At 73.7% G+C, this 54168-nt stretch carries 55 protein-coding genes and 7 tRNA genes (1 of these 62 only partly in view); 20 read left to right on the top strand and 42 right to left on the bottom strand.

The genetic code is table 11. The annotated features are described in order from the left end of the window. Both ACFWMZ_RS07725 and ACFWMZ_RS07720 read left to right on the top strand, forming a co-directional pair. Positions 1-196: the 3' end of a DUF349 domain-containing protein gene (locus ACFWMZ_RS07725; protein ID WP_383175046.1), read on the top strand. It extends 1034 nt beyond the left edge of the window; the window shows 196 of its 1230 coding nt (coding positions 1035-1230); its start codon lies beyond the left edge, outside the window; it ends in the stop codon at positions 194-196. A 153-nt stretch (positions 197-349) separates the two neighbouring features. Next, complete coding sequence (locus ACFWMZ_RS07720; RefSeq protein WP_383200033.1) at positions 350-850, top strand: MarR family winged helix-turn-helix transcriptional regulator; 501 nt, start codon at positions 350-352, stop codon at positions 848-850. 69 nt (positions 851-919) lie between these two features. Here ACFWMZ_RS07720 and ACFWMZ_RS07715 read toward each other — a convergent pair whose 3' ends face one another. The 15 genes from ACFWMZ_RS07715 to pgsA all read right to left on the bottom strand — a co-directional run bounded on the left by ACFWMZ_RS07715 (position 920) and on the right by pgsA (position 16305). Next, on the bottom strand, positions 920-3424 hold the full coding sequence (locus ACFWMZ_RS07715; protein ID WP_383175040.1) for a RelA/SpoT family protein: 2505 nt from the start codon (positions 3422-3424) through the stop codon (positions 920-922). Between the two features lie 244 nt (positions 3425-3668). Then, positions 3669-4208: an adenine phosphoribosyltransferase gene (locus ACFWMZ_RS07710; protein WP_383175037.1), complete on the bottom strand. Its 540-nt coding sequence runs from the start codon at positions 4206-4208 to the stop codon at positions 3669-3671. Beyond that, complete coding sequence (secF, locus tag ACFWMZ_RS07705) at positions 4205-5338, bottom strand: protein translocase subunit SecF (protein WP_383200030.1); 1134 nt, start codon at positions 5336-5338, stop codon at positions 4205-4207. Before secF ends, ACFWMZ_RS07710 begins: the two co-directional genes overlap by 4 nt. 1 nt (position 5339) lies before the next feature. Continuing rightward, a complete protein-coding gene (gene secD / locus ACFWMZ_RS07700; RefSeq protein ID WP_383175032.1) occupies positions 5340-7103 on the bottom strand; it encodes a protein translocase subunit SecD in 1764 nt (587 codons plus the stop codon). A gap of 138 nt (positions 7104-7241) precedes the next feature. Then, entirely contained in the window at positions 7242-7697 is a 456-nt protein-coding gene (gene yajC, locus ACFWMZ_RS07695) for a preprotein translocase subunit YajC (RefSeq protein WP_383175029.1), read from the bottom strand. A 164-nt stretch (positions 7698-7861) separates the two neighbouring features. Beyond that, entirely contained in the window at positions 7862-8947 is a 1086-nt protein-coding gene (ruvB, locus tag ACFWMZ_RS07690; RefSeq protein WP_383175026.1) for a Holliday junction branch migration DNA helicase RuvB, read from the bottom strand. 68 nt (positions 8948-9015) lie between these two features. Further along, a complete protein-coding gene (ruvA, locus tag ACFWMZ_RS07685) occupies positions 9016-9642 on the bottom strand; it encodes a Holliday junction branch migration protein RuvA (RefSeq protein WP_383175023.1) in 627 nt (208 codons plus the stop codon). Next, the gene (gene ruvC / locus ACFWMZ_RS07680; RefSeq protein ID WP_383175020.1) at positions 9639-10211 is read right to left on the bottom strand and encodes a crossover junction endodeoxyribonuclease RuvC; all 573 of its coding nucleotides are present in this window, start codon (positions 10209-10211) and stop codon (positions 9639-9641) included. Before ruvC ends, ruvA begins: the two co-directional genes overlap by 4 nt. A gap of 209 nt (positions 10212-10420) precedes the next feature. Next, on the bottom strand, positions 10421-11173 hold the full coding sequence (locus ACFWMZ_RS07675) for a YebC/PmpR family DNA-binding transcriptional regulator (protein ID WP_383200027.1): 753 nt from the start codon (positions 11171-11173) through the stop codon (positions 10421-10423). Between the two features lie 132 nt (positions 11174-11305). Beyond that, complete coding sequence (gene pdxT, locus ACFWMZ_RS07670; protein WP_383200024.1) at positions 11306-11899, bottom strand: pyridoxal 5'-phosphate synthase glutaminase subunit PdxT; 594 nt, start codon at positions 11897-11899, stop codon at positions 11306-11308. A 3-nt stretch (positions 11900-11902) separates the two neighbouring features. Continuing rightward, entirely contained in the window at positions 11903-12817 is a 915-nt protein-coding gene (pdxS, locus tag ACFWMZ_RS07665) for a pyridoxal 5'-phosphate synthase lyase subunit PdxS (RefSeq protein WP_003947064.1), read from the bottom strand. A gap of 149 nt (positions 12818-12966) precedes the next feature. Continuing rightward, positions 12967-13503, bottom strand: coding sequence for a hypothetical protein (locus ACFWMZ_RS07660; protein WP_383175011.1), 537 nt, complete (start codon positions 13501-13503; stop codon positions 12967-12969). Positions 13504-13595: 92 nt separating this feature from the next. Next, entirely contained in the window at positions 13596-14756 is a 1161-nt protein-coding gene (locus ACFWMZ_RS07655; RefSeq protein ID WP_383200021.1) for a glycosyltransferase family 4 protein, read from the bottom strand. After that, positions 14753-15652: a phosphatidylinositol mannoside acyltransferase gene (locus ACFWMZ_RS07650; protein ID WP_383175005.1), complete on the bottom strand. Its 900-nt coding sequence runs from the start codon at positions 15650-15652 to the stop codon at positions 14753-14755. The genes ACFWMZ_RS07655 and ACFWMZ_RS07650 overlap by 4 nt, the downstream gene beginning before the upstream one ends. Beyond that, positions 15649-16305 (bottom strand): phosphatidylinositol phosphate synthase, encoded by a 657-nt coding sequence (gene pgsA / locus ACFWMZ_RS07645; protein ID WP_383200018.1) that lies wholly within the window; start codon positions 16303-16305, stop codon positions 15649-15651. The genes ACFWMZ_RS07650 and pgsA overlap by 4 nt, the downstream gene beginning before the upstream one ends. 286 nt (positions 16306-16591) lie before the next feature. Here pgsA and ACFWMZ_RS07640 point away from each other — a divergent pair, with 286 nt between their 5' ends. Continuing rightward, positions 16592-18247: a hypothetical protein gene (locus ACFWMZ_RS07640; protein ID WP_383174999.1), complete on the top strand. Its 1656-nt coding sequence runs from the start codon at positions 16592-16594 to the stop codon at positions 18245-18247. A 53-nt stretch (positions 18248-18300) separates the two neighbouring features. Here ACFWMZ_RS07640 and ACFWMZ_RS07635 read toward each other — a convergent pair whose 3' ends face one another. Beyond that, entirely contained in the window at positions 18301-18894 is a 594-nt protein-coding gene (locus ACFWMZ_RS07635; protein ID WP_383174996.1) for an HIT family protein, read from the bottom strand. Positions 18895-19058: 164 nt separating this feature from the next. On the opposite strand from ACFWMZ_RS07635, the gene ACFWMZ_RS07630 reads away from it, so the two are divergent. Continuing rightward, positions 19059-19184 (top strand): hypothetical protein, encoded by a 126-nt coding sequence (locus ACFWMZ_RS07630; RefSeq protein ID WP_383200016.1) that lies wholly within the window; start codon positions 19059-19061, stop codon positions 19182-19184. Between the two features lie 39 nt (positions 19185-19223). Here ACFWMZ_RS07630 and thrS read toward each other — a convergent pair whose 3' ends face one another. After that, positions 19224-21206: a threonine--tRNA ligase gene (gene thrS / locus ACFWMZ_RS07625; RefSeq protein ID WP_383184081.1), complete on the bottom strand. Its 1983-nt coding sequence runs from the start codon at positions 21204-21206 to the stop codon at positions 19224-19226. Positions 21207-21353: 147 nt separating this feature from the next. Between thrS and ACFWMZ_RS07620 the strand changes: the two genes are divergently transcribed. Then, complete coding sequence (locus tag ACFWMZ_RS07620; protein ID WP_383184083.1) at positions 21354-21920, top strand: DinB family protein; 567 nt, start codon at positions 21354-21356, stop codon at positions 21918-21920. Positions 21921-22011: 91 nt separating this feature from the next. Next, positions 22012-22737, top strand: a complete 726-nt coding sequence (locus ACFWMZ_RS07615; RefSeq protein WP_383184085.1) for a 3'-5' exonuclease — start codon at positions 22012-22014, stop codon at positions 22735-22737. An 84-nt stretch (positions 22738-22821) separates the two neighbouring features. Here the strand turns inward: ACFWMZ_RS07615 and ACFWMZ_RS07610 are convergent. From ACFWMZ_RS07610 to ACFWMZ_RS07595, 4 genes are all read right to left on the bottom strand, one after another. Then, positions 22822-22893 (bottom strand) — tRNA-Val (locus ACFWMZ_RS07610). 128 nt (positions 22894-23021) lie between these two features. Next, positions 23022-23468, bottom strand: coding sequence for an SRPBCC family protein (locus ACFWMZ_RS07605; protein WP_383200013.1), 447 nt, complete (start codon positions 23466-23468; stop codon positions 23022-23024). 421 nt (positions 23469-23889) lie between these two features. Then, positions 23890-23961, bottom strand: a tRNA-Val gene (locus ACFWMZ_RS07600). An 85-nt stretch (positions 23962-24046) separates the two neighbouring features. Continuing rightward, complete coding sequence (locus tag ACFWMZ_RS07595) at positions 24047-24487, bottom strand: TIGR02611 family protein (RefSeq protein ID WP_383184088.1); 441 nt, start codon at positions 24485-24487, stop codon at positions 24047-24049. A 188-nt stretch (positions 24488-24675) separates the two neighbouring features. Here ACFWMZ_RS07595 and ACFWMZ_RS07590 point away from each other — a divergent pair, with 188 nt between their 5' ends. Both ACFWMZ_RS07590 and ACFWMZ_RS07585 read left to right on the top strand, forming a co-directional pair. Beyond that, complete coding sequence (locus tag ACFWMZ_RS07590; protein ID WP_003959770.1) at positions 24676-25089, top strand: SsgA family sporulation/cell division regulator; 414 nt, start codon at positions 24676-24678, stop codon at positions 25087-25089. Between the two features lie 236 nt (positions 25090-25325). Next, a complete protein-coding gene (locus tag ACFWMZ_RS07585) occupies positions 25326-25883 on the top strand; it encodes a CGNR zinc finger domain-containing protein (protein ID WP_383184090.1) in 558 nt (185 codons plus the stop codon). Positions 25884-25904: 21 nt separating this feature from the next. Here the strand turns inward: ACFWMZ_RS07585 and ACFWMZ_RS07580 are convergent, their stop codons facing one another. Together ACFWMZ_RS07580 and ACFWMZ_RS07575 are read right to left on the bottom strand one after the other, a co-directional pair. Then, positions 25905-26063: a hypothetical protein gene (locus ACFWMZ_RS07580; RefSeq protein WP_023420323.1), complete on the bottom strand. Its 159-nt coding sequence runs from the start codon at positions 26061-26063 to the stop codon at positions 25905-25907. A gap of 183 nt (positions 26064-26246) precedes the next feature. After that, on the bottom strand, positions 26247-26684 hold the full coding sequence (locus ACFWMZ_RS07575; RefSeq protein ID WP_383200010.1) for a hypothetical protein: 438 nt from the start codon (positions 26682-26684) through the stop codon (positions 26247-26249). A 191-nt stretch (positions 26685-26875) separates the two neighbouring features. Between ACFWMZ_RS07575 and ACFWMZ_RS07570 the strand changes: the two genes are divergently transcribed. Continuing rightward, positions 26876-27391: a DsbA family protein gene (locus ACFWMZ_RS07570; RefSeq protein ID WP_383184094.1), complete on the top strand. Its 516-nt coding sequence runs from the start codon at positions 26876-26878 to the stop codon at positions 27389-27391. Between the two features lie 18 nt (positions 27392-27409). On the opposite strand, the gene ACFWMZ_RS07565 is transcribed toward ACFWMZ_RS07570, so the two are convergent. From ACFWMZ_RS07565 to ACFWMZ_RS07555, 3 genes are all read right to left on the bottom strand, one after another. Further along, complete coding sequence (locus tag ACFWMZ_RS07565) at positions 27410-28249, bottom strand: GNAT family N-acetyltransferase (protein ID WP_383184096.1); 840 nt, start codon at positions 28247-28249, stop codon at positions 27410-27412. A gap of 76 nt (positions 28250-28325) precedes the next feature. Then, entirely contained in the window at positions 28326-29147 is an 822-nt protein-coding gene (locus tag ACFWMZ_RS07560; RefSeq protein ID WP_383184098.1) for an aminotransferase class IV, read from the bottom strand. Continuing rightward, positions 29144-30211, bottom strand: a complete 1068-nt coding sequence (locus ACFWMZ_RS07555) for a chorismate-binding protein (RefSeq protein WP_383184100.1) — start codon at positions 30209-30211, stop codon at positions 29144-29146. Before ACFWMZ_RS07555 ends, ACFWMZ_RS07560 begins: the two co-directional genes overlap by 4 nt. A gap of 145 nt (positions 30212-30356) precedes the next feature. Between ACFWMZ_RS07555 and ACFWMZ_RS07550 the strand changes: the two genes are divergently transcribed. The 5 genes from ACFWMZ_RS07550 to ACFWMZ_RS07530 all read left to right on the top strand — a co-directional run bounded on the left by ACFWMZ_RS07550 (position 30357) and on the right by ACFWMZ_RS07530 (position 30830). Next, positions 30357-30429: transfer RNA gene (locus tag ACFWMZ_RS07550), tRNA-Gly, on the top strand. Between the two features lie 32 nt (positions 30430-30461). Then, positions 30462-30535 (top strand) — tRNA-Cys (locus tag ACFWMZ_RS07545). Between the two features lies 1 nt (position 30536). Then, positions 30537-30608 (top strand) — tRNA-Val (locus tag ACFWMZ_RS07540). 23 nt (positions 30609-30631) lie between these two features. Next, positions 30632-30703 (top strand) — tRNA-Val (locus ACFWMZ_RS07535). A 52-nt stretch (positions 30704-30755) separates the two neighbouring features. Next, a tRNA-Val gene (locus ACFWMZ_RS07530) sits at positions 30756-30830 on the top strand. A 128-nt stretch (positions 30831-30958) separates the two neighbouring features. Here the strand turns inward: ACFWMZ_RS07530 and ACFWMZ_RS07525 are convergent. The 3 genes from ACFWMZ_RS07525 to ACFWMZ_RS07515 form a co-directional block, all read right to left on the bottom strand. Continuing rightward, complete coding sequence (locus ACFWMZ_RS07525; RefSeq protein WP_383184225.1) at positions 30959-31279, bottom strand: zf-TFIIB domain-containing protein; 321 nt, start codon at positions 31277-31279, stop codon at positions 30959-30961. 71 nt (positions 31280-31350) lie between these two features. After that, on the bottom strand, positions 31351-32310 hold the full coding sequence (locus ACFWMZ_RS07520; RefSeq protein WP_383200007.1) for a phosphotransferase: 960 nt from the start codon (positions 32308-32310) through the stop codon (positions 31351-31353). Positions 32311-32515: 205 nt separating this feature from the next. Further along, complete coding sequence (locus ACFWMZ_RS07515) at positions 32516-32725, bottom strand: hypothetical protein (protein WP_383184229.1); 210 nt, start codon at positions 32723-32725, stop codon at positions 32516-32518. 555 nt (positions 32726-33280) lie between these two features. On the opposite strand from ACFWMZ_RS07515, the gene ACFWMZ_RS07510 reads away from it, so the two are divergent. The 3 genes from ACFWMZ_RS07510 to ACFWMZ_RS07500 all read left to right on the top strand — a co-directional run bounded on the left by ACFWMZ_RS07510 (position 33281) and on the right by ACFWMZ_RS07500 (position 36680). Beyond that, the gene (locus ACFWMZ_RS07510; RefSeq protein WP_383184231.1) at positions 33281-34594 is read left to right on the top strand and encodes a protein kinase; all 1314 of its coding nucleotides are present in this window, start codon (positions 33281-33283) and stop codon (positions 34592-34594) included. Positions 34595-34803: 209 nt separating this feature from the next. Then, positions 34804-35802, top strand: a complete 999-nt coding sequence (locus tag ACFWMZ_RS07505; protein WP_383200004.1) for a hypothetical protein — start codon at positions 34804-34806, stop codon at positions 35800-35802. Between the two features lie 47 nt (positions 35803-35849). Continuing rightward, positions 35850-36680, top strand: coding sequence for a hypothetical protein (locus ACFWMZ_RS07500; RefSeq protein ID WP_383200001.1), 831 nt, complete (start codon positions 35850-35852; stop codon positions 36678-36680). A 127-nt stretch (positions 36681-36807) separates the two neighbouring features. On the opposite strand, the gene ACFWMZ_RS07495 is transcribed toward ACFWMZ_RS07500, so the two are convergent. The 11 genes from ACFWMZ_RS07495 to ACFWMZ_RS07445 form a co-directional block, all read right to left on the bottom strand. After that, complete coding sequence (locus ACFWMZ_RS07495; protein WP_383183849.1) at positions 36808-37044, bottom strand: hypothetical protein; 237 nt, start codon at positions 37042-37044, stop codon at positions 36808-36810. A 90-nt stretch (positions 37045-37134) separates the two neighbouring features. Continuing rightward, positions 37135-37938, bottom strand: coding sequence for a TrmH family RNA methyltransferase (locus ACFWMZ_RS07490; protein WP_383183847.1), 804 nt, complete (start codon positions 37936-37938; stop codon positions 37135-37137). Positions 37939-37969: 31 nt separating this feature from the next. Further along, a complete protein-coding gene (gene cobA / locus ACFWMZ_RS07485; RefSeq protein ID WP_383199998.1) occupies positions 37970-39217 on the bottom strand; it encodes a uroporphyrinogen-III C-methyltransferase in 1248 nt (415 codons plus the stop codon). A 193-nt stretch (positions 39218-39410) separates the two neighbouring features. After that, on the bottom strand, positions 39411-42878 hold the full coding sequence (cobT, locus tag ACFWMZ_RS07480; RefSeq protein WP_383199995.1) for a nicotinate-nucleotide--dimethylbenzimidazole phosphoribosyltransferase: 3468 nt from the start codon (positions 42876-42878) through the stop codon (positions 39411-39413). Positions 42879-43204: 326 nt separating this feature from the next. Next, on the bottom strand, positions 43205-44419 hold the full coding sequence (cbiE, locus tag ACFWMZ_RS07475; RefSeq protein WP_383183841.1) for a precorrin-6y C5,15-methyltransferase (decarboxylating) subunit CbiE: 1215 nt from the start codon (positions 44417-44419) through the stop codon (positions 43205-43207). A 138-nt stretch (positions 44420-44557) separates the two neighbouring features. Then, a complete protein-coding gene (locus ACFWMZ_RS07470; RefSeq protein WP_383183839.1) occupies positions 44558-45196 on the bottom strand; it encodes a GNAT family N-acetyltransferase in 639 nt (212 codons plus the stop codon). A 157-nt stretch (positions 45197-45353) separates the two neighbouring features. Further along, entirely contained in the window at positions 45354-46187 is an 834-nt protein-coding gene (locus ACFWMZ_RS07465) for a MetQ/NlpA family ABC transporter substrate-binding protein (RefSeq protein WP_383183837.1), read from the bottom strand. A gap of 34 nt (positions 46188-46221) precedes the next feature. Further along, complete coding sequence (locus ACFWMZ_RS07460) at positions 46222-47055, bottom strand: MetQ/NlpA family ABC transporter substrate-binding protein (RefSeq protein WP_383199992.1); 834 nt, start codon at positions 47053-47055, stop codon at positions 46222-46224. 176 nt (positions 47056-47231) lie between these two features. Beyond that, positions 47232-47990 carry a methionine ABC transporter permease gene (locus ACFWMZ_RS07455; RefSeq protein WP_383183833.1) on the bottom strand — a complete coding sequence of 253 codons (759 nt, stop codon included), beginning with the start codon at positions 47988-47990 and terminating at the stop codon, positions 47232-47234. Then, on the bottom strand, positions 47987-49060 hold the full coding sequence (locus ACFWMZ_RS07450; RefSeq protein WP_383183831.1) for a methionine ABC transporter ATP-binding protein: 1074 nt from the start codon (positions 49058-49060) through the stop codon (positions 47987-47989). Before ACFWMZ_RS07450 ends, ACFWMZ_RS07455 begins: the two co-directional genes overlap by 4 nt. 402 nt (positions 49061-49462) lie before the next feature. Further along, positions 49463-50110: an HAD-IA family hydrolase gene (locus tag ACFWMZ_RS07445; protein ID WP_383183829.1), complete on the bottom strand. Its 648-nt coding sequence runs from the start codon at positions 50108-50110 to the stop codon at positions 49463-49465. Between the two features lie 94 nt (positions 50111-50204). Between ACFWMZ_RS07445 and ACFWMZ_RS07440 the strand changes: the two genes are divergently transcribed. Together ACFWMZ_RS07440 and ACFWMZ_RS07435 are read left to right on the top strand one after the other, a co-directional pair. Continuing rightward, positions 50205-50564, top strand: a complete 360-nt coding sequence (locus tag ACFWMZ_RS07440; RefSeq protein WP_383183827.1) for a hypothetical protein — start codon at positions 50205-50207, stop codon at positions 50562-50564. A 2-nt stretch (positions 50565-50566) separates the two neighbouring features. After that, positions 50567-51031, top strand: a complete 465-nt coding sequence (locus ACFWMZ_RS07435) for a hypothetical protein (RefSeq protein WP_383183825.1) — start codon at positions 50567-50569, stop codon at positions 51029-51031. 82 nt (positions 51032-51113) lie between these two features. Here the strand turns inward: ACFWMZ_RS07435 and ACFWMZ_RS07430 are convergent, their stop codons facing one another. Then, positions 51114-51617, bottom strand: coding sequence for a GNAT family N-acetyltransferase (locus ACFWMZ_RS07430; RefSeq protein WP_383199989.1), 504 nt, complete (start codon positions 51615-51617; stop codon positions 51114-51116). Positions 51618-51924: 307 nt separating this feature from the next. Further along, positions 51925-53106 (bottom strand): glycerophosphodiester phosphodiesterase, encoded by a 1182-nt coding sequence (locus ACFWMZ_RS07425; RefSeq protein ID WP_383183822.1) that lies wholly within the window; start codon positions 53104-53106, stop codon positions 51925-51927. Between the two features lie 311 nt (positions 53107-53417). Here ACFWMZ_RS07425 and ACFWMZ_RS07420 point away from each other — a divergent pair, with 311 nt between their 5' ends. Next, positions 53418-54071, top strand: coding sequence for a lysophospholipid acyltransferase family protein (locus ACFWMZ_RS07420; protein WP_383183820.1), 654 nt, complete (start codon positions 53418-53420; stop codon positions 54069-54071). Positions 54072-54168: the final 97 nt, after the last annotated feature.

Genomic DNA, 54168 nt, shown 5'->3' with positions numbered 1-54168 from the left:
CAACCCGGAGGCGCGGGCGCGTGCGGCCGGGCTGACCGGGGTGCTCCAGGACGCGGTCGACAAGCTCCAGGGCCAGATCGAGCGGGCCGAGGCGGCCGGTTCCACGGCCAAGGCCGAGAAGCTCCGCCGTGAGCTGGAGGGCCGCCAGGCCCTGCTGGACCAGGCGCGCAAGGGCCTTGAGGAGTTCAGCGGCTGACGGCTCGTCAGCACTTCACGCGGATGGGCCCCACCGGCGCGGTGGGGCCCTTTCGCGTGCCGGGCGAGGGGCGCACGGCGGGCCGGGCCGTGCACCGGCGCGCCCGTGGCGCCGGGCTGCCCCGGCCGGTGATCCATGGGGCAGGATGGAGCCATGCCGCACTCTCCGGACGCGCCCCTGGACCGCCTGGTCAAGGCGGTCACCTCCCTGTCGTACGCGCTCGGCCGCAGCCGGGTCCACGAGGAGCTGACGGCCTCGGTGGGGGTGACGGTGGAGCGGCCCGAGATCGCGCTGCTGCGGGTGCTGTACGCCTCGCCGGAGCCGCTGCGGGTCACCGACCTGGCGGCGCGGCTGCTGGTCCGCTCACCGCACGTGACCCGGCAGGTGGCGCGGCTGGAGGCGGCGGGGCTGGTGCGGCGGGTGCCGGACGCGCTGGACCACCGTGCGCACCTGCTCTCCACGACGGCCCACGGCCGCCAGGTGGTGGACCGGATCGACCAGGGGATGCGGGACAGCTTCCGGGCCACTCTCCAGGACCTGCCGGACCGCCAGCTGGCGGACGCGGCCGAGGTGGTGGAACGGCTCGCGGCGGACGCGGCGGCCCGCCACGAGGAGCCGCACCCGGCGCCCCCGCCGGCGCGCGGCGGCCCCTGACGGCGGCGGGGCGGCCCGCCCGCCCCGTACGGGACGCAGAGGCGGGCCGCCCCTGACCGGCACCCGGGGTCAGGGCCTGCGGGCCGAGGTCACCCGGTACACGTCGTAGACGCCCTCCACGCCGCGGACCGCCTTGAGGACGTGGCCGAGGTGCTTGGGGTCGCCCATCTCGAAGGTGAAGCGCGAGGTGGCGACCCGGTCGCGGGAGGTCTGGACGGCGGCCGACAGGATGTTGACGTGCTGGTCCGAGAGGACCCGTGTGACGTCCGAGAGCAGCCGGGAGCGGTCCAGCGCCTCGACCTGGATGGCGACCAGGAAGACCGAGGACTGGGTCGGCGCCCACTCGACGTCGAGCATCCGTTCGGGCTGCTTGGAGAGCTCGTCCACGTTGACGCAGTCGGCGCGGTGGACCGAGACGCCGTTGCCCCGGGTGACGAAGCCGATGATGGGGTCGCCCGGCACCGGGGTGCAGCAGCGGGCCAGCTTGACCCAGACGTCGTCCACGCCCTTGACGACGACCCCGGGGTCGGCGTTGGAGCGGCGCTTGCGGCGGCTGCGGGAGGGCGGCGCCGACTCGGCGATGTCCTCGCTGGCGGCCTCCTCGCCGCCGAGCGACTGCACCAGCTTCTGCACCACGCCCTGGGCGGCGACGTGGCCCTCGCCGATCGCCGCGTAGAGCGAGGAGATGTCGGTGTACCGCATCTCGTGGGCGAGGGTGACCAGGGAGTCGCCGGTCAGGATGCGCTGGATGGGCAGGTTCTGCTTGCGCATCGCGCGGACGATGGCGTCCTTGCCCTGCTCGATCGCCTCGTCGCGCCGCTCCTTGGAGAACCAGGCGCGGATCTTGTTTCGGGCGCGGGGCGACTTGACGAAGCCCAGCCAGTCGCGGGAGGGCCCGGCGCCGGAGGCCTTGGAGGTGAAGACCTCCACCAGGTCGCCGTTGTCCAGGGTGGACTCCAGCGGCACCAGGCGGCCGTTGACGCGGGCGCCGATGGTGCGGTGGCCGACCTCGGTGTGGACGGCGTAGGAGAAGTCCACCGGCGTGGCGCCGGCCGGCAGCGCTATCACGTCGCCCTTGGGCGTGAAGACGAAGACCTCGTTGCGCGAGAGGTCGAAGCGCAGGGACTCCAGGAACTCGCCCGGGTCCTCGGTCTCCTTCTGCCAGTCGAGGAGCTGGCGCAGCCACGCCATGTCGTTGACGGCGTCTTCCTTGCCGGTCTTCCGCGGCACGTCGGTGCGCACCTTGGAGGCTCCCGCGACCGCCTCCTGCTTGTACTTCCAGTGGGCGGCGATGCCGTACTCGGCGCGCCGGTGCATGTCGAAGGTGCGGATCTGCAGCTCGACGGGCTTGCCGCCGGGGCCGATGACCGTCGTGTGCAGCGACTGGTACATGTTGAACTTCGGCATCGCGATGTAGTCCTTGAACCGTCCGGGCACCGGGTTCCACCGGGCGTGGACGGTGCCGAGCGCCGCGTAGCAGTCGCGGACGGTGTCGACGAGGACACGGATGCCGACCAGGTCGTAGATCTCCGCGAAGTCCCTGCCGCGGACGATCATCTTCTGGTACACGCTGTAGTAGTGCTTGGGACGGCCGGTGACGGTCGCCTTGATGCGGGCGGCCCGCAGGTCCGCCTGGACCTCGTCGGTGACGATGGCGAGGTACTCGTCGCGCTTGGGTGCCCGCTCGGCGACCAGCCGCACGATCTCGTCGTACATCTTGGGGTAGAGGATCGCGAAGGCGAGGTCCTCCAGCTCCCACTTGATGGTGTTCATGCCCAGGCGGTGGGCGAGCGGGGCGTAGATCTCCAGCGTCTCGCGGGCCTTCTTCTCCTGCTTCTCCCGCTTGAGGTAGCGCATGGTGCGCATGTTGTGCAGGCGGTCGGCGAGCTTGATGACCAGGACCCGGGGGTCCTTGGCCATGGCGACGACCATCTTGCGGACCGTCTCGGCCTGCGCCGCCTCACCGAACTTCACCTTGTCGAGCTTGGTGACGCCGTCGACCAGCAGCGCCACCTGGTCGCCGAAGTCGCGGCGCAGCGCGTCGAGGCCGTACTCGGTGTCCTCGACGGTGTCGTGCAGCAGCCCCGCCATCAGCGTCGCCGGGTCCATGCCCAGCTCGGCGAGGATGGTGGTGACGGCGAGCGGGTGGGTGATGTACGGGTCACCGCTCTTGCGCTTCTGGCCCCGGTGCCAGCGCTCGGCGACCTGGTAGGCCTTCTCGATCTGCCGCAGCGTGGCGGTCTCGATCTTGGGGTCGTTGCTCCGCACGGTCCGCAGCAGCGGTTCGAGGACCGGGTTGTACGGGTGGGAGCGCTGGACCCCGAGCCGGGCCAGGCGGGCCCGGACGCGGTTGGAGGAGCCGGAGCGCGCCGGCTGCTGGCCCGCGGGGCGGTTGGCGGGGGCGGGAGCCTGCGCGGGGGCGGGCTCGGCCGCGGGCGCCGGTTCCGGCTGCGGGCGCTCGGGACCGGGCGCGCCGGAGGGGGCCGCGGCGCCCTGGGCGTGCTGGCCCTGGGCGGCGGCTTCGGGGTCCCCCGGACGGGGTCCGGAGGAGAGTGGCTGGGCCTCGTCAGGCAAGAGCGCTCCTCGGGCAGGGCTCCGGATCACGATCACGGTCCGGACTGCCATGGTAGCGAGATCGGGCCATCGACTCCGCTCCGGAGCTGACGGCAGGGGACGGTACGAAGTGCGAGCGGGGGGCGTGCGCCCCCGTGCGCGCCGGTAGGGCGGACCCGGGAGGGTGTCTTCCCACGGAGCACCTCCTGGCGCACGGCGAAGACCCCGGCAGCGCACTGCCGGGGCCTTCGGCCTCAGGGGCGGCTCAGACGGTGAGCAGGGACTCCAGGGGAGCCCCGCCCAGGTCCGGGGTCAGCTTGGCACGCCCGTCGAGGAAACCGAGCTCCATGAGCACGGCGACGCCGGCGACCTGGGCGCCGGCCCGGCGGACCAGCTCCAGGGAGGCGGCGGCGGTGCCGCCGGTGGCGAGTACGTCGTCGATGACCATGACGCGGTCCTCGGGGGTGAGGTCCTCGGCGTGGACCTCGATCTCGGCCGTGCCGTACTCCAGCTCGTACGCCTGGCGCAGGGTGGCTCCGGGGAGCTTGCCGGCCTTGCGGACGGGGATGAAGCCGAGGCCCGCGCGGATGGCGACCGGGGCGGCCAGGATGAAGCCGCGGGCCTCCAGACCGACGACGCGGGTGGCGCCGTTGCGCAGGGAGATCTCGGCGAGCGCCTCGGTGAGGGCCGCGAACGCGGCCGGGTCGGCGAGGAGCGGCGTGATGTCCTTGAAGACGACGCCGGGCTTCGGGTAGTCCGGCACATCCCGGATGCGGCTGAGCAGGAGCTCCTGGATGTCGGTCATCGGCGCTTTCCCGAGGGTCGGCCGCGGCCCCGGCCGCGGGAGGCGGGCTGGGTCCGGCGCGGGCTCACCAGGGAGCCCGCCTCACCGCCGTCGCCCTCGTCGTCGCCGTCCGCGTCACCACCGGCCGCGGTGGCCCCGGCCGGCTGGGACTCGCCCTCGTCGCCGCCCTGGGCGCGCCTGGCGAGGACCCGCTTCTTGAGCGCCTTGATCTGCGGGTCGCGTTCCTTGAGGTCGGCGACGAGCGGCGTGGCGATGAAGATCGACGAGTACGCGCCGGCCGCGAGGCCGACGAAGAGTGACAGCGAGATGTCGTTGAGCATGCCCGCGCCGAGGAAGCCGCCGCCGATGAAGAGCAGGGCGCCGACCGGCAGCAGCGCGACCGCGGTGGTGTTGATCGAGCGCACCAGCGTGGCGTTGATGGACCGGTTGGCGACCTCGCTGTAGGTGTAACGGGTCTGCTTGGTGATGTCCTTCGAGCTCTCCTTGAGGCTGTCGAACACCACCACCGTGTCGTACAGCGAGTAGCCGAGGATGGTCAGCAGACCGATCACCGTGCCCACGGTGACCTCGAAACCGACGAGGGCGTAGACACCGACGGTGATGGTGATGTCGTGGACCAGCGCGATCAGGGCGGCGGCGGCCATCCGCCACTCGAAGGCGATGGCCAGATAGATCACCACCAGGATCATGAAGATCCCCAGTCCGGTCCACGCCTTGTTGGCGATCTGGGCGCCCCAGCTGGGGCCGACCAGATCCGCGTTGATGTCGTCGGAGGCGACGTCCAGCTCGCGGGAGAGCGTCTCCTTGATCTGGTCGGACTTGTCGGTGTCGACGCTGCTGATCTGGATCCGCAGACCGCCGCTGCCGAGCTCCTGGACGAGGGCGTCGTGACCGGCCGCCTCCTCCGCGATGGTCTCCGCCTGCTGCGCGGAGACGCTGCTCTTCGGCGTGGTGAAGACCGCGCCGCCCTGGAACTCGATACCCATGCTGAGCCCGCGTACCGCGAGGCCGGCGATGGCCGTGATGGTGATCAGGATCGAGACCGCGTACCAGAACTTGCGCTTGGCGATGAAGTCGTAGCCGACCTCGCCGCGGTAGAGCTTGGCGCCGAGATTTCCGAGTCGGGACATCTCACGCCTCCTTCGGGTCGGCAGGGGCGGTGCGGCGGGACCGGCGGATCGGCGGTTTGACGCCGAGCCGCTTCGGGTCGAGGCCCGACCAGGGGTGTCCGTTCGCGAAGAACTTCTTGCGGGCCAGGATGGTCAGCAGCGGCTTGGTGAAGAAGAACACCACGACCACGTCGAGCAGGGTGGTGAGGCCCAGCGTGAACGCGAAGCCCTGCACCTTTCCGACGGTGACCACGAAGAGCACCGCGGCGGACAGGAACGACACGAAGTCGGAGACGAGGATGGTGCGCCGGGCACGGGGCCAGCCGCGCGCCACGGCGGGCTGGAGCGAGCGCCCCTCACGGATCTCGTCGCGGACCCGTTCGAAGAAGACGATGAACGAGTCGGCGGTGATACCGATGGCGACGATGGCGCCGCAGACGGCCGGCAGGTTGAGCGCGAAGCCGATCGCGGGGCCGAGCAGCACCATGATCGTGTACGTCAGCGCCGCCGACATCAGGAGGCTGATGATGGCGATCAACGACAGGCCCCGGTAGTAGACCACCAGGTAGATGATGACCAGCAGCAGGCCGATGGCGCCGGCGATGAGTCCGGCCTCCAGCTGCTCCCCGCCGAGGGCGGCGGTCACCGAGGTGACGGACTCCTCGACGAAGGAGAGCGGCAGGGCGCCGTAGGACAGCATGTTGGCCAGTTCCTGGGCGGATTCCTGGGTGAAGGAGCCGGAGATCTGGGCCGTGCCGCCGGTGAGGGGCTGGCGGACGTACGGGGCGGAGACCACGTCACCGTCGAGGACGATGGCGAACTGGTTCTGCGGGGAGGGCTTGGCCGAGATCTCCGAGGTGATGTCGGCGAACTGGGTCTTGCCCTTGCCGGTGAACTCCATGTTGACGAGCCAGCCCTGCGCGCCCTGCTGGTCGATGGCGGCGGTGGCGTTGTCGATCTCGGTGCCCGCGACCGCGGACGGGCCGAGGATGTACTTCTCCCACTGGCCCTGCGAGTTCTGGCCGCAGGCGACGATCGGCTCGGTGGGCTTGGTGCCCTTGGTCGACTCCGTGCGCTCCTCGGTGTCGGTGCAGGTCAGCTCGGCGAACTCCTTCTGGAGCTCCTCGCTGGGCGCTGCCTCGGACGAGGAGGGCGCGGGCGTCGGGTCCGCCTTGCCGTCGCCCGGCGCGGACGGGGAGGGCGTGGGGTCGGCCTTCAGGGCGCCGGAGGCGGCGCGGCCCTGGGCGGTCGGCGTGGCCTCGGGCTCGCCGTCGGTGGCCTTGTCGCCGTCGGTGGCCTTGTCGCCGTCGGTGCCCTTCTCGGCCTCATCGGGCGAGCCGCTCGCCGACGGGCTCGGGGAGCCCTCGGGGGCGGGCTCACCGGAGGCGAGCTGGAGCACGGGGCGGAAGAAGAGCTGAGCGGTCGTACCGACCTGCTCGCGGGCCTGCTTCTCGTTCGTCCCCTTGGGGATGTTCACGATGATGTGGTCAGTGCCCTGGGTCTGAACCTCGGCCTCGGAGACACCGAGGCCGTTGACACGGCGCTCGATGATGCCGACGGCCGTGTTCATGTTGGTCTGGTTGACCGCGTTCTCCTGACCCGGTTCGCTCCTGGCCTGGAGCGTGATGCTCGTGCCTCCGGCGAGATCGATACCGAGGCGCGGCGTGGTGTGCCCGGAGAGGAACATGCCTCCCGTGAGCGCCACCAGCGCGATCAGGATCAGCGCCAGGGCGCGGCCCGGCCGGCCCTGGCCGGGCTGCCTTCGACCCTTGTTAGGTGCTGCCACCTTCTCGTTTCTCCCTGTCCAACCGCCCGGCGTGGGTGAGCGCGGCGGGCGGCCCTGAAGTTGTGTGGAGGACCGGCGCGGAGCGGACACACCCGGGGGACCGGACGGCGCGTGCCGTGGACCGGTCCCCGGGTGTGATTACTTCGTGTCGGACTCGCCGTCGGTCTTCTTCGGCGTCGCGTCGGCGGCGTCCTGGTCGGCGTCATCGGCCTTCTTGCCGAGGTCGATGCGGGCGGCGTCGCCGTCTTCGTCGTCCTTGGTCAGGGAGGAGGCGTCGTCGGGGACCACCGGGGCGTCGCCCTCGTCACCCTCGACCCCGTGGATGATCCGGTTGTACTCCTCGTCGTCGAGGACGGCGCCGACGGCGTTCTTCGCGTAGATCGCGTGGACGCCGGGGGCCACCTCAAGGAGGACGGACTCGTCGTGGACCTCCTTGACGGTGGCGTACATGCCACCGATCGTCCGGATGCCGCTGCCGGGCGTCATCGCGTTCCGCATGTCGACGGCCTGCTGCTGCTTCTTCTTCGCCGAGCGGGTCATCAGGAACATTGCGCCGATGAGCACGACGAAGGGGAGGAGGGTCACGATGTCCACGGGAGGATTTTCCTTCGCACGACCGCGCGGTGCTGCGGCCTGATCGATGGGGGTGGGCGGCCGCCCGCAAGGGACGGCATCGGCGGAGTCTAAGCGAGTCCGCCCGGATGGAACAACGCTCAGCATGGCACCCCAGTTCCTGATGGTGCGATCTTCCCGCGCCGTCAACCCGCGAAGAGGTCGCCTTGCCCCGGTCCGCCCGGTACCTGCCGGGGCGGGGTCAGTCCGAGGTGCGCCCAGGCCGCGGGGGTGGCGACCCGGCCGCGGGGGGTGCGGGCGAGCAGGCCCTCGCGGACGAGGAAGGGCTCGGCCACCTCCTCGACGGTCTCCCGCTCCTCCCCCACCGCGACCGAGAGCGTGGAGAGCCCGACCGGACCCCCGCCGAAGAGCTTCAGCAGCGCCTCCAGCACCGAGCGGTCGAGCCGGTCCAGTCCGCGGGCGTCGACCTCGTAGACGGCGAGCGCCGCCGAGGCGGTCTCCCGGTCGACCGTGCCGTCGGACCTGACCTGGGCGTAGTCGCGGACCCGGCGCAGCAGCCGGTTGGCGATGCGCGGGGTGCCCCGGGAGCGGCCGGCGATCTCGGCGGCCCCGTCGGTGTCGATCTCCACGTCGAGCAGGCGGGCGGAGCGGTGGACGACGCGCTCCAGCTCGGCCGGGCCGTAGAACTCCATGTGGCCGGTGAAGCCGAACCGGTCGCGCAGCGGCGGCGGCAGCAGTCCGGCCCGGGTGGTGGCGCCGACCAGGGTGAACGGCGGGAGCTCCAGCGGGATGGCGGTGGCTCCGGGGCCCTTGCCGACGATGACGTCGACCCGGAAATCCTCCATGGCCATGTACAGCATCTCCTCGGCGGGCCGGGACATGCGGTGGATCTCGTCGAGGAAGAGCACCTCGCCCTCCTGGAGGGAGGAGAGGATCGCGGCGAGGTCTCCGGCGTGCTGGATGGCGGGGCCGGAGGTGATCCGGATGGGGGCTTCCATCTCGGCGGCGATGATCATGGAGAGGGTGGTCTTGCCCAGGCCCGGGGCGCCGGAGAGCAGGACGTGGTCGGCGGTGGCCCCGCGGGCGCGGGCGGCCTTGAGGACCAGGTCGAGCTGGGCGCGGACCTTCTCCTGGCCGATGAACTCGCCGAGGTCCTTGGGGCGCAGGGCGGCCTCGACGGCGGTGTCCTCGCCGTCGGCGACGGAGCCGACCAGCCGGTTGCCGTCCTCGTCGGCTCCGTCGCGGGCGGGCTCGGTCTCGTACGGGTTCACTGCTCTCGCCTCGGATCTTCCTGGGGTCCTGGCCGGTCGGGTGCGGGCGGCCGGGTGGCCGCCGGGGGTCAGCGGGCGCGGTTGAGGCTCTGCAGCGCGGCGCGCAGCAGCTGCGGGACGGCCGGGGTGGCGCCCTCGGCGAGGGCGGCCTCGGCCTGCGGGGTGACGGCGGCGACGGCGTCGTCGGCCTCGCGCGGGGCGTAGCCGAGGCCCACCAGGGCGGTGTGGAGCTGCTCGGACCAGGGGGCCGGGCCGCTCGCCGCGGCGGGGCGGGCGGCGGTGGTGGCACCGCGCGGGGCACCGAGCCGGTCCTTCAGTTCCAGCAGGAGCTTCTGGGCGCCCTTCTTGCCGATGCCGGGGACGGCGGTGAGCGCCTTCTCGTCGCCGGTGGCGACCGCGCGGCGCAGGGCGTCCGGGTGGTGGACGGCGAGCATCGCCTGGGCGAGGCGCGGGCCGACGCCGCTGGCGGTCTGGAGGAGTTCGAAGGTCTGCCGCTCGTCGTCGTCGGCGAAGCCGTAGAGCGTCAGGGAGTCCTCGCGGACGACGAGGCTGGTGGCGAGGCGGGCCTGTTCCCCGACGCGCAGGCTGGAGAGGGTGTCGGGGGCGCACTGGACGGCCATGCCGATGCCGCCGACCTCCACCACCGCGCTGTCCGGGGCGAGGGCGGCGACGGTGCCGCTGACTGAGGCGATCATGCGGGGCGGCCTTTCTGGGGGCGCCGCCCGGGGGCGGTGCGGCGCGGGGCGGGGGCGGCGCGGTGGGCGGCGACGGCCTGCTGGAGGCGGTTCTGCGCGGGGGCGCGCCAGATGTGGCAGATGGCGAGGGCGAGGGCGTCGGCGGCGTCGGCCGGCTTCGGCGGCCCGTCGAGCCGCAGCAGGCGGGTCACCATGGCGCCGACCTGGTCCTTCTCGGCGCGGCCCGAGCCGGTGACGGCGGCCTTGACCTCGCTGGGGGTGTGCAGCGCGACGGGCAGGCCGCGGCGGGCGGCGCAGAGCATGGCGACGGCGCTGGCCTGGGCGGTGCCCATCACGGTGCGGACGTTGTGCTGGCTGAACACCCGCTCGACGGCGACCCGTTCGGGCCGGTGCTCGTCGAGCCAGGCTTCGATGCCGGCCTCCACGGCGACCAGCCGGTCGGGGGTCTCGGCGTCAGCGGGGGTGCGGATCACGCCGACGCCGACCATGGTCAGCGGGCGGCCCGCGACGCCGTCGACCACGCCGATGCCGCACCGGGTCAGCCCGGGGTCCACGCCCAGTACCCGCATCGTCCCTCCCCTCCCGCCGGCCGGCCACGGCACGGGCGGTGTCCGGCCGTTGTTCGACCTGGTGTTCGCGCACGTACCGGCAGGCTATCGGCCGCCGCCGACAATCCCCGAACCCCGGGGCCGGTGCGCCGCGGGCGGGGTCCCGAAGCCCGCGCGGCCCGGGTCCCCTCGTGCGAGGGGGCCCGGGCCGTGCGGCGGCTGAACGGGGATCAGGCGTCGACGGAGGCCATGACCTCGTCGGAGACGTCGAAGTTGGCGAAGACGTTCTGCACGTCGTCGCTGTCCTCCAGCGCGTCGATCAGCTTGAAGATCTTGCGCGCGCCCTCCTCGTCCAGCTCGACCTGCATGGTCGGGACGAAGTTGGCGTCGGCCGAGTCGTAGTCGATCCCGGCCTCCTGGAGGGCGGTGCGGACCGCGACCAGGTCGGTGGCCTCGCTGAGCACCTCGAAGGACTCGCCGAGGTCGTTGACCTCCTCGGCGCCCGCGTCCAGGACGGCACCGAGGACGTCGTCCTCGCCCAGCGCGCCCTTGGGAACGATGACGACGCCCTTGCGGTTGAAGAGGTACGAGACCGAGCCGGGGTCGGCCATCGAGCCGCCGTTGCGCGTCATGGCGACGCGGACGTCGGAGGCGGCGCGGTTGCGGTTGTCGGTGAGGCACTCGATGAGCACCGCGACGCCGTTGGGGCCGTAACCCTCGTACATGATCGTCTCGTAGTCGGCGCCACCGGCTTCGAGGCCGGCGCCGCGCTTGACGGCCGAGTCGATGTTCTTGTTGGGAACCGACTGCTTCTTCGCCTTCTGGATGGCGTCGAAGAGGGTCGGGTTGCCCTCGATGTCGGCGCCGCCCATCCGGGCCGCGACCTCGATGTTCTTGATCAGCTTCGCGAAGAGTTTGCCGCGCTTGGCGTCGATCACGGCCTTCTTGTGCTTCGTCGTAGCCCATTTAGAGTGGCCGGACATCTGCCTGTCTCCTTCGCGTCACCACATGTACTGAACGAACCCGAGTGATCCTACCGGGACGACGGGGCGCCCCGCCCCTGGCGTACCGGGTCGCGGGGGTACGGCAAGGGGCGGGGCGCCCGGCGGTCCGGGTCAGGCGGCGGCGCGGACCAGCTCGGTGAAGTAGCCGTGCAGCCGGTGGTCGCCGGTCAGTTCGGGGTGGAACGAGGTCGCCAGCGCGTTGCCCTGGCGGACCGCGACGGGATGGCCGCCGTAGGTGGCGAGCACCTCGGTGGCGGCGCCGGTGGACTCCACCCATGGGGCGCGGATGAAGACCCCGTCGACGGGCGGGCCCTCGATGCCGGTGACCGGGACGGCCGCCTCGAACGACTCGTTCTGCCGGCCGAAGGCGTTGCGGCGCACGATCATGTCGATCCCACCGAAGGTCTCCTGGCCCGCGCGCGGGTCGAGGATCTTGTCGGCGAGCAGGATCATCCCGGCGCAGGTGCCGTAGACCGGCATGCCCTCGGCGATCCGCGCCCGCAGCGGCTCGGTGAGGCCGAAGAGCGCCGCCAGCTTCGAGATGGTGGTCGACTCGCCGCCGGGCAGCACCAGTCCGTCGAGGCGGGCCAGCTCCTCGGGCCGCCGCACGGTGGTGCCCCGGGCGCCGGAGGCGGTGAGGGCCGACAGGTGCTCGGGGACGTCACCCTGCAGGGCGAGGACGCCGACGAGAGGGGTGGCGGCCATCGGTCACCAGCCGCGGTTGGCGTAGCGCTCGGTCTCGGGGAGCGTGTCGCAGTTGATGCCGACCATTGCCTCGCCGAGGTTGCGGGAGGCGTCCGCGACGGCCTTGGGGTCGTCGAAGAAGGTGGTGGCGCGGACGATGGCGGCGGCACGCCTGGCCGGGTCGCCGGACTTGAAGATGCCGGAGCCGACGAAGACGCCCTCGGCGCCGAGCTGGCGCATGAGCGCGGCGTCGGCCGGGGTGGCGACACCTCCGGCGGAGAAGAGCACCACGGGCAGGCGGCCGAGGGCGGCGGTCTCGGCGACCAGCTCGTAGGGGGCGCGCAGCTCCTTGGCGGCGGCGTACAGCTCGTGCTGGTCGCAGGCGGCGAGGCGGCCGATCTCGGCCTTGATCTGGCGGAGGTGGCGGACCGCCTCGACGACGTTGCCGGTGCCGGCCTCGCCCTTGGAGCGGATCATCGCGGCGCCCTCGGCGACGCGGCGCAGGGCCTCGCCGAGGTTGGTGGCGCCGCAGACGAAGGGGGTGGTGAAGGACCACTTGTCGGAGTGGTTGGCCTCGTCGGCGGGGGTGAGGACCTCGGACTCGTCGATGTAGTCGACACCGAGCGACTGGAGGACCTGGGCCTCGACGAAGTGGCCGATGCGGGACTTGGCCATCACGGGGATCGAGACGGCCTCGATGATGGACTCGATCATGTCCGGGTCGGACATGCGGGCCACGCCGCCGTCCTTGCGGATGTCGGCGGGGACCCGCTCCAGCGCCATGACGGCGACCGCTCCGGCGTCCTCGGCGATCTTCGCCTGCTCGGGCGTGACCACGTCCATGATCACGCCGCCCTTGAGCTGCTCGGCCATGCCGCGCTTGACGCGGGCGGTACCGGTGGCGGGGGCGGCGGGGGTGGCGGGGGGCGTGCTGGACACGGGCTACCTCACGGGATACGAGTCGAGTTGCTGCACCGTGAAGACAACTCTCCGGGCCCGGTCCGGGACAAGGGCCAATGAACGGGCGGTGGATCGTTCTGGCCGCCGCCCGCCTCCGGCGCCCCCTCCATCCGGCCGCGCGCCCCGGCTCAGCGGTCGGCCAGCGCCGCCGGCGGCTCGTCGTCCATCTCGAAGGCGAGCGGGAACGGCGCGTGCCCGGCCAGCCGCAGCCAGCGCACCGTGCGGTGGCGGCGCAGGGCGCGGGCGGCGCGTACGGCGTCGTTGTGGAAGCGGCGGGCCATCGGCACCCGCCGTACGGCGGCCGCCAGTTCGTCGGCGGCCTCGGTGCCGCCGGGCGCCTCGCGGACCGCGTCGACCTGCGCGGCGTCGCCGAAGACGGCGCGCAGGGCCTGGCTCAGCTCGCTCTCGGCCACCTCCCGGGCCTCCTCGTCCGCCTGCCGGGCGGCGTGCGCCGCCTCGTACAGCACGATGGAGGCGGCCGGGTCGAGGACCCCGGCGGTGGCCAGTTCCTGGGCGACGGAGGCCCGGCGCAGGAGTTGGGCGTCGAGGGCGGCGCGGGCGGCGTCGATGCGGGCGTGCAGCCGGTCGAGGCGGCCTGCGGTCCAGCTCAGGTAGACACCGATGGCGAAGAGCGCCACCGCGATCCAGATCAGTGTGGAGGTCACGGGCGGCAAGGCTACGCGGCCGGGGCCGGGCGGGGTGACGGTACCGGGCCAAGGCCCGCGGAGGGGCCCCCGGCCCGGTGCCGGCCGCGGGGTCAGTCGCGGGCGAAGCCCAGGCGGGCGCGGAGGCCGACGCGTTCGTCGGTGGCGACCGAGGCGGCGCCGTCGGTGACGGTCTCGTAGACGGCGAGGATGTCGGCGCCGACCGTGGACCAGTCGAAGCGCTTGACGTGGCGTGCGCCGTGGTCGCTCAGCCGCTCGCGGCGGGCGGGGTCGCCGAGGAGACGGATCGCCCCGGCGGCCAGCGCGTCGGCGTCCTCGTTGGTGAACATCTCGCCGGCCCCGCCGTGGTCCAGGACCTGGGCGAAGGCGTCGAGGTCGCTGGCGAGGACCGGGGCGCCCGCCGACATCGCCTCGACCAGGATGATGCCGAAGCTCTCGCCGCCGGTGTTGGGCGCCACGTACACGTCGACGCTGCGCAGCAGGCGCGCCTTGTCCTCGTCGCTGACCATGCCGAGGAACTCGACCCGGTCGCGGAGCGCGGCGGGCAGTCCGGCGACCGCCTCCTCCTCGTCGCCCCGGCCCGCGACGAGGAGGCGGGCCTCGGGGCGGGCGGCGAGGATCGCCGGCAGCGCCTTCATCAGGACCGGCAGCCCCTTGCGGGGCTCGTCGATGCGGCCGATGAAGCCGAGGGTGGAGCCCTGCCACTCGGGGCGGGGCTCGGCCCGGGCGAAGAAGTCGACGTCGACGCCGTTGGGGATGACCACCGCGTCCCCGCCGAGGTGCTCGACCAGCGTGCGCCGGGCGTACTCGCTGACCGCGATGCGCGCGCTGATCTTCTCCAGCGCGGGCTGGAGGATCGGGTACGCGGCGATCATCGCCCGCGAGCGCGGGTTGGAGGTGTGGAAGGTCGCCACGATTGGGCCGGAGGCGGCCCAGCAGCTCAGCAGGCCGAGCGAGGGCGAGGCGGGCTCGTGGATGTGGATGACGTCGAAGATGCCGTCGTGGAGCCAGCGGCGGACCCGGGCGGCGGAGAGGAAGCCGAAGTTCAGCCGGGCCACGGAGCCGTTGTACGGCACGGGGACGGCGCGTCCGGCGGAGACCACGTACGGCGGCAGCGGGGTCTCGTCGTCGGCCGGGGCGAGGACGGAGACCTCGTGGCCGAGCCGGATCAGGTGCTCGGCCAGGTCGCGGATGTGGAACTGGACGCCGCCGGGGACGTCCCAGGCGTAGGGGCAGACGATGCCGATCCTCAACTCTGCTCCCGCGGTGCCAGATCGTCCAGCCACAGGCGCTGCAGCATGTGCCAGTCCTCCGGGTGGTCGGCGATGCCCTCGGCGAAGGCGTCCGCCAGGGCCTGTGTCATGAGGGACGTCTTCTCGGCCCGGGTACCTGTCCCGGGCACCTCGACGGGCGGGTGGATACGGCCCTTCATGACGGGCGTGCCGTCGAACCAGAGCGTCACCGGCAGCAGCAGGGCGCCGGTCTGCTGGGCGAGCATCGCGGGCCCGGCGGGCATCCGGGCGCTGTCGCCGAAGAACTTCACCTCGACGCCGGAGGCGGAGAGGTCGCGGTCGGCGACGAGGCAGACCAGTCCGCCGGCGCGCAGGCGGCGGGCGAGGGTGCCGAAGGCGGAGCCGCCGGTGTGCGGCAGCACCTCCATGCCGAGGCCCTCGCGGTAGGCGACGAACCGGTCGTAGAGGGTCTCGGGTTTGAGCCGCTCGGCGACGGTGGTGAAGGGCACTCCGAGGCTGCGGGTGGCCCAGGCCCCGGCAAGGTCCCAGTTGCCGAGGTGGGGGAGGGCGACCACGACGCCCTTCCCGGCGGCGAGGCCGTCGGTCAGGTGGTGCAGGCCGTACGGCTCGAAGCCGTCCTTGATCCGCTCGTCGCTCCAGGCGGGCAGCCGGAAGGACTCCATCCAGTACCGCAGGTACGAGCGCATCCCGGCCCGGGACAGCTCGGCGAGCCGCTGGGGCCCTGCGTCGGGGACGACCCGGGCGAGGTTGGCCTCCAGCCTGAGGACGCCCTTGCCGCGCCGCTTCCACACCGTGTCGGCCAGGATCTGCCCGAGGCGGACGGCGACCGGCTCGGGGAGCTTCTTGACGGTGCTCCAGCCCAGCCCGTAGAGCGCGTCGGAGAGCCGCTCGTTCACGAGGCGGCCCCCTGGCCCGCCGGGCCGTCCGCCTCGATGGCCTCGCGGCGGACGGTGACCACCCGCTGGATCAGCGTGACCAGGCTGCCGACGGCGACCACCCACAGGGCGATCGGCAGCAGCACCTGAATGCCGGGGACGCCGAAGTTGTGCAGCCCCGCGAGGCCCGCCGCGACCAGCGAGATGACCAGCCGTTCGGCGCGCTCCACCAGGCCGTTGACGGCGACCGGCAGGCCGATGGCCTCGCCGCGCGCCTTGGTGTAGGAGACGACCTGCCCGGCGGCGAGGCAGAAGAGCGCGACCGCGCACAGCGTGTTGTCGTCGCCGCTGCCCGCGTACCAGAGGGCGAAGCCGCCGAAGATCGCGCCGTCGGCGACGCGGTCGAGGGTCGAGTCGAGGAACGCGCCCCATCGGCTGGAGATTCCGGCCTGGCGGGCCATGTTGCCGTCGACCAGGTCGGAGAAGACGAAGAGGGTGATGACGATGGTGCCCCAGAAGAACTCTCCACGGGGGAAGAAGACCAGCGCACCCGCCACCACCCCGGCGGTCCCGATGAGGGTGACCGCATCGGGAGTGACCCCGCGGCGGAGCAGAAACGCGGCGAACGGCGTGAGGACGCGCGTGAAGAACGCTCGCGCGTACTTGTTCAGCATGGCCTTCCCGAGGGTCGGTGGGGGCCGGTGTCCGGGCCGGGCATCGGCTGGCCCATCGTAGTCACGCGCACGGTCCCCTGCCCCCGGGGCACCCGCGCCGACGCGACCCGCCCACCCGCGCGGACCGCGTCCGGCCGGCCCGCTCCCCCGCGGCCTTCGACGTACCCTGCCGCGCGCCCCCGCTCCCCGATACCCTGACTGCGGATCAGCACAAGGGCCGGGCGCGGCAGTCGGGTCCGGAAGGCGACACGACGACAGCGCTCCGGCAGCGCGCGATGGGGGCGGCATGGCGGACGACTTCTTCGATTTCAGCCCCGGGGCGCAGGTCCCCGTGACCGGGGGCGCGGGCGGCACGGCCGCCACCCATGCCCTGGCCTCGGTGGCCTACCGCGACGACCCGCTGGAGAAGATCACCGAGGCCGACGGCGAGTGGCACAGGACGGCGGTGAAGCCGGGGAAGTTGAAGCTCTTCGCACCGCTGCTCGGTGAGGCGTTCGCACAGGCGGTCACGGTACGGATGCTGGGCGCCGGGCGCGCCCCGCTGATCCAGGCGTTCGGCATGGAGCCGCAGGTCGTGGTCGAGCACTGCCTGGCCGCCAGCCGCCTGCGCAAGCAGCGCGACCGGCGGCTGACGCTGGTCGCCCTGGTGTGCGGGGTGCTCTTCCTGCCCGGCGCGGCCCTGTGGGTGCTCGCCTTCCAGCTGCGGGCGATGTCCGGCAAGTGGGTCGGCAAGGGCACCACCGCGCTCGGCTCACTGCTGATGGCCGTGGGCGCGGTCGCCTCGGTGGTGCTGCTGGTCGGCCTGCCGACCGAGGGTGTCCTGCCGTGGTACGTACGCGGCTGCGTCCTGGCGCCGGTCCTCGGCTGGTTCCTCGCCAAGCGGATCGCCGAGGGGACCGCGCAGGACCTGCGGGCGCACTGGAGCAGCCTGCTGGCGGGCGGCGGTTCGGGCGCGAAGATCCCCGAGGCGGTCCCGGCCAACCCGGACGACGCCGCCGCCGAGCAGCTCCGGGTGAGCCTCGCCAAGCTCGCCGCCGAGCAGCAGAGCAACTCGGTCTTCTACGCCGGTCCCAAGGGCATCCTCGGCATGGGCACCCGGTGGGGCAGCTGGCAGCTGGCGGAGGACCTGGAGCCGGTCGAGGCGGACAAGGAGATCAACCCGTTCCGCTCCTGGGACGTGGTCCGGGCCATCCACGACCAGCTCCAGATGCTGGAGCGCGGGCCGCTGCACACCGGTGGCTTCCCCAAGCCGTCGGTCAAGCACTGGATCGTCTCCCCGGTCGGGGAGAACGCGGGCCGCGTCTCGCGCCCCGAGGGCGAGACGGTCGAGGCGTACCAGGTCAAGCCGCACGAGATCCAGCGGATCTGCAACGAGCAGCAGTTCAGCAACGGCAACCGGCACTACCTCGGCGTCCAGTTCGTGCTGTGGGACGGCCAGCTCGTGCTGACCATGCTGATCACGGTGACGGTGCTCCACCACACGCTGCGCATCGAGGTCACCGGCCATGCGCTCGGCCCGGTGCACCCGCTGTTCAGCGGAGGCCCGGCGGCGCGCGAGCGGACCACCGCCAAGCCGATCAAGTTCTGGGAGACCAAGACGCACAAGCTGCCGCTGGTCGACGCCACCGAGGTGGTGCGGCTGCTGGTCCGCGCGCCGCTCACGCCGTACCCGGCGGTCCTCGACCACCTCGGCGGCAAGCTGGCGCTGCCGGAGCCGTTCGGACTGCGGCACGTGTGGGCCGGGCGGCCGTGGGCCAACCGCTTCATGGCCGACGACGCGCTGCGTACGGCGGCGCCGGTGCTGCGGGTGGTGCACAAGGCGGCTCTGCGGGTCCTGGAGGAGAACGGCGTCGACACCAGCCGCTTCGCCGGCCGCGCGGCCGGCCTCAGCGGCGCCGTCCAGGACGCGGCGCCGAAGAAGGCCGACCTGTACGACGCGTGAGCGGGCCGGGGCCGGGCCCTTCGCGTACGGCGGTCGCCCGGCCCCTGCGGGCCTCAGCCCGCGTCGGCGTCGGTCAGTTCCGCCCCGTCGTCCTCGGGCCAGGCGGCGGCCAGCATCGCCCGGGTGTCGCCGAGGAGCTGCGGCAGGACCTTGGTGTCGCCGATCACCGGCATGAAGTTGGTGTCCCCGCCCCACCGCGGCACGATGTGCTGGTGGAGGTGGGCGGCGATGCCCGCGCCCGCGGCCGACCCCTGGTTGAGCCCGATGTTGAAGCCGTGCGCTCCGGAGGCGGACCGCAGCGCCGTCATCGCCTGCTTGGTCAGCTCGGCGACCTCGGCGGTCTCCGCGGCGTCCAGCTCCGTGTAGTCGGCGACGTGCCGGTAGGGCACCACCAGCAGGTGGCCGCCGTTGTACGGGTAGAGGTTGAGCACCGCGTAGGCGCGCTCCCCGCGCCGGACGATCAGCCCGTCCTCGTCGGATTTGGAGGGGACCGCGCAGAAGGGACAGCCGTCCTGGGCACCAGGACCGGTCGGCTTGTTCTCGCCTTGGATGTACGCCATCCGGTGGGGCGTCCACAGGCGCTGGAACGCGTCGGGCGTCCCCACTCCGAACTGCTGCTCCGGCTCAGTCGTCATGCCTTGCAGCATATGACCTCCGCCGCCGGGAGCGTGTCGCCGGGGCGGTGGCCCGGCGCCGGCCGCGATGCTGAGCCCCCTGCGCACCCCACCGACCGGCCCGCCCCCGACCAGGGCCGCCTGATCCGCTGGGAGAACCGCACGGAGCCGTCCCGGTCACCTTCCTCGGCCGTGCCGTGCTGGTGGCGCTGATGGCCGGCGGCCTCGCCCTGCCCGGCGCGCTGACCGGCTCGTTCGCCTCCTGGATGCTTCAGGTCTTCGCCGACGAGGGCGAGCACACCGGCCGGCCCCCGGCGAGCTGAGCTGCTCGCCGGGGGCCGGCCGTGCGTACGTGCGGCGTCTCAGACCTGGACGCGCCGCTCCACCACGTCGAGGAGCTTGGCGATGGCGTCCTCTCGGGCGATGCCGTTCTCCTGGGAGCCGTCGCGGTACCGGAAGGAGACCGTGCCGGCATTCATGTCGTCGTCACCGACGATGACCATGAACGGCACCTTCGCCTTCTGGTGGTTGCGGATCTTCTTCTGCATCCGGTCGGAGGAGGCGTCGACCTCCACCCGCAGCCCGCGCGCCTTCGCCTCGGCGGCGAACTCCTGGAGGTAGGAGACGTGTGCGTCACCGATCGGGATGCCGACCGCCTGGACCGGCGCGAGCCACGCCGGGAACGCGCCCGCGTAGTGCTCGAGGAGGACCGCGAAGAACCGCTCGATGGAGCCGAAGAGCGCCCGGTGGATCATGACCGGCTGCTGGCGCGAGCCGTCCGCCGCCGTGTACTCCAGGCCGAACCGCTTCGGCTGCTGGAAGTCGACCTGGATGGTCGACATCTGCCAGGAGCGGCCGATGGCGTCCTTCGCCTGGACGGAGATCTTCGGGCCGTAGTACGCGGCGCCGCCCGGGTCGGGGACGAGCGGGAGGCCCTGCTTCTCGGCGGCCTGGCGGAGCGCCTCGGTGGCCTCGGCCCACTCGGCGTCCTCGCCGATGAACTTGTCCGACTCGGGGTCGCGGGTGGAGAGCTCCAGCTCGAACTGGTTGAGGCCGTAGTCGCGGAGCAGGTCCAGCACGAAGGTGAGCAGGGAGTCGAGCTCCTCGGGCATCTGCTCCTTGGTGCAGTAGATGTGCGAGTCGTCCTGGGTGAAGCCGCGCGAGCGGGTCAGGCCGTGCACCACACCGGACTTCTCGTACCGGTAGACCGTGCCGAACTCGAAGAGGCGCAGCGGCAGTTCGCGGTAGGAGCGGCCCCGGCCCTTGAAGATCAGGTTGTGCATGGGGCAGTTCATCGCCTTGAGGCGGTAGTTCTGCCCGTCGAACTCGATGGGCGGGAACATGCCCTCGGAGTAGTTCGGCAGGTGCCCGGAGGTCTCGAAGAGCTGCTCCTTCGAGATGTGCGGGGTGTTGACGAACTCGTACCCGGCGTCCTCGTGGCGGCTGCGGGAGTAGTTCTCCATCTCCTTGCGGACCACCCCGCCCTTGGGGTGGAAGACGGCGAGGCCGGGGCCGAGCTCGTCGGGGAAGGAGAAGAGGTCCAGCTCGGTGCCGAGCTTGCGGTGGTCGCGCTTCTCGGCCTCGGCGAGGAACTCCAGGTGGGCCTTGAGCTCGTCCTTGGAGGGCCAGGCGGTGCCGTAGATCCGCTGGAGCTGCGGGTTCTTCTCGCTGCCTCGCCAGTAGGCGGCGGCCGAGCGCATCAGCTTGAAGGCCGGGATGTTGCGGGTGGTGGGCAGGTGGGGGCCTCGGCAGAGGTCCTTCCAGCACAGCTCGCCGGTCTTGGCGTCGAGGTTGTCGTAGATGGTCAGCTCGCCGCCGCCCACCTCCGCGTCGGCGCCGTCGGCGGCCTGCCCGGCGTTGCCCTTGAGGCCGATGAGCTCCAGCTTGTACGGCTCGCCGGCCAGCTCGGCGCGGGCGTCCTCGTCGGTGGTGACCCGGCGGGAGAAGCGCTGGCCGCGCTTCTGGATCTCCTGCATCTTCTTCTCGACGCGCTTGAGGTCCTCCGGGGTGAAGGGCTCGGCGACGTCGAAGTCGTAGTAGAAGCCGCCCTTGACCGGCGGGCCGATGCCGAGCTTGGCCTCGGGGAAGAGCTCCTGGACGGCCTGGGCCATGACGTGCGCGGTGGAGTGGCGCAGGATGTTCAGCCCGTCCTCGGACGAGATGTCGACGGGCTCGACGCTCTCGCCGTCGCCCGGGGCGTACGCGAGGTCCTTCAGCTCGCCGTCCACCCGGGCGGCGATGACGGTGCGCTCCCCGGCGAAGAGGTCGGCGGCCGTAGTGCCCGTCGTCACCACGCGTTCTTCCCGCTCGGAATCGCGTTGGATGATCACACGGACGTCTGACACCGGTCTCTCCTGACTGAGGTGGGGAGCGTGCGCCGGATCTGGCGTGCACGCACGGGCCGATGGTACCGAGCCGCGGAGGGCTGACGCGAAAGGGTTCCGCCGACGCGTCCGCTCGCCCGCGCCCCGGAAGCGGCCTACCGTGCCCGCATGACTACGGACTGGAACGGCCTCCTCACCGATCAGCTCGACTGGTACTGGACCCATCTGCTCCGCCCGCGTCTGGCCGGGCTCACCGACGCCGAGTACTTCTGGGAGCCCGTCGAGGGGTGCTGGAACGTCCGTCCTGCCGGGACCAGCCCGTGGCCGATGGCGGCCGGCAGCGGCGACTGGACCATCGACTACGCCTTCCCCGAGCCCGCCCCGCCGCCGGTCACCACCGTCGCCTGGCGGCTGGGCCACGTGATCGTCGGCGTCCTCGGCACCCGGCTCGCCGCCCACTTCGGCGGCCCGGAGACGGACTACGGCAGCTTCGCGTACGCCGGCACCGCCGAGGAGGCGCTGCACCAGCTCGACACCCGGTACGCAGCGTGGATCGCGGGGGTGCGCGGCCTCGGCGAGGAGGGGCTGGAGCGGCCCTGCGGTCCGTCGGAGGGACCGTTCGCCGAGGCGCCGATGGGCGCGCTGGTCCTCCACATCACCCGCGAGATCGTCCACCACGGCGCCGAGATCGGCGTCCTGCGCGACCTGTGGGCGCACCGGCCGCTGACCGGCTGAGGGGGCCGGACGCCGCGTACCGGCCCGGGCGGACGGGTATCACCTCCCGGGCGGGACGCCGTCCGTGCGGGTGGGAGGGAGCTGGTTCGTCATGACGCACTGGTACGAGGGCCCGTTGGCCGCGCTGAGTCTGCGGGCGACGGGGCCGGACGCCGAGACGGACCGCCTGGTGACGGCCGCCGTCGTCGTCCAGGACCTGTCCGGAGCGCGCCCCAGGGTGCTGCGCTGGCTGGTCAGTCCAGGGGTGGCGATGACCGAGGAGGAGGCCGGGCGGCACGGCCTGACGCGGGATCAGGTGGAGCGCACGGGCCGCTGGCCGGCGCCGGTGATGGAGGAGGTCGGCCGGGCGCTGGCCGGGCACGCGGCGGCGGGCCGCCCGCTGGTGGTGGCACAGGCTCCGGCCACGCTGACCCTGCTCGACCGCGAGCTGCGGCGCCACCGGGCCTCGTCCCTCGGCGCCTACCTGGCGGGGGCGCCGCTGAGCGTGCTGGACCCGCGGGTCCTCGACGGCCACCTCGACCGGTACCGCAAGGGCTCCCGCGAGCTGGACGCGCTCTGCGCCCGGTACGGCGTTTCCCCGGCGCCGCCGCACGACCCGGCGGACGGGGCACGGGCCACGATCGAGGTGACCCGGGCCCTGGCCCGGGTCTTCGCGCCCCGGTTGCAGCGGCTGACGCCGAGCGAACTCCACGCGCTCCAGGAGGACTGGTACGCGGGGCAGGTGCGGGGCCGGCCGGGGCGGGGCGTCCGGGAGCGGGCCCCGGAGCGGGTGGACACGGCGTGGCCGCTGCGCCCGCAGGCGGCGGCCACCGTCTGAGACCTCTGCCCGGCCAGCGGGGTCGGCGGGGGCGTCCGGACAGCGAAGAGCCGGTCCGTCGACGACGGACCGGCTCTCCCGGGGTGGGCGATACTGGGTTCGAACCAGTGACCTCTTCGGTGTGAACGAAGCGCTCTCCCACTGAGCTAATCGCCCGGGAACGGACTGAACCATACAGGCCCCGGGGCCCGGCGTTCAAACCGGCGGGTGCGGGCCGGCAGGTGTCCGACGCATCCCGCCCAGTTCCCGCGGGCGCCCGGCACACCGAGAGCGGGCAGAAGGCGTCACCCCTCCCCCAGCAGCCGCGCGAGGCCCGCCCGCCCGGAGCGCATCATCAGGGCGTGGTTGGCGCGGAAGAGGGGACGCCCGGGCACGGCCAGCAGGCGCATCAGCCGTGGGGTGACCACCACCGCCTGGTCGAAGTCGACCCGGGCGCCGCCGGCCAAGGCGTCGACCCGCCAGACCAGCGTCCCCAGCAGGTCGCCGTCGAGGGCGGCTTCGAGCAGGCGGGCGGCCGGGTCCTGCCTGCGCAGGCGCGCGGTGACGTTCAGGTCGTAGGGCAGCAGCGAGCGGAAGCGGAGGACGCCTTCCGTCTCGCTGACGCGGCGCACCCCGCGGACCTGGCGCCACCAGCGGGGGTAGCCGGAGACGTCCTCCAGCACCCGGTAGACGGCGTCGGGGGCGGCCGGGAGCTCCCAGCGGCTGTGGAAGCGGTAGTGGTTCAGGTCCATGCGGGCAAGGCTGCCCTGTCGGCGCCATGGCCACGCGACCCCCGGCGGGGGCGCGCCGCCGCCACCCGCCGATGCGGCCACGCCTTCTGACGCCAAGTCGACAAATACCCCGTCAGCCACCCGTCCGGCGGGGCGCATTCCACATTCGGGGCAGAAAAGCGGGGAGTACGAAAAGCGGGAAAGGGCGGAAGACATTCCGGTACGTGAATTCCCGGCGTCCGCGCGGAACTGAAGAGGCGTCACCCGGACGACCCGCGTGGCGTACGCCACGAATAGCCGCGGAACCTTTATTCCGGGCATTTCTCGCGGATCCCCGCACCGGCCGCCGCGGTCACCCGGCGTCACAGCGCGCGGCACGGGAGCCGGGCCCGCACATGGCTGCGGCCCGAAGGCCGGAAGCCTTCGGGCCGCAGCCCCGGGGTGGGCGATACTGGGTTCGAACCAGTGACCTCTTCGGTGTGAACGAAGCGCTCTCCCACTGAGCTAATCGCCCGGGCGCAGAGAGAACATTACCGCATGTCAGCGGGTGCCCCCGCCACCCCCGCGCGCACCCGCGGACCGGGCGCGGACGGCCGGCCTCACCAGGTGATGTCCCAGGGCAGCGTCAGCCCGAACCGCCAGAGGTAGAGCGCGCACAGGGCGGCGCCGATCAGCACGGCGACCGAGGTCAGGATGAGGTTGCGGCGGCGGACCTTCGGGTCCAGCGCCCGCTGCGCCGCCTCCGTGACCTTCCGGCGCGTCCAGCGCAGCACCATCTGCGCCCAGACGAACTCGGTGGACCAGATCGCCATCCCGGCGAAGATCACCAGCCACCCCGGCCCCGGCAGGGCCAGCATCAGCACTCCCGCCCCCACGACGGCCAGCCCCACCATGAAGACGCCCACCTGCCAGCTCAGGTGCAGGGCCCGGCTGCGCCGGATGAACTTCGGCGCCCGCGACCCGAGCTCCCGCTCAGGCTTCTTCTTCGCCTCGTCCTCCGCAACGGCGGTGGAACCGGCTTCGTCACTCCCCGTATTCATGAGGACAAACGTACCCGACGCGCCCGCCTCGCCGGAATGGCCGCACCCGTGGTGAATACTCGGCCGTACGAGGTATCTCAACCTTCGCAAAATGCCCAGAGGGGTTTACAACGGCACCGTAGGTGGCATGTCGATTTCGCCGACGTGCGAATCCCCGAGCGCACACTGAGCGAAAGGCCCTGGCGCTTATGAACACCACGGTCAGCTGCGAGCTGCACCTGCGCCTCGTTGTGTCGAGCGAGTCCTCACTGCCTGTTCCCGCAGGACTGCGGTATGACACGGCCGATCCCTATGCCGTGCACGCCACCTTCCACACCGGAGCCGAGGAGACGGTCGAGTGGGTGTTCGCCCGCGACCTCCTCGCCGAGGGCCTGCACCGGCCCACCGGTACCGGCGACGTCCGTGTCTGGCCGTCCCGCAGCCACGGTCAGGGCGTCGTCTGCATCGCCCTGAGCTCCCCCGAAGGTGAGGCTCTGCTCGAAGCCCCGGCGCGGGCGCTGGAATCCTTCCTGAAGCGCACGGACGCGGCGGTGCCCCCGGGCACCGAGCACCGTCACTTCGATCTCGACACGGAGCTGTCGCACATCCTGGCGGAGAGTTAACACCTCCGGGCAGCGTGCCAGCTCCGCCCGGCCGCCCGACTCGGGGAGGCGGCCCGGGGTCCGACAACCGCTCACGGAGTACGAATGCCGCCACCGCGCGTCCGGCGCGGGGGGCGGCTCTCGTGCGTCCTCCGGCGGGTCGGCGCCCCGGCGCCCTCCGGCGCGCTCCGGGCGGCTCGTCTACCATCGGCCAGCACCGGCGGGCACCGGCCCGACCTCCAGGCCAGGGAGCGACCGTGCTGATCACCCACGACACCCGATGTGCGCTGGACGCCGTGGTCGGTCTGGTGAACACCGCCTCCGGCGACGGCCGCCCCGACCGGCTGGACGACGTGGCCGCGCTGCGGGCCTTCGTCGACGCGCACGGGGTGAGCGACGTGGGCGAGCTGGGCGCGGCCGACCTGGCCGCCGTGCACCGGGTGCGGGAGCGGTTCGAGGCGGTCTTCGCGGCCGAGCGGACCGAGGACGCCGCCCTGGTGATCAACGAGCTGGTGGCGGCGGCGGGGACCACGCCCCGGCTGACCGACCACGACAGCTTCGACTGGCACGTGCACTACTTCGCGCCGGGCGCCTCGGTCGCCGACCACCTGGCGGCCGACGGCGGGATGGCGCTGGCGTTCTTCGTGGTCGCCGGGGAGCGCGAGCGACTGCGCCGGTGCGAGGCGCCGGACTGCCCCGACGCCTTCGTGGACCTCTCCCGGAACCGCTCGCGGCGCTACTGCTCCAGCCGCACCTGCGGCAACCGCCTGCACGTGGCCGCCTACCGGGCGCGGCGGCGGGAGGCGGCGGGCTGAGTCCCGGGGCGGCCGCCCGGCTCACAACAGGAACAGGTCATGCACCGCCCCGAGCATCAGCAGGCAGCCGATCACCAGGAGGAAGATCATCAGGGGCGGCTGGGAGAGGGCGAAGAGGCAGCCGCGGCGCTCGGCGTCGGGGCGGGCGGGGGCGTGTTCGGGAGGCGTGGTGTCGAGCATCTCGCGGAGATCATGACCCGCCCGGTCAGCCCGAAAGCGCCGCCGGCCTGGGAAGAGCCGCCAGGTTCACCGGTTCCCGTGAGCGCGCCACGGGCACGCCAAGGCGTGCACGGCGAAGCCGCGCGCCCGGGGGCGTACGCCGCCACGGGGTGCGCGGCTCCACCGGCCTCGCGCGGCCGTGTCTCAGATGCCGTGCTTCTTGAGGATGGCCTCGATGTCGGAGAAGTCGTCGTCTCCGCCGGCCTGCTTCTTGCCCGCCGCGGGGGCCTGGGCCGCCCGCCCGGCGCCGGCGCTCCCGCCGACCGCGGGCGGCGTGGCCCCGGCCACCGCCTCCGGCGAACCGGCCGACCGCTCCTTGCGGGTCCCCCGGCGCCGCTCGACGGCCCGGGTCGTCATGAAGAGCACCCAGGCCAGCCCGAGGACCCCGAAACCGACCCAGGCGGTGGGGCTGAAGGCGGTCCTGGCCACCCAGGCGACCGCGCCGGTCAGTACGAGCCCGGCGGGGACCAGGGCGTAGGCGGCGATCCGCGTCGCGGTGAGGAACCGCTTGCGGTAGGCGGTCACGGCGGCGATGCCCAGGCCGGCCGCGGCCACGGCTGAACACACGGTCTCGGCAAGCATCCGGTCCTCCAGGCAGGTGAGTGGGACTCCTTCCATCCTGCACCGCCCGGGGTGCGGATGGCCACGCCCCGGCCCCGGACCCGCCTGATCTCCGGGAGATCTCCGGGGCGCCCTCCTCCCCAGGGGCGGGCAGCCGGGCGGGCGGCGCTCCGGATTCGGCGGGCCGGTGGGCGGCTGGAAGACTGTCGGTCATGAACGACTCCTCCTCCCCCTCCCCCGCACCCGTCGTCCTGGACGTGTGGTGCGAGCTCCAGTGCCCCGACTGCCGCGCGGCCCTCGGCGACGTCGACGCGCTGCGCGAGCGCTACGGCGACCGCCTCGACATCCGGCTGCGCCACTTCCCGCTGGAGAAGCACCGGCACTCCTTCGCCGCCGCCCAGGCCGCCGAGGAGGCCCTGGTCCAGGGCAAGGGGTGGGAGTACGTACGCGCGGTGCTGGACCGGGTCGAGGAGCTGGACCGGAGGGGCGAGCCGCTCCTGGTGGAGGTGGCCGGGGAGCTGGGGCTGGACGCCGAGGAGTTCGACACCGCGCTGGTCGACGGGCGGCACATCCTGATCGTCGACGCCGACCAGGCCGAGGGCAAGGCGCTCAAGGTCACCGGCACGCCGACCTATGTGCTCGGCGGCGAGCGGCTGGACGGCGGCAAGAGCCAGCAGGGGCTGCGGGCCCGCATCGAGGAGATCGCGGACCGGCTGCTCGCGGGCTGACCCGCCGCCCCGGCGGCCTCAGAGCTGCTTGGTCCAGTGCTGCCGGGTGGTGGTGTAGCCGAGGGAGTCGTAGAGCCGCCGGGCCGGGGTGTTGCCCGCGAAGACGTGGAGACCCAGGACCCGGTCGCCGCCGGCGAGGGCGGTGCGCTCGGCGAGCAGCATCAGCGCCCGCCCGAGCCCGCGCCCCCGGAACTGCGGGCGGACCTCCACGTCGAAGACGTACGAGCCGGGGGTGCCGGGCTCCGCCTCGCGGGAGGCGACCCAGACGTGGCCGGCGGCCGCGCCGTCGGCCTCCACCACGCCGAAGGAGACGCCGGGGGTGGCGAGGCCTTCGGGGAGGTTGACGCGGTGGCTGGCCTCGGACTTGGCGCGGGCCTGCTCGTCGGTGAGGCCGCGGGCGGCCCACTCCCGGGCGTACTCGGCGCGCGAGGCGGCCTCCCAGGCCGCGTACTCCTCGGGCGTCATGGGGCGGGCCGTGACCCCGGCGGGGAGCGGCGGTGGGGTGGGCGGCAGCGGCTTCACCATGTTCCGGCCGCCCTCGGTCCAGCCGAGGGCGGCGGCCAGGCGCAGTGCGGGGCCGGCGTCGGCGGGCACCGCGCAGCGGGCCACGGTGCAGCCCCAGCCGCGCAGCACCTCCTCGGCGGCGAGCAGCGCCACCGTCGCCCTGCCACGGCCCCGGTCGGCCTCCGCGACGGTGAGGCCGTCCAGGAGGCCGACGGTGGGACCGAAGCCGGGGGCGGTGCCGACGCGCAGGCTCCCGACCGGCCGCCCGTTGACGCAGATGTCGTACAGCCGGAGGCGGACCGTGCCGTCGGGCTCGCGCTGAAGCGGCGCAGCGGGCCGCAGGGTGGTGGTCATCGGTGTGGTTCTACCCCTGCCGACCGCCGCCTGTCACCACCGTTCCCGGCCGGTACGGGCCGCCGTGCCGCCGGGCTCAGGGGTCGATGTCGGCGGCGGACCGCTCGGCGAAGACCCGGATCGCCTTGGCCGTGACCGGTCCCGGGGCGTCGGCCAGGGTGCGGCCGTCGACCCGGTGCACGCCCTGCACGTCGCGGAGCGAGGAGGTCAGGAAGACCTCGTCGGCCCGGTCCAGGACGTCCATCGGCAGGTCGGTCTCCTGGGCCCCGGTCCATTCGACGGCCAGCGCGCGGGTGATCCCGGCGAGGCAGCCGGAGGAGACGGGCGGGGTGTGGATCTCGCCGTCGAGGACGACGAAGACGTTGGAGCCGGTGCCCTCGCAGAGCGCCCCCGCGGTGTTCCCGAACAGCGCCTCGGTGGCGCCCTGTTCGCGGGCGCGGGCGAGGGCGACGACGTTCTCGGCGTACGAGGTGGTCTTCAGCCCGGTCAGCGCGCCCCGCTCGTTGCGGGTCCAGTCGACGGTGACGACGGCGGTCGTCTCGGGGCGCGGGTGCGCCTCGCCGTGGGCGACGACCAGGGTGGGCGCCTCCTGGCCGCGGTCGGAGCCGAGCGGGGAGAGGCCGCCGGTGTAGGTGACCCGCAGCCGGCCCATCGGCAGCGGGCCGGCCTGAAGGACGGCGGCGCACGCACGGCGCACCTCGTCCAGGTCGGGATCGGGCAGGCCCAGGCCGCGGGCCGAGCGGGCGAGGCGGTCCAGGTGGCGGGTGAGCGCGAACGCGCGGCCGCCGACCGTCTTGAGCGTCTCGAAGACGCCGTCGCCGACGGTCAGCCCGTGGTCCAGGACGGACACCCGTGCGGTACCGGCGTCCCGCAGGGCGCCGTCGAGCCAGATCTTCACGTGAGGGTTCCTCCACTTGCCTCGTGTCCGTCCGACGCTATCGCCAGCAGCCGGGACGCCTTCAGCTCGGTCTCCCGCCACTCCCGCTCGGGGTCGGAGCCCCAGGTGATCCCGGCGCCGGTGCCGAACTTCAGCACCGCGCCGCCGTCGGCGGGCTCCGTCCAGAAGGTGCGGATGCCCACCGCCAGCTCGGCCGTGCCCCGGTCGGCGTCGACCCAGCCGATCGCGCCGCAGTAGGGGCCCCGGGGGGCGGGTTCCAGTTCCCGGATGATCCGCAGCGCGCTCGACTTGGGCGCCCCGGTGACCGAGCCGGGCGGGAAGGCGGCCGCGAGCAGCTCGGGCCAGTCGACGTCCGCCGCCAGGGTGGCGCGGACCGTGGAGACGAGGTGGACCAGGCCGGGGTGCTTCTCGACCACGCACAGCTCCGGGACGTGTACGGAGCCGGTGGCGGCGGCGCGGCCGAGGTCGTTGCGGACCAGGTCGACGATCATGACGTTCTCGGCGTAGTCCTTCTCCAGGAGGTCCGCCTCGGTGGCGCCGGTCCCCTTGATCGGCCCCGACTCGACGACCGGCCCCCGGCGCCGCAGGAACAGCTCGGGCGAGGCGGTGGCCACCCCGATGCCGTGCCCCGGCAGGCGCATCGTTCCGGCGTACGGGGCCGGGTTGCCCCGGGCCAGCAGCGCGGTCAGGGCGTCGACGTCCGCCTCCGCCCCGTCGGGCAGGGCCGCGGAGAGCACCCGGCAGAGGTTGGCCTGGTACACCTCGCCCCGCGCGACAGCGGCCCGGATCCGCCGCACCCCGTCCGTGTACGCGGCGTGCCCGAGGGAGGACTCCCAGGCGTCGGGGGCGGGTCCCCGCCAGGCGCCGGGGCGCGGCGCGGGCACCGGCTCGCGGCGTACGTCGGCGAAGCGGGCGCAGGTCAGGCGGCCCTCGAAGGAGGCGACGACCGCCCAGAAGCCCTCGGAACCGAGCGCCTCGGGGTCGTGGGTGACGTCGAGCAGACCGGTGGCGAGGAGCTCGCCGAAACGGGCGAGCGGGGGGAGCGGGAGAGCGGGGCTGTGCACGTGCGCGAGTCTAGGTCGGCGCGCCCGGCGCGGCCGCTCGCCGAGGTCACCGCAGCACGCTGCGCAAACGCGTTTTTGTACTGGCCCAGGAATCCGCTAGAGTTCAACACGTCGCCGGGACGCGCAAGCGCCACGGGAAAGACAAGCGGACGTAGCTCAGTTGGTAGAGCGCAACCTTGCCAAGGTTGAGGTCGCCAGTTCGAACCTGGTCGTCCGCTCGGCGTGGGGGATCTTCCCGAACCCCCGCAGTGGTGGAGTGGCCGAGAGGCGAGGCAACGGCCTGCAAAGCCGTCTACACGGGTTCAAATCCCGTCTCCACCTCCAAGGACGATTAGCTCAGCGGGAGAGCGCTTCCCTGACACGGAAGAGGTCACTGGTTCAATCCCAGTATCGTCCACTCGGAACCTCGCGGTTCCGCCCGCGCGATTAGCTCAGCGGGAGAGCGCTTCCCTGACACGGAAGAGGTCACTGGTTCAATCCCAGTATCGCGCACGCAGCACCACACCCCCCGTACTCCGGCCGGTCTCCGGTCGCGGTCGGCCCCGCGCGATTAGCTCAGCGGGAGAGCGCTTCCCTGACACGGAAGAGGTCACTGGTTCAATCCCAGTATCGCGCACCATCCGGAGCCCCCGGTCGCCTCAGGCGGTCGGGGGCTCCGTCGTCGTGTCCTCCCCGTCTCCGGTGGCCGCTCCCGGGCGGGCCCCTCCGACGTGGAGGTCCGCCCGGGTGCGGCCGGAAGCGGTGGGGTCAGGAGGAGAAGAGCATGCGGCCGAAGCCGCGGTCGCGGCGGCGGCCGTAGTGGCCGCCGTGGTGCGGGGCACCCCAGGCGGGGGCGGGCGGGGCCGGGTACGCCTGCGGAGCGTGGGGCGCGTGAGGTGCCTGCGGCGCGTGGGGTGCGGGCGGGGCGGCGGGCGGTGGGGCCTGCTGCGACCACTGGGACTCCAGGCGGGTCAGCGCCTCCAGCTCCCCGTAGTCCAGGAATATCCCCCGGCATCCTCCGCACTGCTCGATCTGGACGCCGTTGCGGTTGTAGGTGTGCATCGGGGCGTGGCACTTCGGACAGTGCATGGTTCGGCTCAACTCCTCGCCTGTGGACGGGACCTGCGCCGGGATCCTGCCCAGGCGCGGCCTCTGGCACCCTACGTCGCGGCGTCCAGGCTCCGTCCGCGAGGGAGCGGGGCCATCCTGGCGCAGGCGTCCACGAAGGCCGACTCGTCCTCGTCCAGGGGCCGCCCGGCCTGCTCCGCCTTGACCAGCGCCTGCGCCGCGATCTGGGCCGTCAGGGCCCGGGTCGGGCCGTCGAGTTGGCGCCACTCCTCGCCGGGCGGGCCCGCCGCCGGGCCGCCCGCCTCCCGGTACGCCGCCAGGAAGCGCACCCAGTCCTCCGGGGCCATCAGGCCGCAGGCGAACCAGGCCGCCGGGCGGGCCAGGTCCCAGACCGGGTCGCCGATCCCCATGTCGTCCACGTCGATCAGCACCCAGCCCTGACCGGGGTCCGGGTCGCGCACCAACTGCCCCAGGTGGAGGTCGCCGTGGCAGACGGCCGTGCCGGGCCGTTCCTCCGCACCCGCTCCGGCTCCGGCCCCGGCTGCGAGGACCGCCGCTCTGGCGGGTCCGCGGAGCGGGGAGTTCCACAGCCGGGCGAGGGCGTGTCCGGCCTTCTCGGGGCCGCGGGCGCGGGGCGGGGCCCCGCCGAACACCGTCGGCGGCGCCTGGTGGAGGCGGGCCAGCAGCGTGGCGGTCTCCTCCCAGGGCGCGGCGCCGGGGGCCGCCGGGTCGACCGGGGTGCCGTAGGGCCAGCAGGTCAGCAGGCGTCCGCCGACCTCGACGGGGGCGCCGGCGAGGGGCCGCAGCACGGTGCCGGCCAGCGCGGGGGCGGCCGCCGCGGCGAGGCGGGCGCGCAGGGCGGCGGCCGCGCCGGGGGCACGGGTGGCCGGGGTGTGGGCCTTCACGACGACGTGGCCGTGGCGCACCACGGTGCCGTCCGGCCGGTCGGCCAGGACGCGGGCGGGGCAGGAGCAGGGGGTCGGCGGGGTGACGGGGTGGGCTCGGTCGGCGGCGTGGTCGGCCAGGGTGGCGTGCAGGTCCTCGCGGGGCATGGGGTCAGCTTGCCTCCCTCTCCGGCGGGGTGCCTGCGGGGGCGGCGGGTGCGGTGACCGCCGGGCGGGAGCTGGGCGCCCGGGCCGGCGCACGGGCGGGCCGGGCACGCGAAGACGCCCGCGCGGGTGACCGCGCGGGCGTCCTGTCGTCCGTCGTACCCCCGTCCCCACGGGGTCCCGGGCCGCTCTCCCGGACCGGGGCGCGTCAGCGCCCCAGCATCACACCTACGGACGACGCCTGTGCCACCACCGCTTCCCAGCCGCCGAAGACGACGACGAGAAGGGCGGCCAGGGGAAGGACCATCGCCGTGGCGACCAGCGGGTGCCGCCGGTCTCCGCGGGGCGGGCCGAACGGCCGCACGGCCGGGAACGCCGCCAGTGTCCGGCGTCCTCGGGTGCGCAGCGCTTCAGCCATGGTCCTCTCCTGTTCGTTTCGGACGGCGGCAACCCGGGCCGTGATGCGCAGCCCGTGTCCGCCGCCTGTGAAGAAATCTATGCGCGGGGCGCCGCCGGGGCGTCATGCCGGCGTACCGATGTGCGGGCCTCCCGCAGGATGACCGGGGGCCCGACGGCGTACTCCTGTGGTTGCAGAGGGCCCGCCGGAGGTACGGGATCTCCCCGAGGGGACGCGGCGGGTGCGCGGGTGACTTCGCTCACGCGTGCGAGGCGGCGTGAGGGTACGGAGCGTGGTCCGGAGGCTCGTGCGGGTGTCCGGCCGACGGGCCGCGCGGGATCGGGAAAGGGAGCCGCGGGCCGGTCGGCGCGCCCCCGACGGGGCGTCAGAGAATGCCGTCACACGGCCTGTTGAACAGACGCCGCGTCAACAAGAAGCCTGGCGAACGGCTCATGACCGGCGCTCAGTTCGCGCCTACCGCACGCAGAATCGACGCGCAAGCAAGGGCGCGGCCTGAGAGCGCCGGAGGCCGGGGAACCGTAAGCTGTGGCTCGTCACAGGGACCGGGCAGCGGAGATGGACATGGCGATGATGCGGCTCCGACGCGAGGACCCGCGTGTCGTCGGCTCGTTCAGGCTTCACCGGCGGCTGGGCGCGGGCGGGATGGGCGTGGTCTATCTGGGCTCCGACCGGCGCGGCCAGCGGGTGGCGCTGAAGGTGATCCGCCCGGACCTGGCGGAGGACCAGGAGTTCCGGTCGCGCTTCGCGCGCGAGGTCTCCGCGGCCCGGCGCATCCGGGGCGGCTGCACGGCGCGGCTGGTCGCCGCGGATCTGGACGCGGACCGGCCGTGGTTCGCCACCCAGTACGTACCGGGTCCCTCGCTGCACGACAAGGTCGCCGACGAGGGGCCGCTGTCGGCCGCCGACGTGGCCTCGGTCGGGGCGGCGCTCTCCGAGGGGCTGGTCGCCGTCCACGAGGCGGGAGTGGTCCACCGGGACCTGAAGCCGTCGAACATCCTGCTCTCCCCCAAGGGCCCCCGCATCATCGACTTCGGCATCGCCTGGGCGACGGGGGCCTCGACGCTGACCCATGTGGGGACGGCCGTGGGCTCCCCCGGCTTCCTCGCGCCGGAGCAGGTGCGCGGCGCGGTGGTCACCCCGGCCACCGACGTCTTCTCGCTGGGGGCGACGCTGGCATACGCGGCGATGGCCGACTCGCCGTTCGGGCACGGCAGCTCCGAGGTGATGCTGTACCGCGTGGTGCACGAGGAGCCGCAGCTCGCGGGCGTGCCGGACGCGCTGGCTCCGCTGCTGCTGGCCTGCCTGGCCAAGACGCCGGAGGAGCGGCCGAGCACGCTGGAGCTCTCGCTGCGGCTCAAGGAGATCGCGGCGCGCGAGGCGCAGGCGCCCACGGACGCGCGGCCGCCGGGGCCGCGCACTGAGCAGGACCGGCCGACGGGACGGATGACGGTTCCGCCCGAGGGGCAGCGCACGCAGCACCATCAGCAGCCCGGTCCGCCCTCGCGCTCGTCCGGGGCGCGGCCGCAGCCGTCGCGTACGGGCGGGCGGCGGCCGGGTGGCGAACCGCCGCGGAACCCGAACTCCGCCTCCCGCCCGAGGACCGGCCAGAACCCGCGGACCGGCGGGAAGCGGCCGCCCCAGCGACCGCGGACCGGGCAGCGGTCCGCGGCGCCGCGGAACACGGGGACCGGGCGGCGGCCCGCCAATCCGCGGCTGCTGCGGCAGCGGCTGGTGGTGTTCGTGGTGGTCACGCTGATGGTGGCGTTGGGGATCGCGGCGGCTCAGGGGTGCCAGGGGCCGGTCGGTGCTCTTCCCGGCGGGACTCAGGGGGGCGGGGCTCCGCTCGGCGTCACCGCGGTGGCCCGTTGACGCGTGGCCTGCCGTCGTGCGCTGCCGGGGTCGCTCCGGGGTGAGCGTGGCCGTCCGCCCGTCAGGGCACATCGCGGCTGCCCTGGCTCACCGGGGCGAGGAGCATCCGGGTGATGGCGTCGGAGAGGAAGTCGCCGGTGGCTCGCCAGCGGGGGTCGATGGCCTCGCGGGCGGCGCGCTCCTCGTTCTCCGCGGGTCGAGGTGATGATGTGGGTCATCAGGGCGGCCCTGCCCCGCACGATGTTGGCGGGGAAGTGGTCGAGGCGGGCGGCGACCGAGCGGATGACGAGGGAGGCCACGGGGGCCTGGTCGCCGAGGTCGCGCATGATCTCCGCCGTCTGCGGGTCGTGCACGGCGGCGCGGACGAACCGGGCCCGCCAGGTCGGCTGACCCTGACCGGCCCGCTCGGCGAGTTCGCCCAGCGCGTCGGTGGCGGGGACGACCAGGTGGCGCTGGGCTGGTCGGCCCTGACCAGCACCGTCATCTGGACCATTCTGGGTCCCGTGGTCGGCGCCGTCGACGGGCACTACCTCCAGTTCCTCGGCGTCGGCGTGCTGGCCACCGGTGCCGTCGCCCTGACCCAGCTCCTCTTCACCAAGCTGGTCGGGCCGTTGGCGGTCCTGTTCGGCATGCTGCTCTGGGTGGTCTTCGGCATGCCCTCCTCGGGCCTGTCGCTGTCGATCCACACCATGCCGGGCTTCTTCCAGTTCCTGCACGGCGTGCTGCCCCTTCCCGCGGCGGGTGAGGCGCTGCGCTCGCTGCTCTACTTCGACGGCCGCGGCCTCGGCTCGCACCTCCTGACCCTCGCCGTGTGGGCGGTCGCCGCGCTCGCCCTCTGCCTGCTCAAGGAGCGCCGCTCCGGCCACGCGATCCCCGCCGCCCCCGCGGTCTCCGGCCCCGGGGAGCCGCTGCCCGCGCTGGCCGGCGGACCGGTGCGCGCCCCGCGGAGCCGGTACGTCGCCGCCGTCCTCTTCCCGCTGTCGATCCTGGTCGCCGTGGTCGGCCTGATGGGCGGCTCGATGCACGAGCCCGAGGTGCGGGAGATGCCGGTGGCCGTGGTGGGCGCCACCCAGGACCAGGCACGGCAGGCCGTGGCGGGCCTGGAGCCGAGCCTCGGCGCCATGTTCGACCTGCGGCCCGTCTCCTCCCTGAAGGAGGCCACCGGGCAGCTCACCGGCCAGGAGGTCGCCTGCCCGTCTCCTCCCTGAAGGAGGCCACCGGGCAGCTCACCGGCCAGGAGGTCGCCGGGGCGTACGTGCTGCCCACGGCACCGGGCGGCGCGGCCGAGCTGCACACCGCCTCCGCCGCCGGACCCAGCCAGCAGACGATCCTGCGGACCGTCTTCCAGCAGGTCGCCGAGGGGCAGAGGACCACGCTGGAGACGAAGGACGTACGTCCGCTGACCGCGGACGACACGATGGGCTCCAACAGCCTTTACGTGGCGACGTCCTGGATCATGGCCGGGTTCCTGATCATGGCCGTGCTGCGGGGCGGCGCCCCCGAGCTGCGCCGGTTCCGTCAGTTCCTGCCGCTGCTGGCGGGATGGGCGGTCGGCATGGCGCTGTGGCTCTGGCTGCTCTTCGACGTGCTGATCGGGGCGGTCGACGGGCACGCGTGGGTGCTGATCGGCGCCGGCGCGGCGACCATCTTCTGCGTGTCGCTGGCCGCCGGCGCCTTCACCCGCACCATCGGCCTCGCGGCGATCGTCCCCGTCATGATCGTCCTCATGCTGCTGGGCGTCCCGGCCTCCGGCGGCGGTCTGCCGATCTCCATGGTCCCGGAGGTCTTCCGTACCCTCCAGGACGTGCTGCCGCTTCCCGCCGCCGTGGACATCGCCCGCTCCGTGGTCTACTTCGGGGGCCACGGCATCGGCGGGAACCTGCTCACCATCGCCGCCTGGGGCGCCGCCGGTCTCGTCCTCAACCTCCTCGCCGACCTCTGGCTGGCGCACCGCGCCCGGCAGGGCAAGGGGATTCCGGCGGATGTCCCCCGGGCGGGAGCGCCCGCCGAGCCCGAGCAGGCGGACGGCGAGAACGGCGAGAACGGGGCCCGGGTGCCGGTCACGGCAGGCAGCGCCTCGTCCTGACCGAGCCGACCCGGCCGCCACGCGCGAGCGCCGCTCCGGCCCTGCCACCCCGGGAACGGGAGTCGGCGGGCCGGGGCGGCGTCGGTGCGTCCAGGGCGGGGCGCCCGGGGGCCCTTCCGCCTCCTCGTCAGCCTTCCGCCCGGCCCCCGGCGCCCTCGCGGGTCAGCCGTACGACCGTGCCCTCGCCGTCGGCCGAGAGCAGCAGCGTGCCGTCCGGGGCGGCGGCCAGTCCGGCGAAGCGACGGGGGACGCCGGGCAGCCCGGCGGCGAAGAGGGCGGGGACGACCGCGGGCGCCGCGCCGGGTGGCGGGCCGACGGGCAGCTCCTCCGCCTCGACCTCGGCCTTCTCGGTGGCGAGCGACACCGCCAGCCGGCGCCTGCCCGCCGCGTCGACCGCGAAGAGGCTCCCGCCGGTGACGGTGATGCCCTGCGGGCGGCCCAGGCCGCCCCGGACTCAGCCCCGCGTCGCGTAGAAGGCCACGGCCGAGGCGGCGGCGACGTTGAGCGAGTCCACCCCGGCGTCCATCGGGATACGTACCCAGGTGTCGGCCGCCTCCAGGGCACCGGCGGAGAGGCCGTCGCCCTCGGTGCCGAACATCAGGGCCAGCCTCTCGGGGCGCCGGGCGGCCAGTTCGTCCAGGGTGAGCGTCTTCTCGCCGAGGCAGAAGGCGGCCGTCAGGAAGTCGTGGCGCCGGAACAGCTCCGCGTCGGCGGGCCAGTCGGCCAGCCGGGTCCAGGGGAGCTGGAGGACCGCCCCCATCGAGACCTTCACCGAACGCCGGTAGAGCGGGTCGGCGCACCGGGGCGAGAGGAGAACGGCGTCCACGCCGAGCGCGGCTGCGTTGCGGAAGGCGGCGCCCACGTTGGCGTGGTCGACGATGTCCTCCAGGACGGCGACGCGGCGGGCGGTGGCGAGGATGTCGGCGGGGTCCGGCAGCGGCTTGCGCTCCATGGCGGCGAGGGCGCCCCGGTGCACGTGGTAGCCGGTGACCTGCTCCGCGAGGACGGGGGTGACGAGGTGGACGGGCGCCTCGGCGGCCTCGATGACGTCCGCCATGACGTCGAGCCACTTCTCGGAGAGCAGCAGGGAGCGCAAGGTGTAGCCCGCCTCGACAGCGCGGCGGATGACCTTCTCGCCCTCGGCGATGAAGAGGCCCTCGGCCGGTTCGCGGCGGCGGCGCAGCGCGACATCGGTGAGGTCGGTGTAGTCGTGCAGGCGCGGGTCGCCGGGGTCGGTGACGGGCTGCGGTACGGCCATGGGTGGGGGCTCCCGTTCGGTGGCGGCGGCGTCAGGCGGTCGGGCCGACGCCCACGACCTCGCCGACGACGATGACGGCGGGCGGCCGGACGTCCTCGGCGCGGACGGTCTCCGCGACGGTGGCGAGGGTGGCGTCGACGCGCCGCTGGGCGGCCGTGGTGCCCTCCTGGACGAGGGCGACCCTGGTGTGCGGGTCGCGTCCGTGGGCCACTAGGGCCTCGGCGATGGCGCCTATCTTGTCGACGCCCATCAGCACCACGAGGGTGCCGCGCAACTTCGCGAGCGCCGCCCAGTCGACCAGCGAGCGCGGGTCGTCGGGGGCGACGTGGCCGCTGACCACGGTGAACTCGTGGGCCACGCCGCGGTGGGTGACGGGGATCCCGGCGGCCGAGGGAACGCTGATGGAGCTGGAGATGCCGGGCACCACGGCGCAGGCGATCCCCGCCTCGGCGAGCGCCTCCACCTCCTCCATGCCGCGCCCGAAGACGAAGGGGTCGCCGCCCTTGAGCCGCACCACGTACTTGCCGGCCCTGGCGTGCTCGACCAGCGCCGCGTTGATCGCCTCCTGCGCCATGAACCGGCCGTACGGGATCTTCGCCGCGTCGATCACCTCGACGTGCGGGGGCAGTTCGGCGAGCAGGTCGCGGGGGCCGAGCCGGTCGGCGATGACCACGTCGGCCTCGGCGAGCAGGCGGCGGCCGCGCACCGTGATGAGGTCGGGGTCGCCGGGGCCGCCGCCGACCAGGGCGACGCGCGGCGCGGCGGACTCGGCACGGGAGGTGCGGCGGGCGGCGAGCAGGGTGCCGTCCCTCAGCCCGTCGACCACGGCGTCGCGGACGGCGGCGGTGTAGCGGGGGTCGCGGCGTTCGGTGTCGCGGGTGAGGACGGCGACGGTGACCCCGGCGCTGCGGCCGGTGGCGGGCGTCCAGGCGGTGGCGGCCTCGGCGTCGTCGGCGCGTACGCACCAGACGCGGTGGGCCTCGCCCTCGGCGGAGGCGGCGGTGTTGGCCTCGGGGTCGCTGGTGGCGATGAGGGCGTACCAGGCGTCGGTGAGGTCGCCCGCGCGGTAACGGCGGCGCTCCCAGGTGATCTCGCCCGCGTCGGCCATGGCCTCGACCGAGGGGGTGGCCGACGGAGAGACGAGGAGCACGTCGGCCCCGGCCGCGACGAGCGCGGGGAGCCGCCGCTGGGCCACCTGGCCGCCGCCGAGGACGACGACGCGCCGCCCGGACAGGCGGAGTCCGACGGGATAGGCGGGGTGGTCGGCGGAATGGGCCATGGCGGTGCGGCTCCTGGGGACGGGCAGGCGGGAGGAGGGCCGCTGCGACGGTGGAGCGGCGGACGACACGCGGGCCCGCGCGGGGTGCTGTCGACCTCCACGATACGGCGGGGGCGGGCGCGGCCTGGCCTCGGCCCTGGTGGGAGGGGTCGCGGCGGCCGCCCGGCCCCGTCGGGGCGGGCGGCCGCCCGGGTCACTTCTCGGTGACGCCGGCCGAGTCGAAGGTGGCGACCTCGTGCATGGCGCGGGCGGCGCTCTGCACGATCGGCAGGGCGAGCAGGGCGCCGGTGCCCTCGCCGAGCCGCAGGTCGAGGTCGACCAGGGGGCGCAGACCCAGCTTGTTGAGGGCGGCGACGTGGCCCGGTTCGGCGCTGCGGTGCCCGGCGATGCAGGCGGCCAGCACCTCGGGGGCGATGGCGCGGGCGACCAGGGCGGCGGCCCCGGCGCTGACCCCGTCGAGGATGACGGGGGTGCGCAGGCTGGCGCCGCCCAGCAGGAGCCCGGCCATGGCGGCGTGCTCCAGGCCGCCGACGGCCGCGAGCACGCCGATCGGGTCGGCCGGGTCCGGGCGGTGCAGTTCGAGGGCGCGGCGGACCACGTCGGTCTTGCGGGCCAGCGTCTCGTCGTTGATGCCGGTGCCGCGGCCGGTGACCTCGGCCGGGTCGGCGCCGGTGTAGACGGAGATGAGGGCGGCCGACGCGGTGGTGTTGGCGATGCCCATCTCGCCGGTGAGCAGCGCCTTGTTCCCGGCGGCGACCAGGTCGCGGGCGGTCTCGATGCCCACCTCGAGGGCGGCCTTGACCTCCTCGCGGCTGAGGGCGGGGCCGGTGGTCATGTCGGCGGTGCCGGGGCGGACCTTGCGGGGCAGCAGGCCCGGGGTGGCGGGCAGGTCGGTGGCGACGCCGACGTCCACGACGCAGACCTCGGCGCCGACCTGGGCGGCGAAGGCGTTGCAGACCGCGCCGCCGCCGAGGAAGTTGGCCACCATCTGGCCGGTGACCTCCTGCGGCCAGGGGGTGACGCCCTGGGCGTGGACGCCGTGGTCCCCGGCGAAGACCGCGACGGCGGCGGGCTCCGGGACGGGCGGCGGGCACTTACGGGAGACGCCGCTGAGCTGGGCGGAGATGATCTCCAGCATGCCGAGGGCACCGGCGGGCTTGGTCATCCGCTTCTGCCGCTCCCACGCCTCGCCGAGCGCCTTGGCGTCCAGCGGGCGGATGTTGGCGACGGTCTGCGCGAGCAGGTCGTGCGGCTCCTCGCCGGGCAGCGCCCGGCGGCCGTACGTCTCCTCGTGGACGACCCAGGACAGGGGGCGCCGCTTGGACCAGCCGGCCTGCATCAGCTCGGGCTCCTCGGGGAACTCGTCGACGTAGCCGACGCACAGGTAGGCGACGACCTCCAGGTGGTCGGGGAGGCCGAGTTCGCGGACCATCTCGCGCTCGTCGAAGAAGCTGACCCAGCCGACCCCGAGCCCCTCCGCGCGGGCGGCGAGCCAGAGGTTCTCGACGGCGAGCGCCGAGGAGTACGGGGCCATCTGCGGCTGGGTGTGGCGGCCGAGGGTGTGGCGGCCGCCCCGGGTGGGGTCGGCGGTGACGACGATGTTGACCGGCGTGTCGAGGATGGCCTCGATCTTCAGTTCCTTGAACTGCTTGGCGCGGCCCTTCGGCAGCGAGGTGGCGTACGCCTCGCGCTGGCGCTCGGCCAGCTCGTGCATGGCGCGCCGGGTGTCGGCGGAGCGGATGACGACGAAGTCCCAGGGCTGGGAGTGGCCGACGCTGGGCGCGGTGTGCGCGGCCTCCAGGACCCGGAGCAGCACGTCGTGCGGGATGGGGTCGGGGCGGAAGCCGTTGCGGATGTCGCGCCGCTCGCGCATGACGCGGAGCACGGCGTCCCGCTCGGCCTCGGCGTACCCGGGGGCGGCGGGGCGGGCGGCTTCCTGCGGGGCCGCCTGCTCAGGGGCGGCGTCCGGGGCCTGCTCGGCGGCGGCGAGCGCGTCGTCCGCGTCGGCGTCGGGCTGGACCGGGGCCTGGTCGTCCTCGGGGGGGAGGACCTGGGCGGGATCGGGGGCCTCAGCGGCCTCGGTCTCGGCCTCCGGCGCGGCGGCTTCCGGCTCGCCCGCCTCGGGGAGGGTTTCCGCGACCACGGCGGCCTCGTCCGGAGCCAGGCCCTCGGCGGGCGCGGGCGCCGCGGCCTCGTCCACCGCCGGGATCTCCTCGGCGCCCTCGGCGGCGGGCACGGCCTGGCTCTCCTCGGTCACCGGAGCCTCGGCCACCGGGGCTTCGGCGGCGAAGTGCTCGCCAGCGGCGTCCTCCGGAGCGGCCTCGCCCTCGGCGGGAGCCTCCACGACGGGCTCGGCGGGGACGGGCACCGCCGCGGCCTCGACGGCCGGGTCGGCGGGAACGGCCCCGCCCTGCACCGGCACCCCCGCCGGAGGCGTCCCCCACTCGGGGACGGTCTCGGCGGGCGCGAGGTGGCCGTCGGCCGGCACGGCGCCCGGGACGGCCACGAACTGGCCGAGGGAGGCGTCGGCGACCGGGGGGTGTACGGGTTCGGCCACGGGGTTCTCCTCCACGGTCGCCGCCCGCGGCCCGCCGGGCTCTCCCGCGTCGGCGTCCGGCGTGGCACCGGTGCGCTGCTCGGGGAGGTCCACGGTGGCGTCGGCCGGTGCGGCGGCGGGGTCCTGCTCGCCGGGGGCGGCCGGTTCGGCGGGCGCGCTCCCGGGGGCGTACGTCGTCTCGGTCGGTGCGGCGGCCGCCTGCCCCTCGGGGTGCGGGGCCAGCGTGCCGGGCTCGGGGAGCCCGGGGTTGGGCGCGTACTCCGGGAGTCCGGAGGCGTCCTGGTAGGGGGCGGCGTCCTGGGGGGCCGGCGCCTCCGGGAAGGGCTGCGTCCCGGTGTGCGGGGCTGGCGCGGCCGTGCCGTGGACGGCGGGGACCGGCTGTCCGGGCAGATGGGTGTGGCCGGAGTGGTCGGGGGCGTACGCCGGGCCGACGGGGGCCGCGTCGCCGTACGACGTGTGCTGCCCGGTGTTCCAGGCGGGCTCCTGGCCGGTGTGCCAGGACGGGTCGGCCTCGGGGAGGGTGCCGAGCTGCGGGCCCGGCAGGGTGGCCGGGTCGGGCTGGTCGAGGTACTCGGGGCCGGCCGTGGGCGGGCCCGCGTGCCGGGCGGGGGCGGGGTGGGCGGCGGGGCCCCGGTCGGCGAGGGAGCGGACGGGGCTGCCGCTGGTGCCGCCCGGGACGGGCGGGCCCATGTGGAGCGGGCGGCGCGGCGGCGGAGCCGAGGCGCCCTCGGCGGCGCGGACCGCGGAGAGGTCGACGGCGCCGCTGTCCCGGCCCGCGCGCTCGTGGGCTCCGGCCTCGTGGGCCTGGGCGTCGGGGTACTGCGGCTGCGGCTCGTCGGCGGGCACCTGGCCGGTGGCGTACGGCTGTTCATCGACCGCGGCGTACGGCTGCTCCTGGGCGGCGGCGTACTGCCCGGTGGCGTACTGCTGGTCGGCGTCGGCCGGGAGCTGTCCGGTGGACCACTCGGGTGCCGCGTACTCGCTCCACGCGCCCTGGGAGCCGGGCATGAGGAGTTCGTCCCCGCGCCGGGGAGTGCCCTGCTGCGGCACCGCACCCGCGTTCCCCGGGAAATCCTCACCCGGAATCTGGCCGGTGTCGGTCATGCGTACCCCTCGCCCATGTGCGTAACTCTCCTGACGGCCCTGCCCCGGCGGACGCGGCCGAGTGGCACCGCCCGCCCGTCGTGTCAAACGAGCGGCCGTGCCAAGCGGCACGTACCGGGCGGGCAGCGGCTGCCGGCCCGCCGTTCCCGGCGGCGCTCGACGCCGTGGCCCGCTGCGGAGTGCGCCACGTCGCGCGCCCCCCGGCCTGTCCTACCGCGACTGCCTGGGCCACGGTGCCCTTGTCCGGATATCGCCGGAGGAAGCGCCACGGGCCCGCGTGCGGTACAACGATCCGCCAGCCTACCGCGCGCCGTGTACGGGACCCGTCACGGGGCGCGGTCGGGGAGCTCTCCGGAGAGCAGGAAGACGACGGTGCGCTCGCGTTCGGTCCAGGTGTCGGTGGACAGCTCCACGGACTGGAGCAGGGAGCAGGAGACCTGGTAGCCGTGGGCGGTCAGGTCGCGGCCGATGAGTTCCGCGTCGTCCCTGGTCGAGGCGTGGGTGACGAGGCGTGCGGGACGCCGGTCGGCGACGGCGGAGACCACCGCGGGGCCTCCCCCGCCGACCCGCACCACGTCGGGCTCGGGCAGGTCCTCCAGGACGTGCGGGGCGCTGCCGTGGACGGTCTGGAGCTGGACCCCGTCGCGCCGGGCGGCCTCGGCGGTGCGCTCGCAGGCGGCGCGGTCGGCGTCGACGGCGATGACGGCGGCCCCGAACAGGGCGGCGTCGACGGCGAGGGCCCCTCCCCCGCAGCCGATGTCCCAGACCAGATCGCCGGGGCGGGGCCCGAGCAGCGCCAGTTGGCAGGCGCGCAGCCGCCGGCTCCGCCCCTCATGGCCCTCGGGCCCGTGGGGGGCGGGGTCGGGCAGGGCCCAGCCGCGGCGGTTGCGGGTGAGGTCGCGGCCGGCGCGCCAGCCGCCGTCGGGGCTCTGGGCGGCGGTGCCGCCGACGACGAGGACGATGTTGGGGTCGCGCCAGCTGTGGTCGGCGGCCCGGTCGGAGGTGACGACGGTGACCTGCTCGCGGTCGGTGCCGAGTTCCTCGCAGATGACGAAGGTGCGGTGGGTTTCGCCGAGGAGCAGGCCGAGTTCGGCGGGCCCGGCGCCGGGCGAGGTGAGGACGGCGACCTTGGTGTGGGCGCGGCAGATGTTGACCGCGCGGCGCAGCGTACGCCGGTGGGCGACGACGACCTCCGCGTCGTCCCAGGGCATCCCGGCGCGGGCGAAGGCGGTGGCGACCAGGGAGACGGCGGGGACGACCTCGACCTCCAGGCCGTGTTCGGGGGCGCGCAGGGCGCGGACCACCCCGAAGAAGCCGGGGTCCCCGTCGGCGAGGACGACGGCGGTGCCGCGGTGGGCGGCGATGCGCCGGGCGGCGAGGTGGACGGAGCCCAAACGCACCTGTTCGGCACGGGCGGGGACGTCGGGCAGGGCGAGGTGGTGGGCGGCACCGGCCACCAGGGTGGCGGCGGCCAGGGCGGAGCGGGCCGCCTCGGTCAGGGGGGTGCCGTCCCAGCCGATCACCGTGACCCGGTCGGCCATCGTCGTCTGTCTCCTGTGGTCTGCGCTCAGGCGCTGGTGGGGGCGGGCGGAGGGGGTACCTCCCGGCGGGCTGAGGGTGCAGGGTACCGGGTGGCCGACGGCTGCGGGTGCAGGGGCGGGGGCGGGCTTCGGGGCGGCTCAGTTCCAGTCGGAGTAGGCCGGGTAGCCGCCGGACTCGGCGAGCTGTTCGCCGACGCCTTCGAGGTCCTCGGGGAGCAGGCTCCAGACGATGAGGTCGGTGCGGAACTCCGCCCAGCTCCCGTCCTCGGTGCGGGTCCGCGCTATCCGGGCACCGCGCAGCACGCCCTCGCTGATGCAGCCGGTCTTCTGCGCGACCTGCTGGGCCGCGGTGTTCCCGGCGGCGGTGCGCATCTCCAGCCGCTCGAACCGCTGGTCGCCGAAGAGCCACTGGGCGAGGGCGACGACGGCCTCGCAGGCGTACCCCTCGCCGCGGGCCCAGGGCGCGACGATGCAGGAGAGTTCGGCGGAGCGGACGCGGCGGTCGACGTGGCGCAGGTGGACGGTGCCGACGAGGCGCTGGGTGAGGAACTCGGTGACGGCCAGGACGATGCCGCGCCCGCGCAGGCGTTCGGCGGGGGCGGCGCGGGTGATCCACTCGTGGGCGTCGCCCTCGGTGTAGGGGTGCGGGGCGGTGGTCCAGGCGGTGACGAGTTCGTCGTTCATCATCTCGGTGAACGGGGGGATGTCCGCCACTTCCAGGGGGCGCAGCACCAGCCGTTCGGTGCTGAGGGAGATGTCCGGGAAGGTGGTTGTCATGCGCCGCTCTCCGTAACCTTCTGGGCCTGGCCTGCGGGATGAGTCAGACACCCCCTGGTGCCCAGCATGCAGCATCACTGCCACCGGCCGCACCACGGGGTCGGTCCCCGGGAAGGGGGAGCCGACTACCGTGGCGCGGCCGGTGGGTGAGGGTGGATCAGCCGGCGGTCGCCGGGACGACGGAGCCCTTGTAGGTGTCCTCGATGAACTTCTTCACCTCGGGCGAGGTGAGGAGCTTGACGAGCTTCTTGACCCGCGGATCGTTCTCGTTGCCCTTCTTGACGGCGAGGACGTTGTTGTACGGGTTGTCCTCGGCCTTCTCCAGGAGGATGGCGTCCTTCCGGGGGCTGAGGCCCGCGTCGAGGGCGAAGTTGTTGTTGATGGCGGCCGCGTCGACGTCGCTGAGGGACCGCGGGAGCTGGGCGGGGTCCAGCTCCTTGATGGTGATCTTCTTCGGGTTCTTCGCGATGTCGGAGGGACTGGCGTCGGCGCCGGCGCCCTTCTTCAGCTCGATGAGCCCTTCCTCGGCGAGCAGGTTGAGGGCGCGGCCCTCGTTGGTGACGTCGTTGGGCACGGCGACGGTGGCGCCCTGCCGCAGGTCGGCGATGTCCTTGACCTTCTGGGAGTAGACACCGGTCGGCGGCAGGTAGATCTCGTCGAGCGCGACCAGCTCGGTGCCCTTGGACTGGTTGAACTCGTCCAGGTAGGGCTTGTGCTGGTACAGGTTGGCGTCGAGGGTGCCCTCCTGGAGGGCGGTGTTCGGCAGGACGTAGTCCGTGAACTCCTTGACGTCCAGGTCGAGCCCGGCGTCCTTCGCCAGGTTCTTCTTGACGTGGTCGAGGATCTCCCCGGCCGGCGTGGGGGTGGCGCCGACGACCAGGGGGCCGTCGGCGCCGGACGCGTCGTCCGAGCCGGAGCCCGAGCCGCACGCGGTGAGGGTCAGGCCCAGGGTGAGGGCGCCCGCCGCGGCGGTGAGCAGGGTCTTGCGCATGGTGCTGTCTCGCTCTCTCTTACCGCTGCGGCGCTCAGAACGCGGCGACGACGGAGCCCTTGAACTCGTCCTCGATGAACTTCTTCACCTCGGGCGAGTTCAGCAGCTTGGCGAGCTTCTTCACGCGCGGGTCGTCCTCGTCGCCCTCCTTGACCACCAGGAGGTTGGCGTACGGGTTGTCCTCGGCCTTCTCCAGGATGAGCGAGTCGTCCTTGGGGCTGAGGTCGGCCTCGACGGCGTAGTTGCCGTTGACGATCGCGGCGTCCACGTCGTCCAGGGAGCGCGGCACCTGCGCGGCCTCCAACTCCTTGAACTGGAGGTCCTTCGGGTTCTTCGCGATGTCCTTGGGGGTCGCGGACGCGCCGGCGCCCTTCTTCAGCTCGATGATGCCCTCGTCGGCGAGGAGCTGGAGGGCGCGCGCCTCGTTGGTGGTGTCGTTGGGCAGGGCGACGGTGGCGCCCTTCTTGAGGTCGTCGGCGCTCTTGATCTTGTTCGAGTAGAGGCCGAGGGGCTCCAGGTGGACCGGGACCAGCGACTTGAGGTGGGTGCCGTTCTTCTTCTGGAAGTCGTCCAGGTAGGGCTGGTGCTGGAAGAAGTTGGCGTCGACCGAGCCGTCCTCGGTGGCGGTGTTCGGCAGGACGTAGTCCGTGAACTCCTTGACGTCCAGGTCGAGCCCGGCGTCCTTCGCCAGGTTCTCCTTGACGTAGTCGAGGATGACGGCGTGCGGCGTGGGGCTGGCGGCGACGGTCAGCGGGCCGTCCTTGTCGCCGCCCGCGGAGTCCGACTCGGAGCCGCCGCAGGCGGAGAGGCCGAGGGCGAGGGCGCCGGTGGCGAGGAAAGCAGTGGTGATCTTCAGGTTCTTACGCACGAAAAGTGCCTCTTTCTGTACCTTTGGGCGGCCTTCGCCGCCGGGGCGCCACATGTCGTTGTCGGCTTCGCTCCCTGCGCGCGAAGGGCTTCTCGACAACGACGCGCCCCTTTGGCTCAGGCCGCGGGCCTGCCGGGATGACGGGGTGTCGTCATGTGGGGCTGGGGGTGTTGCGGTCAGGAAGCCTTGGTCAGTTCCGGTTCCGGGCCGGACTGCGGGGCGGCGGCCGGGGTGCGGTCGCGGAGGAAGCGCAGCCGGGGGGCGGCGCCGGAGCGGCCGCCTCGGCGGTGCAGGCCGCGGGCGGCGAAGTCGCCCGCGAACTGGATCAGGGAGATCACGACGGCGAGGACCGCGACGGTGATCCACATCAGGCCGGACTCGAACCGCTGGTAGCCGTAGCGGATGGCGATGTCGCCGAGGCCGCCGGCGCCGACGGTGCCGGCCATGGCCGAGTAGCCGATGAGGGTCACGATCGTGGTGGTGACACCGGCGATCATCGACGGCAGCGACTCGGGGACCAGGACCTTGCGGACCACGGTCCAGGTGGAGCCGCCCATCGACTGCACCGCCTCGACCAGGCCGGAGTCGACCTCGCGTACGGAGGTCTCCACGAGCCGGGCGAAGAACGGGATGGCGCCGATGGCCAGCGGCACGATGGCGGCCTCGCGGCCGATGGTGGTGCCGGTGAGCCACCGGGTGAAGCCCATCAGCGCGACCATCAGGATGATGAACGGCATCGAGCGGGCGATGTTCACGATCTGCCCGATGACCTTGTTGGCCGCCGAGTTCTGCAGGAGCCCGCCCCGGTCGGTGAGGACCAGGAGGATGCCCAGCGGCAGACCGAGCAGGACGGCGATGGCGGTGGACCAGCCGACCATGTACAGCGTGTCCCAGCTCGCCTGCTCCAGCAGGGGCTGCATCTCGGACCAGGTCACTTGGCACCTTCCTTCACCAGTGCGGGGGCGGCGGCGACCGGGTCCGGTCCGTCCGCCGTGTCCGCCGTGTCCGCCGCGTTCTCGACGTGTAGGCCCTGCTCACGCAGGAAGCCGATCGGCACGACGTTGTCCTCGTAGCGGCCGGGCAGTTCGATCCGCATCCGGCCGACCTGGCGTCCGGCCACGGTGTCCATGGCGGCGCCGAGGATCGAGATGTCGATGTTGTACGTACGGGAGAGCTGCGAGATGACCGGCCGGGAGGTCGACTCACCGAGGAAGGTGACGTCGAGGACGGTCCGTTCGGCGTCGCCGGTCTCGCCGCTCACCGGGAAGAGGGCGGAGGCGAGCTGCGATCCGGGGGTGGCGAGCAGCTCGGGGACGGTGCCGGACTCGATGATCCGGCCCCGCTCCATCAGCGCCGCCGAGTCGCAGATGGACTTGACCACATCCATCTCGTGGGTGATCAGCAGCACCGTCAGCCCGAGCTGCTGCCCGAGGTCGCGCAGCAGCTGGAGGATGGAGCGGGTGGTCTCCGGGTCGAGGGCGCTGGTCGCCTCGTCGGAGAGGAGGACCTTGGGGTCCCCGGCGAGGGCGCGGGCGATGCCGACGCGCTGCTTCTGGCCGCCGGAGAGCTGGGCCGGGTAGGCCTTGGCCTTGTCGGCGAGGCCGACCAGGTCGAGGAGTTCGAGCGCCTTGCGGGAGCGGGCGGCACCGGAGTGGCCGAGGATCTCCAGCGGCAGCTCGACGTTGTCCTGCACGGTGCGGGTCGACAGCAGGTTGAAGTGCTGGAAGACCATGCCGATACGGCTGCGGGCCCGGCGCAGTTCGCGACCGGCGCGGTGGCCGCGCCCGGCGAGCGCGGTGAGGTCGGTGCCGTCGACCGTGACCGTCCCGGCGGTGGGGCGCTCCAGGAGGTTGATGCAGCGGATGAGGGACGATTTCCCGGCGCCGCTCTGGCCGATGACGCCGTACACCTCGCCCTCGCGCACCGTGAGGTCGACGTCGTCGACGGCGGTGACCTCGCGGCCGCGGGTGCGGTAGGTCTTGGTCAGTCCCGATGTGGTGATCACAGGGGTATCCATCACTGTCGAGTGCGCGTCGGCGCGTACGCCGGACGCGGGGGCATTCGTGGGGGACGCGGCACGGTCCTGCGCGCGGCGGATGCCGCGGGAACCGTGTCCGGTGGGGCGGGCGCGTGCGACGTCCGGCCCGCTACGGGGCCTGGGACGGGTGACGCGCCTCAGCCGTCTCGCTTCGGGGCGCGAGGAGATGCGGCAGGGGCCCTCAGAAGGCGCGCATTCGGCCGTTGCGCAGACAACGAGCACCGGGCGTGGTGATCGCCTCGGTCGCGGGTACGCGGTTGCTCGTCGTGGTCATGCGGACCAGTAAAGCAGACAAGCGGACCGGCGCGGGCACGGCTGTCCGCATGGCGGACAGCCGTGGACAGCGCCCGGACCGATAAGTGGAGTTCGTCAGTCCGCTACCTGAATTTCCAGCGAACCGCCGTTGACCTGCACGGAGACCGCCGTCAGGTCGGCCACCACGGCGTCGGCGGTCAGTTCGGCCGCGGGGTGCGATGTGGTCAAGGCCACGGTCCGCATCCCCGCCGCCCGTCCGGAGGCGAGCCCGGCCGGGGCGTCCTCGAAGACCACACACCTCTCGGGCGCGACGCCCAGCCGGGCGGCGGCCAGCAGGAAGGGCTCCGGGTCGGGCTTGCCGCGGGTGATGTCGTCGGCGGCGATCACGGTGGCCGGGACGATGCCGACGGCGGCCAGCCGTGCCTCCGCGAGCCGGCGGCTGGCGGAGGTGACCACGGCCCACCGGTCGTCGGCGAGCGAGCCGAGCAGCGCGAGGGCGCCGGGCACGGGCTCCACGCCCTCGCCGACGGCCTCCACCTCCAGGTCCTCGATGCGGGCGACGGCCGCGGCCACCCCGGCGGCCGGTACGAGGTCCGCGACGATCTCGGCGGACGGCCTGCCGTGCATCGGGACCCCGGCGAAGTCGGCGGCGCTCAGCCCCGCCTCCTGCGCCCAGCGGGTCCAGCACCGCAGCGCCGAGTCCACCGAGGAGACCAGGGTTCCGTCGTTGTCGAACAGCAGGGCATCGGCTTCGATCTTCATGCTGCCCGACTGTACGACCGGTGCCCGGCCGCCGGGACGGCCCGGGGGTGGGCCGCCGACGGCGGGTGAAATGGCCCGTAATAGGGTTCGCCGCATGCTGGATGCCCTGACGATCGCGACGGCGGTCTGTGCGCTGCTGCTCGCCGCCTGGTGCGGCTTCGCCTTCTCCCGCCACGAGCCGACCAAGGACTGGCACTTCATCGGCATGGCCGTGGTGTCGCTGCTGGCCCTCGCCCAGCTGGTCGTCGGCGTCGTGCAGCTGGCCCGCGGCGAGTCGCCGGAGCAGGGCACCGTGCTCTTCGTCTCGTACCTCCTGGGGGCCGCCGCCTGCGTCCCGGCCGCCGGGTTCATGTCGCTGGCCGAGCGGACGCGCTGGGGTTCCATGACGGTTCTCGCCGGCGGCGTGGTCCTCGCCGTCCTGGAAGTACGGCTCTACGACATCTGGGGAGGCTGAGGATGAGCGAGACCGACCGCTTCCCCGAAGGCACCGGCACCGGACGGCCGGCGGGCGGGCGGCGGGAGAGCGCCCCGCCCCGCCGCAAGCTGGTCGAGGGTCCCGGCACCCTGCTGGTCTGGGTCTACGGGGTCATGGTGGTCGGCGCCGTCTCCCGGTCGGCCTACCAGATCGCGACCGAGTTCGACCGTGCGCCGCTGGCCTACTCGCTGTCGGCGGTGGCCGCCGTGGTGTACGCCTTCATCACCTACACGCTGGTCCGCGGCGGGGAGCGCGCCCGGGTGGCGGCGCTGGCCTGCTGCGCGGTGGAGCTGGTGGGCGTGGCGCTGGTCGGGATCTGGACGCTGGTGGAGCCGTCGGCCTTCCCGGACTCCACGGTCTGGTCGGAGTTCGGCCGGGGCTACCTCTTCATCCCGGTCGTCCTGCCGGTCACCGGCATCCTGTGGCTGCGGCGCCCGCGCGCCTGAGCCCCTGGCGACCGCCCGGACGGCCCGTCTCCTGCCCGGAGACGGGCCGTCCGCGTACCCGGGGCGCGGAACAGCGGCCCCTTCAGGCGCTGGCGGCGTACTCCCGGCCGGTCGGCGCGGCCTTCTCCAGCACGGTCTGCTGGACGCCGTCGACCGTGGTGTCCCCGACGGCCGCGTATCCCGCGCGCCGGTACAGCCGGAGGTTGAGGTCGCTGCGGTGGCCGGTGTGCAGCCGCAGGACGCGCGCGCCCCGCTCGGTGGTCAGCGCCCGCTCCACGGCGAGCAGGAGCCGTGCGCCGAGCCCGTGCCGCTGCAGGCGGGGATGGACGCAGAGCTTGCCGATCCGCGCGGTGCCGTCGTCGTCCACGGTGCCGGTGACGGCACCGACCACCTCGTCGCCGAGGCGGGCCACGAAGACGCAGTCCCGGCCCACCGAGGCCCGGACCGAGTCGAGGGGCTCCACCAGGGCCTCGATGCGGTAGTTGCCGTACCGCTCGGCTTCGCTCTGGAAGCACAGGTACTGCAGCCGGAAGATCTGCTCGGCGTCGCTCTCCTCCGCCGCAGCGACGATCACACTCATGCCCATGTGTGCATGCCTCTCGCTCACCTGTTCCGCCGGTTGTCTACCGCTCCATTCCCCCGAGGCCAGGAGCTCCAACCTCCGTCGCGAGCATTCTGCGCGGGCATCCCGGGCGACGGGAACGTTCCGGTCCCACACCGCCCTGTGAGATACCCGACGTTCCCGCGCTGTCGCGGTGGGTGAGGCCGCGGCCGCGTGCCGGGCGGGACGAGGCGGCCGCCCGGCCGGCTGCCCGGGCGGCCGCCTGTCACCCCCTCCGGCGGCGGCCCCGTCGACCGCCGGGGACGGTGCGAGGGCGAGTGAGCCGTGCGGGTCAGCGCCGCCGGTACTCGGCCGCGGCGAGGAGCGCGGTGTCGCACTGGTCGGAGAAGATCCCGTCGATGCCCGTGTCCAGGTAGGCCCGGAAAGCGCCGAAGGCGTCGCCGTAGGCGTTCGGGTCGGTGCCGCGGCGGAACTCGGCGGGCAGGAACTGGTTCTCGTTGCGCATCGTGTACGGGTGCAGGAGGAGCCCCTTGGCGTGCGCGTCGGCGACCAGCGTCGAGGGCTCGCCGAGGGTGCCGTCGGCGCGGCGCGGGATGACCAGGTCGAGGGTGGGGCCGATGCCCTTGGCGTACCGGGCTATCTCCTTCAGCCCGGCCGGCGTGATGAGGTCGGCGACGGTGCGCGGGTCGCCGGAGTCGACGAAGTCCCAGGGGCGGGTGTCGGCGCCGGAGAGCAGGACGACGCCGGGGGTGCCGACCAGCCGGTGGAGCCTCCGGACGCTGGTGGGCTCGAAGGACTGGACGAAGAGCGGCGAGGTGGCGCGGTCGCGGCGGTACCGGCGCAGCAGCTTGGCCAGCGGCTCCTCCAGGCCGAGGCCGAGCGAGCGGAAGTAGGTGGGGTGCTTGGTCTCCACGTGCAGCCAGACGGGGGCACCGCGCTCCTTGCCCGCGCGGTCGGCCCAGCGCAGCACCTCCTCGAAGGTGGGGACCTCCCACCGGCCGTCGTAGAGGGTGCTGTGCTGCCGGGTGCCGGGGATGCGCTCGGTGGCGCGCAGCGCCTTGAGCTCGGCGAGGGTGAAGTCCTCGGTGAACCAGCCGGTCAGCTCGACGCCGTCGATCGACTTGGTGGCCTTGCGGGCGGCGAACTCGGGGTGGTCGGCGACATCGGTGGTGCCGGTGATGTCGTTCTCGTGACGGCATACGAGATGGCCGTCCTTGGTGGGGACGAGGTCCTGCTCGACGATGTGGGCGCCCATGTCCAGGGCGAGCTGGTAGGCGCCGAGGGTGTGTTCGGGCCGGTAGCCGCTGGCGCCGCGGTGGGCGATGACGGTCGGGTACGGCAGGTCGCGGGAAGAACCGGGCCGCTTCCTCCCGGCCGCCTCGGCGGGGCCCTCGGCCTGCGCGGCATGCGGCAGGCCGAGGGCGAGGCCCGCGGCGGAGGCGACAGTGGCGCCGAGCAGGGCGCGGCGCGGGGCGCCGACGGCGGGGGGCTGTCCGGAGGAGGACTGCGGCATGGAGCGACTCCGTTTCACTGGGTGACCCGAACCTGACAAAGCGGCTCGATCGTAGGGGCGCGCGCCTTGCCCGCGGGAGACCTTGGGCCGAACGGCGGACCAACACAGGTCAACACTGCGTATCGGGTTCATCAACCCGATGTGCGCACGGCGGCGAACCGCGAGTATCGTCCTCACCTGCGTGGTTCCGTGCCGGGTGAGGGCCGGGCCGGACCGCGCCGGGGCCCGCCGCCCCCGGGGACGGCGGGTGTTCGCGCCGACCTGCCAGCCAATCCCAGCCATCGGAGGGCCACTTGTCCAGCCTCGCGTTCATGAGGGCCACCCTCGGCCCCGTCCTGCGCCTGATGTTCCGGCCGCAGGTGGAGGGGGCGGAGAACATCCCCGGCACCGGGCCGGTCATTCTGGCCGGAAACCACCTCACCTTCATCGACTCGCTGATCCTGCCGGTCTGCTGCGAGCGCCCGGTCTTCTTCATCGGCAAGGACGAGTACGTGACGGGCAAGGGGATCAAGGGCCGGGCGATGGCCTGGTTCTTCCGCGGCGCGGGGATGATCCCGGTGGACCGGGACGGCGGACGCGGCGGGGTGGCGGCGCTGATGACGGGCCGTCGGGTGCTGGAGGAGGGCAAGGTCTTCTCGATCTACCCGGAGGGCACCCGCTCCCCCGACGGCCGCCTCTACCGGGGCCGCACCGGTATCGCCCGCCTGACCCTGATGACCGGCGCCCCCGTGGTGCCGTTCGCCGTCATCGGCACGGACAAGATCCAGCCGGGCGGCAAGGGCATGCCGCGCCCGGGCAAGGTCACCGTCCGCTTCGGCGAGCCGATGGAGTTCTCCCGCTACGACGGCATGGACCGCGACCGGTACGTCCTGCGGGCCGTCACGGACTCGGTGATGACCGAGGTGATGCGCCTCTCCGGCCAGGAGTACGTGGACATGTACGCCACCAAGGCGAAGGCGGCCTGAGCCGCCGGCAGGCGGGGGCGGCCCTGGCAGACCACTCCCGGACGTGAGCCGGCCGCCCCTGGACGTGTGAGAGGCCCCCGCCTGCGGCAGCGGGGGC

The sequence above is a fragment of the Streptomyces sp. NPDC058373 genome (assembly GCF_042723275.1).
Classification (GTDB): Bacteria; Actinomycetota; Actinomycetes; order Streptomycetales; family Streptomycetaceae; genus Streptomyces.
Note: the sequence above shows the minus strand (reverse complement) of the source record. Positions and strands in the feature narration are given on the sequence as shown.

Coding starts and splice junctions, on each gene's coding strand:
- ACFWMZ_RS07615 (WP_383184085.1), top strand. CDS start 22,012: ATGACGCACTGGTACGAGGGCCCGTTGGCCGCGCTGAGTCTGCGGGCG.
- ruvC (WP_383175020.1), bottom strand. CDS start 10,211: ATGCGGGTACTGGGCGTGGACCCCGGGCTGACCCGGTGCGGCATCGGC.
- ACFWMZ_RS07675 (WP_383200027.1), bottom strand. CDS start 11,173: ATGTCCGGCCACTCTAAATGGGCTACGACGAAGCACAAGAAGGCCGTG.
- ACFWMZ_RS07520 (WP_383200007.1), bottom strand. CDS start 32,310: ATGCCCCGCGAGGACCTGCACGCCACCCTGGCCGACCACGCCGCCGAC.
- ACFWMZ_RS07430 (WP_383199989.1), bottom strand. CDS start 51,617: ATGGGCATGAGTGTGATCGTCGCTGCGGCGGAGGAGAGCGACGCCGAG.
- pgsA (WP_383200018.1), bottom strand. CDS start 16,305: ATGCTGAACAAGTACGCGCGAGCGTTCTTCACGCGCGTCCTCACGCCG.
- cobA (WP_383199998.1), bottom strand. CDS start 39,217: ATGGCCCATTCCGCCGACCACCCCGCCTATCCCGTCGGACTCCGCCTG.
- cbiE (WP_383183841.1), bottom strand. CDS start 44,419: ATGGCCGACCGGGTCACGGTGATCGGCTGGGACGGCACCCCCCTGACC.
- ACFWMZ_RS07515 (WP_383184229.1), bottom strand. CDS start 32,725: ATGGCTGAAGCGCTGCGCACCCGAGGACGCCGGACACTGGCGGCGTTC.
- ACFWMZ_RS07590 (WP_003959770.1), top strand. CDS start 24,676: ATGAACACCACGGTCAGCTGCGAGCTGCACCTGCGCCTCGTTGTGTCG.
- ACFWMZ_RS07570 (WP_383184094.1), top strand. CDS start 26,876: ATGAACGACTCCTCCTCCCCCTCCCCCGCACCCGTCGTCCTGGACGTG.
- ACFWMZ_RS07635 (WP_383174996.1), bottom strand. CDS start 18,894: ATGCTGCAAGGCATGACGACTGAGCCGGAGCAGCAGTTCGGAGTGGGG.
- ACFWMZ_RS07465 (WP_383183837.1), bottom strand. CDS start 46,187: ATGCGCAAGACCCTGCTCACCGCCGCGGCGGGCGCCCTCACCCTGGGC.
- secF (WP_383200030.1), bottom strand. CDS start 5,338: ATGTCCCGACTCGGAAATCTCGGCGCCAAGCTCTACCGCGGCGAGGTC.
- ACFWMZ_RS07420 (WP_383183820.1), top strand. CDS start 53,418: ATGAGGGCCACCCTCGGCCCCGTCCTGCGCCTGATGTTCCGGCCGCAG.
- ACFWMZ_RS07640 (WP_383174999.1), top strand. CDS start 16,592: ATGGCGGACGACTTCTTCGATTTCAGCCCCGGGGCGCAGGTCCCCGTG.
- ACFWMZ_RS07720 (WP_383200033.1), top strand. CDS start 350: ATGCCGCACTCTCCGGACGCGCCCCTGGACCGCCTGGTCAAGGCGGTC.
- ACFWMZ_RS07470 (WP_383183839.1), bottom strand. CDS start 45,196: ATGACAACCACCTTCCCGGACATCTCCCTCAGCACCGAACGGCTGGTG.
- ACFWMZ_RS07445 (WP_383183829.1), bottom strand. CDS start 50,110: ATGAAGATCGAAGCCGATGCCCTGCTGTTCGACAACGACGGAACCCTG.
- ACFWMZ_RS07710 (WP_383175037.1), bottom strand. CDS start 4,208: ATGACCGACATCCAGGAGCTCCTGCTCAGCCGCATCCGGGATGTGCCG.
- ACFWMZ_RS07580 (WP_023420323.1), bottom strand. CDS start 26,063: ATGCTCGACACCACGCCTCCCGAACACGCCCCCGCCCGCCCCGACGCC.
- ACFWMZ_RS07620 (WP_383184083.1), top strand. CDS start 21,354: ATGACTACGGACTGGAACGGCCTCCTCACCGATCAGCTCGACTGGTAC.
- ACFWMZ_RS07490 (WP_383183847.1), bottom strand. CDS start 37,938: ATGGCCGTACCGCAGCCCGTCACCGACCCCGGCGACCCGCGCCTGCAC.
- cobT (WP_383199995.1), bottom strand. CDS start 42,878: ATGACCGACACCGGCCAGATTCCGGGTGAGGATTTCCCGGGGAACGCG.
- ACFWMZ_RS07525 (WP_383184225.1), bottom strand. CDS start 31,279: ATGCACTGTCCGAAGTGCCACGCCCCGATGCACACCTACAACCGCAAC.
- ACFWMZ_RS07565 (WP_383184096.1), bottom strand. CDS start 28,249: ATGACCACCACCCTGCGGCCCGCTGCGCCGCTTCAGCGCGAGCCCGAC.
- ACFWMZ_RS07510 (WP_383184231.1), top strand. CDS start 33,281: ATGGACATGGCGATGATGCGGCTCCGACGCGAGGACCCGCGTGTCGTC.
- ACFWMZ_RS07440 (WP_383183827.1), top strand. CDS start 50,205: ATGCTGGATGCCCTGACGATCGCGACGGCGGTCTGTGCGCTGCTGCTC.
- ACFWMZ_RS07425 (WP_383183822.1), bottom strand. CDS start 53,106: ATGCCGCAGTCCTCCTCCGGACAGCCCCCCGCCGTCGGCGCCCCGCGC.
- ACFWMZ_RS07435 (WP_383183825.1), top strand. CDS start 50,567: ATGAGCGAGACCGACCGCTTCCCCGAAGGCACCGGCACCGGACGGCCG.
- ruvA (WP_383175023.1), bottom strand. CDS start 9,642: ATGATCGCCTCAGTCAGCGGCACCGTCGCCGCCCTCGCCCCGGACAGC.
- ACFWMZ_RS07575 (WP_383200010.1), bottom strand. CDS start 26,684: ATGCTTGCCGAGACCGTGTGTTCAGCCGTGGCCGCGGCCGGCCTGGGC.
- ACFWMZ_RS07605 (WP_383200013.1), bottom strand. CDS start 23,468: ATGGACCTGAACCACTACCGCTTCCACAGCCGCTGGGAGCTCCCGGCC.
- ACFWMZ_RS07595 (WP_383184088.1), bottom strand. CDS start 24,487: ATGAATACGGGGAGTGACGAAGCCGGTTCCACCGCCGTTGCGGAGGAC.
- pdxT (WP_383200024.1), bottom strand. CDS start 11,899: ATGGCCGCCACCCCTCTCGTCGGCGTCCTCGCCCTGCAGGGTGACGTC.